At 65.8% G+C, this 54862-nt stretch carries 56 protein-coding genes and 1 tRNA gene (2 of these 57 only partly in view); 30 read left to right on the top strand and 27 right to left on the bottom strand.

From position 1 onward, the window contains the following. From pilB to GOQ09_RS21505, 3 genes are all read right to left on the bottom strand, one after another. Positions 1 to 1701: the 5' portion of a type IV-A pilus assembly ATPase PilB gene (gene pilB, locus GOQ09_RS21515; RefSeq protein ID WP_157615542.1), read on the bottom strand. The gene continues 39 nt to the left of window position 1, outside the view; the window shows 1701 of its 1740 coding nt (coding positions 1-1701); the start codon lies at positions 1699 to 1701; the stop codon falls past the left edge of the window. Between the two features lie 115 nt (positions 1702 to 1816). Further along, positions 1817 to 1893, bottom strand: a tRNA-Pro gene (locus tag GOQ09_RS21510). 49 nt (positions 1894 to 1942) lie between these two features. Continuing rightward, positions 1943 to 2935, bottom strand: coding sequence for a polyprenyl synthetase family protein (locus tag GOQ09_RS21505; protein ID WP_157616804.1), 993 nt, complete (start codon positions 2933 to 2935; stop codon positions 1943 to 1945). A 191-nt stretch (positions 2936 to 3126) separates the two neighbouring features. On the opposite strand from GOQ09_RS21505, the gene rplU reads away from it, so the two are divergent. The 4 genes from rplU (at position 3127) to proB (ending at position 6109) form a co-directional block, all read left to right on the top strand. Then, entirely contained in the window at positions 3127 to 3438 is a 312-nt protein-coding gene (rplU, locus tag GOQ09_RS21500; RefSeq protein WP_157615540.1) for a 50S ribosomal protein L21, read from the top strand. 12 nt (positions 3439 to 3450) lie between these two features. Next, positions 3451 to 3711: a 50S ribosomal protein L27 gene (gene rpmA, locus GOQ09_RS21495; RefSeq protein WP_028259150.1), complete on the top strand. Its 261-nt coding sequence runs from the start codon at positions 3451 to 3453 to the stop codon at positions 3709 to 3711. 70 nt (positions 3712 to 3781) lie between these two features. Beyond that, complete coding sequence (gene cgtA, locus GOQ09_RS21490) at positions 3782 to 4858, top strand: Obg family GTPase CgtA (RefSeq protein ID WP_126746974.1); 1077 nt, start codon at positions 3782 to 3784, stop codon at positions 4856 to 4858. A 111-nt stretch (positions 4859 to 4969) separates the two neighbouring features. Further along, the gene (gene proB, locus GOQ09_RS21485; protein ID WP_157615538.1) at positions 4970 to 6109 is read left to right on the top strand and encodes a glutamate 5-kinase; all 1140 of its coding nucleotides are present in this window, start codon (positions 4970 to 4972) and stop codon (positions 6107 to 6109) included. Between the two features lie 32 nt (positions 6110 to 6141). Here proB and GOQ09_RS21480 read toward each other — a convergent pair whose 3' ends face one another. Both GOQ09_RS21480 and GOQ09_RS21475 read right to left on the bottom strand, forming a co-directional pair. Then, positions 6142 to 6660, bottom strand: a complete 519-nt coding sequence (locus GOQ09_RS21480) for a CNP1-like family protein (RefSeq protein ID WP_242630906.1) — start codon at positions 6658 to 6660, stop codon at positions 6142 to 6144. A gap of 22 nt (positions 6661 to 6682) precedes the next feature. Further along, positions 6683 to 7351, bottom strand: a complete 669-nt coding sequence (locus GOQ09_RS21475) for an RNA pyrophosphohydrolase (protein ID WP_126747149.1) — start codon at positions 7349 to 7351, stop codon at positions 6683 to 6685. A 143-nt stretch (positions 7352 to 7494) separates the two neighbouring features. Between GOQ09_RS21475 and GOQ09_RS21470 the strand changes: the two genes are divergently transcribed. Both GOQ09_RS21470 and GOQ09_RS21465 read left to right on the top strand, forming a co-directional pair. Then, positions 7495 to 9240 (top strand): proline--tRNA ligase, encoded by a 1746-nt coding sequence (locus GOQ09_RS21470; RefSeq protein WP_157615536.1) that lies wholly within the window; start codon positions 7495 to 7497, stop codon positions 9238 to 9240. Continuing rightward, the gene (locus tag GOQ09_RS21465) at positions 9237 to 9893 is read left to right on the top strand and encodes a lytic transglycosylase domain-containing protein (protein ID WP_157615534.1); all 657 of its coding nucleotides are present in this window, start codon (positions 9237 to 9239) and stop codon (positions 9891 to 9893) included. The genes GOQ09_RS21470 and GOQ09_RS21465 overlap by 4 nt, the downstream gene beginning before the upstream one ends. Before the next feature lie 25 nt (positions 9894 to 9918). On the opposite strand, the gene GOQ09_RS21460 is transcribed toward GOQ09_RS21465, so the two are convergent. From GOQ09_RS21460 to hemA, 6 genes are all read right to left on the bottom strand, one after another. Next, a complete protein-coding gene (locus GOQ09_RS21460; protein WP_157615532.1) occupies positions 9919 to 11202 on the bottom strand; it encodes a hemolysin family protein in 1284 nt (427 codons plus the stop codon). 90 nt (positions 11203 to 11292) lie between these two features. After that, entirely contained in the window at positions 11293 to 11796 is a 504-nt protein-coding gene (locus GOQ09_RS21455) for a cupin domain-containing protein (RefSeq protein WP_157615530.1), read from the bottom strand. 17 nt (positions 11797 to 11813) lie between these two features. Further along, on the bottom strand, positions 11814 to 12143 hold the full coding sequence (gene grxD, locus GOQ09_RS21450; RefSeq protein ID WP_124960760.1) for a Grx4 family monothiol glutaredoxin: 330 nt from the start codon (positions 12141 to 12143) through the stop codon (positions 11814 to 11816). Between the two features lie 31 nt (positions 12144 to 12174). Beyond that, positions 12175 to 13023, bottom strand: a complete 849-nt coding sequence (prmC, locus tag GOQ09_RS21445) for a peptide chain release factor N(5)-glutamine methyltransferase (RefSeq protein WP_157616802.1) — start codon at positions 13021 to 13023, stop codon at positions 12175 to 12177. Positions 13024 to 13025: 2 nt separating this feature from the next. Next, a complete protein-coding gene (gene prfA, locus GOQ09_RS21440) occupies positions 13026 to 14114 on the bottom strand; it encodes a peptide chain release factor 1 (RefSeq protein WP_157615528.1) in 1089 nt (362 codons plus the stop codon). 98 nt (positions 14115 to 14212) lie between these two features. Continuing rightward, positions 14213 to 15484 carry a glutamyl-tRNA reductase gene (gene hemA, locus GOQ09_RS21435; protein WP_157615526.1) on the bottom strand — a complete coding sequence of 424 codons (1272 nt, stop codon included), beginning with the start codon at positions 15482 to 15484 and terminating at the stop codon, positions 14213 to 14215. Between the two features lie 139 nt (positions 15485 to 15623). On the opposite strand from hemA, the gene GOQ09_RS21430 reads away from it, so the two are divergent. Both GOQ09_RS21430 and GOQ09_RS21425 read left to right on the top strand, forming a co-directional pair. Then, positions 15624 to 15902: a hypothetical protein gene (locus tag GOQ09_RS21430; RefSeq protein ID WP_157615524.1), complete on the top strand. Its 279-nt coding sequence runs from the start codon at positions 15624 to 15626 to the stop codon at positions 15900 to 15902. A 149-nt stretch (positions 15903 to 16051) separates the two neighbouring features. Continuing rightward, positions 16052 to 16828 (top strand): Crp/Fnr family transcriptional regulator, encoded by a 777-nt coding sequence (locus GOQ09_RS21425; RefSeq protein WP_157615522.1) that lies wholly within the window; start codon positions 16052 to 16054, stop codon positions 16826 to 16828. Positions 16829 to 16862: 34 nt separating this feature from the next. Here the strand turns inward: GOQ09_RS21425 and GOQ09_RS21420 are convergent, their stop codons facing one another. From GOQ09_RS21420 to flgA, 3 genes are all read right to left on the bottom strand, one after another. Further along, on the bottom strand, positions 16863 to 17309 hold the full coding sequence (locus GOQ09_RS21420) for a flagella synthesis protein FlgN (RefSeq protein ID WP_157615520.1): 447 nt from the start codon (positions 17307 to 17309) through the stop codon (positions 16863 to 16865). 5 nt (positions 17310 to 17314) lie between these two features. Continuing rightward, entirely contained in the window at positions 17315 to 17611 is a 297-nt protein-coding gene (gene flgM, locus GOQ09_RS21415) for a flagellar biosynthesis anti-sigma factor FlgM (protein WP_157615518.1), read from the bottom strand. Between the two features lie 82 nt (positions 17612 to 17693). Then, a complete protein-coding gene (gene flgA / locus GOQ09_RS21410) occupies positions 17694 to 18410 on the bottom strand; it encodes a flagellar basal body P-ring formation chaperone FlgA (protein ID WP_242630905.1) in 717 nt (238 codons plus the stop codon). A gap of 162 nt (positions 18411 to 18572) precedes the next feature. Between flgA and flgB the strand changes: the two genes are divergently transcribed. From flgB to flgL, 19 genes are all read left to right on the top strand, one after another. Then, positions 18573 to 18977 carry a flagellar basal body rod protein FlgB gene (gene flgB, locus GOQ09_RS21405; RefSeq protein WP_157615516.1) on the top strand — a complete coding sequence of 135 codons (405 nt, stop codon included), beginning with the start codon at positions 18573 to 18575 and terminating at the stop codon, positions 18975 to 18977. Positions 18978 to 18994: 17 nt separating this feature from the next. Further along, on the top strand, positions 18995 to 19417 hold the full coding sequence (gene flgC, locus GOQ09_RS21400) for a flagellar basal body rod protein FlgC (RefSeq protein WP_157615515.1): 423 nt from the start codon (positions 18995 to 18997) through the stop codon (positions 19415 to 19417). A 22-nt stretch (positions 19418 to 19439) separates the two neighbouring features. Next, positions 19440 to 20126 (top strand): flagellar hook assembly protein FlgD, encoded by a 687-nt coding sequence (locus GOQ09_RS21395; RefSeq protein WP_157615513.1) that lies wholly within the window; start codon positions 19440 to 19442, stop codon positions 20124 to 20126. An 89-nt stretch (positions 20127 to 20215) separates the two neighbouring features. Next, on the top strand, positions 20216 to 21430 hold the full coding sequence (flgE, locus tag GOQ09_RS21390; RefSeq protein ID WP_157615511.1) for a flagellar hook protein FlgE: 1215 nt from the start codon (positions 20216 to 20218) through the stop codon (positions 21428 to 21430). A gap of 7 nt (positions 21431 to 21437) precedes the next feature. After that, a complete protein-coding gene (locus GOQ09_RS21385) occupies positions 21438 to 22187 on the top strand; it encodes a flagellar basal body rod protein FlgF (RefSeq protein ID WP_157615509.1) in 750 nt (249 codons plus the stop codon). A 37-nt stretch (positions 22188 to 22224) separates the two neighbouring features. Further along, complete coding sequence (gene flgG, locus GOQ09_RS21380; protein WP_126746958.1) at positions 22225 to 23007, top strand: flagellar basal-body rod protein FlgG; 783 nt, start codon at positions 22225 to 22227, stop codon at positions 23005 to 23007. Then, the gene (locus GOQ09_RS21375; RefSeq protein ID WP_157615506.1) at positions 23004 to 23687 is read left to right on the top strand and encodes a flagellar basal body L-ring protein FlgH; all 684 of its coding nucleotides are present in this window, start codon (positions 23004 to 23006) and stop codon (positions 23685 to 23687) included. Before flgG ends, GOQ09_RS21375 begins: the two co-directional genes overlap by 4 nt. A 58-nt stretch (positions 23688 to 23745) precedes the next feature. Then, on the top strand, positions 23746 to 24807 hold the full coding sequence (locus tag GOQ09_RS21370; protein ID WP_242631147.1) for a flagellar basal body P-ring protein FlgI: 1062 nt from the start codon (positions 23746 to 23748) through the stop codon (positions 24805 to 24807). Between the two features lie 8 nt (positions 24808 to 24815). Beyond that, a complete protein-coding gene (gene flgJ, locus GOQ09_RS21365) occupies positions 24816 to 25790 on the top strand; it encodes a flagellar assembly peptidoglycan hydrolase FlgJ (RefSeq protein WP_157615502.1) in 975 nt (324 codons plus the stop codon). A gap of 10 nt (positions 25791 to 25800) precedes the next feature. After that, complete coding sequence (locus GOQ09_RS21360; protein ID WP_242630904.1) at positions 25801 to 26313, top strand: chemotaxis protein CheW; 513 nt, start codon at positions 25801 to 25803, stop codon at positions 26311 to 26313. A gap of 25 nt (positions 26314 to 26338) precedes the next feature. Then, complete coding sequence (locus tag GOQ09_RS21355; RefSeq protein WP_157615500.1) at positions 26339 to 28060, top strand: methyl-accepting chemotaxis protein; 1722 nt, start codon at positions 26339 to 26341, stop codon at positions 28058 to 28060. Positions 28061 to 28144: 84 nt separating this feature from the next. Continuing rightward, positions 28145 to 29893: a methyl-accepting chemotaxis protein gene (locus tag GOQ09_RS21350; RefSeq protein WP_157615498.1), complete on the top strand. Its 1749-nt coding sequence runs from the start codon at positions 28145 to 28147 to the stop codon at positions 29891 to 29893. Positions 29894 to 29915: 22 nt separating this feature from the next. Next, on the top strand, positions 29916 to 30431 hold the full coding sequence (locus GOQ09_RS21345) for a chemotaxis protein CheW (protein WP_157615496.1): 516 nt from the start codon (positions 29916 to 29918) through the stop codon (positions 30429 to 30431). 22 nt (positions 30432 to 30453) lie between these two features. Then, a complete protein-coding gene (locus GOQ09_RS21340) occupies positions 30454 to 32112 on the top strand; it encodes a methyl-accepting chemotaxis protein (protein WP_157615494.1) in 1659 nt (552 codons plus the stop codon). Positions 32113 to 32233: 121 nt separating this feature from the next. Beyond that, positions 32234 to 33949: a methyl-accepting chemotaxis protein gene (locus GOQ09_RS21335; protein ID WP_157616799.1), complete on the top strand. Its 1716-nt coding sequence runs from the start codon at positions 32234 to 32236 to the stop codon at positions 33947 to 33949. A gap of 40 nt (positions 33950 to 33989) precedes the next feature. Further along, complete coding sequence (locus tag GOQ09_RS21330; RefSeq protein ID WP_157615492.1) at positions 33990 to 35720, top strand: methyl-accepting chemotaxis protein; 1731 nt, start codon at positions 33990 to 33992, stop codon at positions 35718 to 35720. Positions 35721 to 35744: 24 nt separating this feature from the next. Beyond that, positions 35745 to 37802 carry a methyl-accepting chemotaxis protein gene (locus GOQ09_RS21325; RefSeq protein WP_207309884.1) on the top strand — a complete coding sequence of 686 codons (2058 nt, stop codon included), beginning with the start codon at positions 35745 to 35747 and terminating at the stop codon, positions 37800 to 37802. 120 nt (positions 37803 to 37922) lie between these two features. Continuing rightward, the gene (gene flgK, locus GOQ09_RS21320) at positions 37923 to 39881 is read left to right on the top strand and encodes a flagellar hook-associated protein FlgK (RefSeq protein ID WP_157615490.1); all 1959 of its coding nucleotides are present in this window, start codon (positions 37923 to 37925) and stop codon (positions 39879 to 39881) included. Positions 39882 to 39922: 41 nt separating this feature from the next. Further along, a complete protein-coding gene (gene flgL, locus GOQ09_RS21315) occupies positions 39923 to 41134 on the top strand; it encodes a flagellar hook-associated protein FlgL (RefSeq protein ID WP_157615488.1) in 1212 nt (403 codons plus the stop codon). Positions 41135 to 41162: 28 nt separating this feature from the next. Here the strand turns inward: flgL and fliR are convergent, their stop codons facing one another. The 13 genes from fliR to fliF all read right to left on the bottom strand — a co-directional run bounded on the left by fliR (position 41163) and on the right by fliF (position 52438). After that, complete coding sequence (gene fliR / locus GOQ09_RS21310; RefSeq protein ID WP_157615486.1) at positions 41163 to 41957, bottom strand: flagellar biosynthetic protein FliR; 795 nt, start codon at positions 41955 to 41957, stop codon at positions 41163 to 41165. Between the two features lie 13 nt (positions 41958 to 41970). Continuing rightward, positions 41971 to 42240: a flagellar biosynthesis protein FliQ gene (fliQ, locus tag GOQ09_RS21305; RefSeq protein WP_157615484.1), complete on the bottom strand. Its 270-nt coding sequence runs from the start codon at positions 42238 to 42240 to the stop codon at positions 41971 to 41973. A 9-nt stretch (positions 42241 to 42249) separates the two neighbouring features. Continuing rightward, a complete protein-coding gene (fliP, locus tag GOQ09_RS21300; protein WP_242631146.1) occupies positions 42250 to 42942 on the bottom strand; it encodes a flagellar type III secretion system pore protein FliP in 693 nt (230 codons plus the stop codon). 65 nt (positions 42943 to 43007) lie between these two features. Next, positions 43008 to 43517, bottom strand: coding sequence for a flagellar biosynthetic protein FliO (gene fliO / locus GOQ09_RS21295; RefSeq protein ID WP_157615480.1), 510 nt, complete (start codon positions 43515 to 43517; stop codon positions 43008 to 43010). After that, the gene (fliN, locus tag GOQ09_RS21290; protein ID WP_157615478.1) at positions 43514 to 43987 is read right to left on the bottom strand and encodes a flagellar motor switch protein FliN; all 474 of its coding nucleotides are present in this window, start codon (positions 43985 to 43987) and stop codon (positions 43514 to 43516) included. The genes fliO and fliN overlap by 4 nt, the downstream gene beginning before the upstream one ends. Next, on the bottom strand, positions 43980 to 44981 hold the full coding sequence (gene fliM, locus GOQ09_RS21285) for a flagellar motor switch protein FliM (RefSeq protein WP_126748335.1): 1002 nt from the start codon (positions 44979 to 44981) through the stop codon (positions 43980 to 43982). The genes fliN and fliM overlap by 8 nt, the downstream gene beginning before the upstream one ends. Before the next feature lie 23 nt (positions 44982 to 45004). Next, on the bottom strand, positions 45005 to 45427 hold the full coding sequence (locus GOQ09_RS21280; RefSeq protein WP_242630903.1) for a flagellar basal body-associated FliL family protein: 423 nt from the start codon (positions 45425 to 45427) through the stop codon (positions 45005 to 45007). Between the two features lie 176 nt (positions 45428 to 45603). Next, positions 45604 to 46983 carry a flagellar hook-length control protein FliK gene (locus tag GOQ09_RS21275; protein WP_157615474.1) on the bottom strand — a complete coding sequence of 460 codons (1380 nt, stop codon included), beginning with the start codon at positions 46981 to 46983 and terminating at the stop codon, positions 45604 to 45606. Between the two features lie 20 nt (positions 46984 to 47003). Beyond that, complete coding sequence (fliJ, locus tag GOQ09_RS21270; RefSeq protein ID WP_157615472.1) at positions 47004 to 47459, bottom strand: flagellar export protein FliJ; 456 nt, start codon at positions 47457 to 47459, stop codon at positions 47004 to 47006. Positions 47460 to 47482: 23 nt separating this feature from the next. Then, positions 47483 to 48928 carry a flagellar protein export ATPase FliI gene (fliI, locus tag GOQ09_RS21265; protein WP_157615470.1) on the bottom strand — a complete coding sequence of 482 codons (1446 nt, stop codon included), beginning with the start codon at positions 48926 to 48928 and terminating at the stop codon, positions 47483 to 47485. A gap of 5 nt (positions 48929 to 48933) precedes the next feature. Then, on the bottom strand, positions 48934 to 49677 hold the full coding sequence (gene fliH, locus GOQ09_RS21260; RefSeq protein ID WP_242630902.1) for a flagellar assembly protein FliH: 744 nt from the start codon (positions 49675 to 49677) through the stop codon (positions 48934 to 48936). A 56-nt stretch (positions 49678 to 49733) separates the two neighbouring features. Beyond that, positions 49734 to 50729 carry a flagellar motor switch protein FliG gene (gene fliG, locus GOQ09_RS21255; RefSeq protein WP_157615469.1) on the bottom strand — a complete coding sequence of 332 codons (996 nt, stop codon included), beginning with the start codon at positions 50727 to 50729 and terminating at the stop codon, positions 49734 to 49736. Beyond that, the gene (gene fliF, locus GOQ09_RS21250) at positions 50726 to 52438 is read right to left on the bottom strand and encodes a flagellar basal-body MS-ring/collar protein FliF (RefSeq protein ID WP_157615467.1); all 1713 of its coding nucleotides are present in this window, start codon (positions 52436 to 52438) and stop codon (positions 50726 to 50728) included. Before fliF ends, fliG begins: the two co-directional genes overlap by 4 nt. A gap of 351 nt (positions 52439 to 52789) precedes the next feature. Here fliF and fliE point away from each other — a divergent pair, with 351 nt between their 5' ends. From fliE to GOQ09_RS21235, 3 genes are all read left to right on the top strand, one after another. Then, positions 52790 to 53107, top strand: coding sequence for a flagellar hook-basal body complex protein FliE (gene fliE / locus GOQ09_RS21245; RefSeq protein ID WP_157615465.1), 318 nt, complete (start codon positions 52790 to 52792; stop codon positions 53105 to 53107). Between the two features lie 166 nt (positions 53108 to 53273). Next, entirely contained in the window at positions 53274 to 54560 is a 1287-nt protein-coding gene (locus tag GOQ09_RS21240) for a FliC/FljB family flagellin (protein WP_157615463.1), read from the top strand. A gap of 119 nt (positions 54561 to 54679) precedes the next feature. After that, positions 54680 to 54862 carry the 5' portion of a flagellar protein FlaG gene (locus GOQ09_RS21235; RefSeq protein WP_157615462.1) on the top strand. Its footprint extends 174 nt past the window's final position, so 183 of the gene's 357 nt are visible here — the first part of the coding sequence; the start codon lies at positions 54680 to 54682; its stop codon lies beyond the right edge, outside the window.

Here is a 54862-nt window from a genome sequence, read left to right as displayed (position 1 = left end):
AAGCCCTTGCATGACTTTTCTGAGACCGGACTGCCGCAGCGAGCGAACGCCCTCGGCTTCGGACTGGCGCGCAATGTCCAACGCGCTGCCGTCGCGCAGGATGATGGCTTGGATAGCTTCGGAGATCGGCATCACCTGGTAGATGCCGACGCGGCCCTTGTAGCCGCCGTTGCACGCGGAGCAGCCGATCGGACGATAGGGCTTCCAGGAGCCGTCGAGCTCTTCTTCCTTGAAGCCCGCATCGAGCAGGGCCTGGCGCGGCACGTCGGCCGGCGCGCGGCAGAGATGGCATAGGCGGCGAGCCAGGCGTTGCGCAGTGATCAGGATGACGCTCGAGGCAATGTTGAACGGCGCGATGCCCATGTTCCGCATGCGTGTGAGCGTGGTCGGCGCGTCGTTCGTGTGCAGCGTCGAAAGCACCAGGTGGCCCGTTTGGGCGGCCTTGATCGAGATGTCGGCTGTTTCGAGGTCCCGGATTTCACCGACCATGATGATGTCGGGATCTTGCCGGAGAAAGGCGCGCAGCGCGGCGGCGAAGGTGAGTCCGGCGCGTTCGTTGACGTTGACCTGGTTCACCCCGGGCAGGTTGATTTCGGACGGATCTTCCGCCGTGGCAATGTTGACGCCGGGCTGGTTCAGCAGGTTCAGGCAGGTGTAGAGCGACACCGTCTTTCCGGAACCCGTGGGGCCCGTCACCAGCACCATGCCGTAAGGACGGCCGATCGCACTCAGCAGCCGCTCTTTTTCGTCCGCGTCGTAACCAAGCGCATCGATGCCAAGCCGCGCGCTGCTCGGATCCAAGATACGGATCACGATCTTCTCGCCGAACAGCGTGGGCAAAGTGCTCACCCGAAAATCGATCACGCGATCCGGGCCGATCTTGAGCTTCATGCGCCCGTCTTGCGGGATGCGCTTTTCGGAGATATCGAGCCGGGAAATGACCTTGATCCGAGAGGCCAACTTGTCCTTGATGAGCGTCGGCGGGCTGGCGATTTCGCGCAGTTCGCCGTCGATGCGAAAGCGCACCCGGTAGTTGTGCTCGTACGGCTCGAAGTGAATGTCCGATGCGCGCATGCTGACGCCATCGAGCAGCATCTTGTGCAGGAACCGGACGACCGGGGCATCCTCGACTTCGGCGATAGCCGCCTGTTCGTTCGTATCGCCCGAGGTGTCCGCCGTGACGTCATCGAACTCGAAATCCCCACCGCCGACGATATTGTTGAGGGTTTCCGATGCGCTGACAGCAGCGGCCTCGATCATGCGCGACAGCTTGTCGTACTCGGCAATGACCCAGTCCACGCCCATCTGGGACGCGAACTTGATCTTTTCCACGGCCTGCTGATCGGAAGGGTCCGCTGTCGCAACGATGAGACGGTTGTTGCGCTTGCTGAGCACCACGATGCGGTATGCAAGGCACAGCTTCGGGTCGAGCAGGTCCTTGGGCAGCCGCTGGTGGTCGATCGCGTCCAGGTCGAGCAGCGGAGCGCCAAAGGCGGAAGAAAGCGTGTGGGCCAGGTCGGCGGCCGAGACGGCGCCGCTGCCGGTCAGCTCTGCAATGAAGCTGGTCCGGCTGCTCAGCGACTTCTGGTAGATGTCTTCCGCTGTTTTTGCAGGAAGCTTGCCGGCCGAAACCAAGGCGCGCGCAAGGCCCGGAAGGGCGATTTGCGTGTTTTCTTTAACAGGAAGTTCGGCGGCAGCCATTCAGCGAATTGCAAAAGATGTGAAAAAATGCTTCACGATCATCGCTGAACACCCGCGTCCTGTAAATCGCTACACAGCAACAGGCACGGGCATTATTTGTGCCAGCCTCAAAGACTGGTCGGGGTGAGAGGATTCGAACCTCCGGCCTCTACGTCCCGAACGTAGCGCTCTACCAGGCTAAGCTACACCCCGATTGGTTGCAGAAAAAGAGAAGTCGTCCTTGCCAACTCTTGTGAGGTGTTCAGGCACGTCGCTCAAGCAACTGAGCCGCCAATTGTAGCAAACCGTCGGCATGCAAATTGGACGGAAAGTCGCGCAATGCGTGAATCGCACGTTTCGCTTCGTCCGCTGCCGCGGCGCGCGATGCTTCCAGCGCCCCGGTGCTGTGGACGATTTCCACGATCTTGCCCAGTTGGGCCGTATCGCCCGCCTGAATGGCCGCGCGCACCAGTTCGGCCTGCTCGGCACTGCCGCGCCGCATGGCAAAGATCAGGGGCAGCGTCGTCTTGCCCTCGCGAAGATCGTCACCCACGTTTTTGCCTGTTTCGTGCGCATCACCGGCGTAGTCGAGCACGTCGTCGATCACCTGAAAGGCCGTGCCCAACGCTTGGCCGTAGGTGGCGCAGGCCTCCTCGACTTCCGGGGTGGCGCCGGCCAGAACGGCGGCAAGCCGCGTGCTGGCTTCGAAAAGCTTGGCGGTTTTCGAGCGGATCACGCGCAGGTAGGCGGCTTCGTCCAGCGACGCGTCATGCATGTTCATCAGCTGCAACACTTCGCCTTCGGCGATCACATTGGTCGCTTCGGCCAGAATTTGCATGATGCGCATGTTGTTTGCATCCAACATCATCTGGAAGGCGCGCGAGTACAGGAAGTCGCCAACCAGCACGCTGGCCGGATTTCCGAACGATTCGTTGGCCGTGGGGCGCCCGCGCCGCAAGGTCGATTCGTCGACAACATCGTCGTGCAGCAGCGTGGCGGTGTGGATGAACTCCACCACCGCCGCCAGGTTGAAGCGCTGTTCGCCGGTGTACCCGAGGGCCCCCGACATGAGCAGCAGAAGTGCCGGGCGCAGGCGCTTCCCGCCTGCGGAGATGATGTACTTCGAAACCTGGCTGACCAGGGGCACGCCTGTATCGAGGCGCCGCGCAATCACATGGTCGACTTCGACCATGTCGCCGGCGATCAAATCCAGCACAGTGGCGGTGGGGGAGGTATCGGCGGCGTGAACTGGCAAAGCGTTTGCGCGCGGCGCGTCTGAGTGCGGAAGGTAGCGGCGGCACGAGGCCGGAAGGCGCAGATTATAGGGACGAGCGGGAGGTCGTCCGGGGCCGGCTTGGGCGGAAACCATGTTAGCGCGTGCAAACCGTGCTAGAATCTTGGGCTCTGCGGAATTCGCCGTAGAGCTCATACTCCCAAGAGGTTCACATGTACGCGGTCATAAAAACCGGCGGCAAGCAGTATCGCGTTGCTTCCGGCGAAAAAATTAAAGTAGAACAGATTGCTGCGGATGTAGGCCAGGAAATCGTGATCGACCAAGTTCTCGCAGTCGGCAACGGCAGCGAAATCAAGGTTGGTACGCCCCTGGTGTCCGGCGCAACGGTGACAGTCACGGTACTGTCGCACGGCAAGCACGACAAGGTTGGCATCTTCAAGATGCGCCGTCGTAAGCACTATCAGAAACGTCAAGGCCATCGCCAGCAGTTCACCGAACTGCAAATCGGCGCGATCGCCGGCTAAGGAGCAGATTCCATGGCACAGAAAAAAGGCGGCGGCTCAACGCGAAATGGGCGCGATTCCAAGCCCAAGATGCTCGGTGTGAAGGCTTTCGGCGGCGAACTGATCAGCGCAGGCTCGATCATCGTGCGCCAGCGCGGCACCCAGTTCCACCCCGGCGTGAACGTCGGCGTGGGCAAGGACCACACGCTGTTCGCACTGGTCGACGGCCACGTGTCGTTCGGCGTCAAGGGCGCACTGAACAAGCACATGGTCAACGTGACCCCCGCGGCATAAGCCCAGGTCACTTCGATCAGCTCGAAGCCCCGCTTTGCCGGGGCTTCTTCATTTGTACACTGGATACCCCATGAAGTTCGTCGACGAAGCCTTCATCGACATCGCCGCAGGCGATGGCGGCAACGGCTGCGTGTCGTTCCGTCATGAAAAATACAAGGAATTCGGCGGCCCCAATGGCGGCGACGGTGGCCGTGGCGGCCATGTCTACGCGGTGGCCGATTCCAATCTCAACACCCTGGTCGACTTCCGCTATTCGCGCCGCCACGAAGCCAAGCGCGGCGAGCACGGCATGGGCTCCGACATGTTTGGGGCGGCCGGCGACGACATCGTGCTGAAGATGCCCGTCGGCACCATCATCAGCGATGCCGAGACCGGTGAAGTGCTCTACGAGCTGCTGAAGGAAGGTGAAGTCATCACCATTGCCAAAGGTGGCGACGGCGGCTTCGGCAACATGCGCTTCAAGAGCGCCATCAACCGCGCGCCCCGGCAGAAGACGCCCGGCTGGCCCGGCGAAAAGAAAAGCCTCAAGCTCGAGCTCAAGGTGCTTGCCGACGTCGGCCTGCTCGGCATGCCCAACGCGGGCAAGTCGACGCTGATCAGCGCCATCTCGAACGCACGCCCGCGCATTGCCGACTATCCCTTCACCACGCTGCATCCGAATCTCGGCGTGGTTCGCGTGGGTCCGGAGCAGAGCTTCGTGGTCGCGGATCTTCCCGGCCTGATCGAGGGCGCCTCGGAAGGTGCCGGCCTGGGCCATTTGTTCCTGCGCCACCTGCAGCGCACCCGCCTGCTGCTGCACGTGATCGATCTCGCGCCGTTCGACGAGTCCGTCGATCCGGTGGCACAGGCCAAGGCCATCGTCGGCGAGCTGAAGAAGTACGACACGGCGCTCTACGAGAAGCCGCGTTGGCTCGTGCTCAACAAGCTCGACATGGTGCCCGGCGACGAGCGCGCGGCGCGCATCAAGGACTTCGTCAAACGCATGCGCTTCAAAGGCCCGGTGTTCGAGATCTCCGCGCTCACGCGCGAGGGCTGCGAACATCTGGTGCAGGCGGTGTATCAGCACATCAAGGCGCAGCAGGTGGCCGAACAGGTTCCGGCCGAGGTCGATCCGCGCTTCGCCGAATTGCCGCCCGATCCAAACTGAGAGCCGCGCGGCCTCCTCGGGCATCCGATGCCCGCTTCGAGGCCGATGCGACGCCAGCTTTCCACACATAGCAGAACAAGCAGCTTTCAAGACCGACCGCCACAGCCTCAAATGACCTCGAATTCCGGATCCACTGCCTTGCGGGACGCCCGCCGAATCGTCGTCAAGGTGGGCTCGAGCCTTGTCACCAACGAGGGGCGCGGTCTGGACGAACGCGCCATCGGCGAATGGTGCCGCCAGCTTGCGGCGCTGGTTAGCGATGGACGAGAGGTCGTGATGGTGTCTAGCGGCGCAATTGCCGAAGGCATGAAGCGCCTTGGCTGGCGCACCCGGCCGCACGAAGTCCACGAGCTCCAGGCCGCGGCGGCCGTCGGGCAGATGGGCTTGGCCCAGATGTACGAAACCAAGCTGCGCGAAAACGAAATGGGCAGCGCGCAAGTGCTGCTGACCCATGCCGACCTGGCCGACCGCGAGCGCTACCTCAACGCGCGCTCCACCCTCGTCACGCTGCTGAGGCTCGGCGTGGTGCCGGTCATCAACGAGAACGATACCGTCGTCAACGACGAAATCAAGTTCGGCGACAACGACACGCTCGGCGCGCTCGTAGCCAACCTGGTCGAGGCCGATGCGCTGGTCATCCTCACCGACCAGAAAGGCCTCTTCACGGCTGATCCGCGCAAAGATCCGGACGCCAAGTTCGTGCACGAAGCGGCGGCAGGCGATCCGGCGCTCGAAGCCATGGCGGGCGGAGCGGGCTCCAGCCTCGGCCGCGGCGGCATGATCACCAAGATCCTGGCGGCCAAGCGCGCGGCCGGCTCCGGCGCTTCCACCGTGATTGCCTGGGGCCGCGAACCCGATGCCCTGCTGCGCCTCGCACGCGGCGAGGCCATCGGCACTTTGCTCGTCGCCCAGACGGCCAAGCACCAGGCCCGCAAGCGCTGGATGGCCGACCACCTGCAGCTGCGCGGCTCCGTGACCGTCGATGCCGGCGCCGCGGCCAAGGTGCGCGCCGAAGGCAAGAGCCTGCTGCCCATCGGCATGACGGGCGTCTCGGGCGAGTTTTCGCGCGGCGACGTGATCGCCGTGCGCGACACCGACGGCGTTGAGCTGGCCCGCGGCCTCGCCAACTACTCGAGCGTCGAGGCGCGCTTGCTGTGCCGCAAGCCGTCATCGGAATTCGAACGCTTGCTGGGCTATGTTGCGGAGCCAGAGATGGTGCACCGCGACAACATGGTGCTGATGCCGAGCTGATGAAAAACGGGGCCCAAGGCCCGGTTACTGTTTCACTGGACTTCGCGAACCGGATTGCGCAGGTTTCGCACCATGTCCCCGACCGAGTTGCGCGGCGCATTGCCGCGGCACAGCGCCTGGACCGACAGCGCCTTGGCGTAGCGCGAGTTCAGGTCGTCGATGCGCTTCCATTCGGGCGTCTTGGTTTCCTGCCAGGTCCCGTTGTTGTAGCGGGCATAGCTCTTCATTTCTCCGGTCGAACAGCGCACGCCTTCGTAAAAGGCGTTGGCGCCTCCGCCGTTGCGGTTCTGTGCCACCACCACGTAGCGCACGATGCCGTCCGGCGTGATCGCGATGGTGTTCGGATCGACGCCGAACTTCAGCGTCATGTAGGGAGGCATCTCGATCGGCAGCAGACGGCTCTCGCTGAATGCGGGCGGCGGCGGTGCCGTGGTTTCGGCCCACTCGGTGTCCGACTCGGTCCGCTTGGGCGGCGGCGGCATGCCGGACTGCGCCCAGTCGGGGTTGTCGGTGTCGTGCTTGCCCGATGCGCATCCGGCAAGCACGGCCACGCACAGGAGAAGCAGGGCGCGTTCAGCGTTGCGACGGAAGGAAAGGCGCTTTGTTGTCGGGAGAAGAAGGTTCATCGCTCACTGAAGGAATGTCGGGATGCGGGTCGAAACTGCCGCCGGGCGGCAGGTCCAGCCCCGCGGGCGCGCCGCCGTCTGGCGTGTGGCGCTCGAACTCGCGAGCGCGCACATTGCTGCGCAGAAAACGGTTGCGGAAATCCTGCCGCGGCAGGTAGCGAGCGAGCTCGGTCAGTGCCATCTCGTAGACGCCGCGTTTGAATTCGACGACCACATCGAGCGGCACCCAGTAATCGTGCCATCGCCAGGCGTCGAACTCGGGGTGGTCGGTCGCGCGCAGGTTCAAGTCCCAGTCGTGACCGATCAATTGCAGCAAATACCAGATTTGCTTCTGGCCCTTGTAGTGGCCCCGTGCGTCACGGCGAATGAACCGATCCGGCACCTCGTAGCGCAACCAGTCACGGGTACGGGCCACGATGCGCACGTGCTCCGGATGGAGCCCGACTTCCTCGTGCAGTTCCCGGAACATGGCTTGTTCGGGACTTTCCCCGCGGTCTATGCCGCCTTGCGGAAACTGCCAGGAATGCGTGCGTATGCGTTTGCCCCAGAAAACCTGGTTTCTCTGGTTGAGCAGGATGATGCCGACGTTGGGCCTGAAGCCGTCCCGGTCGAGCATAATCAAACCCCAATTTTTGAACTGAGTCGATTATGCATGCCGGGTTGCGCTCGGCAAGCGGCCAGTTCGAGGCTCACGGGTTCCCGGAGGTCTCTCCCGGCGCCTGTTTTCCCCATGACTTTGAATCCACCAGCGCGATCCCGATGAAAGCTTCCCGATTTTTTGTCTCCACCCTCAAGGAAGCGCCGGCCGACGCCGAAGTCGCGAGCCATCGGCTCATGATGCGCGCCGGCATGATCAAGAAGCTCGGCACCGGCATCTACACATACATGCCCATGGGCCTGCGCGTGATCCGCAAGGTCGAGGCCATCGTGCGCGAGGAAATGAACCGCGCCGGCGCTGTCGAGCTCACGATGCCCGTGGTGCAGCCGGCCGAGTTCTGGCAAGAAACCGGCCGCTTCGAGAAGATGGGCCCCGAGCTGCTGCGCATCAAGGACCGGCACGACCGTGACTTCGTGGTCCAGCCGACCAGCGAAGAAGTGGTGACCGACATCGCGCGCCAGGAAATCCGCAGCTACAAGCAGCTGCCGAAGAATTTCTACCAGATCCAGACCAAGTTTCGCGACGAACGCCGTCCGCGCTTCGGTCTCATGCGCGGGCGCGAGTTCATCATGAAGGACGCCTACAGCTTCGACCGCGACCTGGGCGCCGCCAAGGCCAGCTACCAGGTCATGGCCGATGCCTATCGGCGCATCTTCGACCGCTTTGGCCTGCGCTACCGCGCCGTCGCGGCCGACAGTGGCGCCATCGGCGGCGACCTGAGCGAAGAATTCCAGGTGATTGCCGCCACCGGCGAAGACGCCATCGTCTATTGCCCCGAGAGCAAGTACGCCGCCAACATGGAAAAGGCCGAGGCGCTGCCCCCGGCCGGTCCGCGCCCCACAGCGGCCAAGCCGCTCGAGAAGACGCCCACCCCCGGCAAGAGCACTTGTGCCGACGTGGCCGAGTTGCTCGGCGTGCCGCTCGCGACCACGGTCAAGTCGCTGGTGCTCGCGACCGACATCGTCGACGAGGCCGGCAACCCGAAGGGCTCGCAGGTCTGGCTGCTGCTTTTGCGCGGCGACCATGACATGAACGAGATCAAGGTCAGCAAGGTGCCGGGCCTGGACAAGGGCTTCCGCTTCGCGACATTGGCCGAAATCGACGACCACTTCGGCTGCAAGCCCGGCTACCTGGGCCCGCTGAATCTCAAGAAGCCGGTCAAGCTCGTGGCAGACCGCGAAGTGGCCGTCATGGCCGACTGGATCACCGGCGCCAACGAAATCGACTTCCACATGACCGGCGTCAACTGGGGCCGCGACCTGCCCGAGCCCGAGCTGGTGGCCGACCTGCGCAACGTGGTGGCAGGCGACCCCTCGCCCGATGGCAAGGGCGTGCTGGCCATCGAGCGCGGCATCGAAGTGGGCCACGTGTTCGTGCTCGGTACCAAGTACAGCAAGGACATGAACGCCACCTACCTCGACGAAGCCGGCAAGCCGCAGTTTCTCGAGATGGGCTGCTACGGCATCGGCATCACGCGCCTGCCCGCCGCCGCCATCGAACAGAACCACGACGAGCGCGGCATCATCTGGCCCGACGCGCTGGCGCCGTTCACCGTGGTGGTCTGCCCCATTGGCATGGACCGCAGCCCCGAGGTCAAGGTGGCCGCCGAGGCGCTCTACGAGCAACTGCTCGCAGCCGGCGTCGACGTGCTGCTCGACGACCGAGGCGAACGCCCGGGCGCGATGTTCGCAGACTGGGAGCTGATCGGCGTACCGCACCGCGTGGTCATTTCGGACCGTGGCCTGAAGGAAGGCCAGCTCGAATACCAGCATCGCCGCGACACCGCGGCCACCAAGGTGCCGGCGGCCGGCATCGCCGAATTCATCACCGGCAAGCTCGCGAAATGAGCGTGGAGGGCGGCCTCTCGCGACGCCGATGTCTGGGCGGCGCCGCAGCGGCGGGCGCGCTGGCGGCGCTGTCGCTGCCGCAGGCCGCCCATGCCGGCGCGCAGATCGAAGAGCCGCTGATCGACTCGGTGCGCACCGCGCTGAGTTCGGCCATCCACAACAAGGCGCCGCCGGTTCCCGAGTTTTCGAGCACCGAAGCCCGGCTGAACTACCTGCGCTGGCTCGGCGAAATGAGCGAGCGCCTCAAGAAGAAGATTGCCGACTGGCCCACGCGCAAGGAGTTCCTGCAGACCGTCTGGTACGAGAGCAAGCGCTCGGGCCTCGACGTGAGCCTGGTGCTCGGGCTGATCCAGGTCGAAAGCAACTTCCGCAAGTTCGCGGTGTCCAGCGCCGGTGCGCGGGGCTACATGCAGGTCATGCCGTTCTGGACCCGCGTGATCGGCGACAGTGATCCCGCCAAGCTGTTCCACATGCAGACCAACCTGCGCTTCGGCTGCGTCATCCTGCGCCACTACCTCGACCGCGAGAAGGGCGATCTGTACATGACTCTCGGCCGCTACAACGGCAGCCGCGGCAAGTCGCCGTACCCCAACGCCGTGTTTGCCAACCAGCGCCTCTGGACCTTCGTGGACAGGGACCGCGCAGCCGCCTGACCACTTCGCGCAGACTGGGGGCGAGCTAAGTTCTTGTCACCATCACCTGGTCGATGCGGTAGCTGTCGACGTCCATCACCTCGAAGGTGTAGCCGCCCCAGCTCACGCTGTCGGTGCGCTTGGGCACCCGGCGCAGCATCACCATCAAGAAGCCCGCCAAGGTTTCGTATTCATCCGAATGCGGCAGCTCGTCGATATGCAGTGCACGCTGCACATCCTGGATCGGCGTCACGCCGTCGATCAGCCACGAGTTCTCGTCGCGCTTCACGATCTGCTCTTCGTCCGGCAGCGACACCAGGTCGCCCATCACCGTGCTCATCACGTCGTTGAGCGTGATCACGCCCACCACCAGGCTGTACTCGTTGACGATGATCGCGAAGTCTTCATGCGCCTGCTGGAACTGCTCGAGCACTTCGGTGAGCGACAGCCGGTCGGGGATGACCAGCGCCTTGTGCAGCGGCAGCCCCTTGTCGAAGGCCAGCGGCTGGCCGCTGAGCACGCGCTGGAACATGTCCTTCGCGTCGACGTAGCCGAGCACGTGGTCGATGTCGCCGTCGCACACCGGGTAGGCCGAGAAAGGCTCGGCCACGATGCGCGCGCGCAGCACCGACTCCGGATCGTCGTGCAGAAACCAGGCGATGTTGTCCCGCACCGTCATCACGCTGCTGACCAGGCGCGTGTCCAGCTCGAACACATTGGCGATCACCTGCTGCTCTCGTACCGCGAGCACGCCCGCGCGCGCGCCGGCCTCGGTCATGGCCAGGATGTCGGCCGAGGTGATCTTGTCGTCGCGCACCAGCGGCATGCCCAGCACCTTGAAGAGCATGTCGGTCGAACGGGTGAACAGCCACACCAGCGGCTTGAACGCCGTGATCAGCAGCAGCATCGGCCCGACCATGCGCACGGCAATGCGCTCCGGGTCGCTCATGCCGAGCCGCTTGGGGAACAGGTCGGCAAAAACCAGGAATACCGCAATGACGATCACGAACGAGCACAGGAAAGCCACGTTCGCCGAGGCTTCCACACTCATCCAGTTCTCGAAGAAGCGTGCGAAGTACGGGCTGAGCGAGCCCTCACCCACCACGCCGCCGAGGATGGCCACCGCGTTGAGGCCGATCTGCACCACCGTGAAGTAGTGGCCCGGCTGCTCCTGCACGCGCAGCACGCGCTCGGCCCGGGCATCGCCTTCGTCGGCCATCTGGCGCAGGCGCAGGCGCCGCGAGGCGGCAAGAGTGATCTCGGCAAGTGAGAAGAATGCGCTCATCGCGATCAGAAAGACGATGATGAGCAGGCTTTGGGTCAGGGTCATGGTGGCACTTTGAAGAGTGCCATGGTGCCATGACATGGCGCCCATTCCGGCGACTGCCGCGGAACCGGGCTTGCCCGGCTGCCGTGAAGCCTAGACGCCGCCGTTGGGGTGGGTTGGATCGACCCAGAGCACCGATTCCGGTTTTTCCACCGGCTCGATGTCGAGATTGACGGCCACCGCCTCGCCGTCGCTGCGGCACAGCACGCACTCGAGCGGCTCGGTCGCGCTGGCGTTGATTTCCTGGTGTGGCACGTAGGGCGGCACGTAGATGAAATCGCCCGGTCCGGCTTCGGCCGTGAACTCGAGCTTTTCACCCCAGCGCATGCGCGCGCGTCCGCGCACGACATAGATCACCGATTCAAGAGGCCCGTGGTGATGGGCGCCGGTCTTGGCGTCTGCGTGAATGGTGACGGTGCCGGCCCACAGCTTCTGCGCACCGACACGGGCAAAGTTGATGGCCGCCGCCCGGTTCATGCCGGGCGTCTGGGCCGTGTTGACGTCGAGCTGGTTGGCCGCGACCACGCGCACGCCATCGTGCTTCCAGGCCGGCGCCGAAGCGCCATCGTGCGAGTGGCCTTCGTGGTCGTGGCTCATGGCGGGCCTGAAGAAAATCAGGCGGGGTTGCTGCCGCCCAGCACCTGCTGCAGTTCGCCCGACTCGTACATCTCCATCATGATGTCCGAGCCGCCCACGAATTCGCCCTTCACATAGAGCTGGGGAATCGTCGGCCAGTTGCTGTATTCCTTGATGCCCTGGCGGATGCCGTCGTCTTCGAGCACGTTGACTGTCTTGAGCGTCTTGGTGTCGACGCCGACCGCCTTGAGGATCTGGATTGCACGGCCCGAAAAGCCGCACATCGGAAAGCTCGCGTTGCCCTTCATGAAGAGCACGAGGTCGTTGGTCTTGACGAGATCGTCGATGCGTTGTTGAGCGTCGGACATGGGGACTCCTGAAAAAGTGGGCTTGAGGGGATTATTTCACCGGGCGCCAGATTCCGCCGGAACAGCGCGCGATGCCGGCAAGGTCATCGCGGCTTTGAACTTCCGCGAACCCGCGTGTTTCCAGCAACTGGCGCACCGCGGCGGCCTGGTCGTGGCCGTGTTCCAGCAGCAGCCAGCCGCCTTCGGCGAGGTGCGACGGCGCGTTCTGAACGATCTGGCGGATGTCGTCGAGCCCGTCGGCCCCTGAAACCAGCGCGGCCGGGGGCTCGTGCCGCAGCGCGGGCAGATGGGGATCGCCGATGGCGATGTAAGGCGGATTGCTGGCGATGACCGTGTAGCCGCTGCCAGCGCTCTCCAGCCAATGAGCCTGGCTGAAGCGCACCGGCAGGCCGAGGCGCTCGGCATTGGCTTGGGCTACAGCCAGGGCATCGGCGCTGGCATCGACCGCATCGACCTGCGCGTCCGGACGCGCATGCTGCAGCGCCAGCGCGATGGCCCCGCTGCCGGTGCCCAGGTCGAGCACGCGCGGCGCATTGTGGCCGTCGAGGCATTCCAGTGCCCAGTCGACCAGCGTTTCGGTGTCGGGGCGTGGCACCAGCACCCGCGCGTCCACCTGCAGCGCCAGGCCGTGGAATTCCTTTTCCCCAAGCAGGTAGGCCACTGGTTCACCCTTCAGCCGACGAGACAGCCGTTCCGCCAGCGCAGTCCACGCCGACGCCGGCATGGCATCGGTGTCGTGCGCCAGCAGCCACGCGCGTTCGTGCGGCGGACGGCCCAGCGCGTGCAGCAGCAGCAACTGGGCGTCTAGCCTGTCGACGCCCAGCGCCACCGCAGCGGCCAGCGCCTGCGCCACGGTGGTCGGTGTGGTGGCGGTCGTCATCGTCAAGCCGGCAGGCTCGATTCGAGCTCGGCCAGTTGCTCGGCCTCGCGCGCGGCGCGCAGGGCGTCCAGCACGTCGCCTAGGTCGCCCTCCATGATCGCCAGCAGCTTGTAGAGCGTGAGATTGATCCGGTGGTCGGTCAGCCGGCCCTGCGGAAAGTTGTAGGTGCGAATGCGGTCCGAGCGGTCGCCGCTGCCGATGAGGCCCTTGCGCATGGCGGCGTCCTTGGCGGCGCGCTCGCTGCGCTCCTTCTCCTGGATGCGCGCGGAGAGCACCTGCAGCGCCTTGGCCTTGTTGCGGTGCTGGCTGCGGTCGTCCTGGCACTCGGCCACGATGCCCGTCGGAATGTGCGTGATGCGCACTGCCGAATCGGTCTTGTTGATGTGCTGGCCGCCGGCGCCGCTCGCGCGGTAGGTGTCGATGCGCAGGTCGGCGGGGTTGATCTGCACCGCCACCGTCTCGTCAGGCTCGGCCAGCACGGCCACCGTGCAGGCGCTGGTGTGGATGCGGCCCTGGGTTTCGGTCGCCGGCACCCGCTGCACGCGGTGCCCGCCCGACTCGAAGCGCAGGTGCCCGAACACGTCGTTGCCGACGATGCGGATCACCACTTCCTTGTAGCCGCCGAGTTCGCTTTCGCTTCCGCTCACCACCTCGCAGCGCCAGCCGGCGCGCTCGCAATAGCGCGTGTACATGCGCAGCAGGTCGCCCGCGAACAGGGCCGATTCGTCGCCGCCCGTGCCCGCGCGGATTTCGAGGAATGCATTGCGCGCATCGTCCGGGTCCTTGGGCAGCAGCAGGCGCTGCAGTTCTTCCTCGAGCTGGATCAGCTCGGCTTCGGCACCCGCGATTTCTTCCCGCGCCATCTCGGCCATGTCGGGGTCGTCCAGCATTTCGCGCGCGCCGGCAATGTCGGCTTCGCGCTGCTTGTAGCGCTCGTAGCGGCCCGCGATCTGCGTGATTTCGGCATGCTCGCGCGATATGGTGCGGTACTGCGCCATGTCGCTCATGATGTCTTCGCGCGACAGCAGGAAGTCGAGTTCGCCGAGACGCTGCGCGTAGCGCTCGAGTTGGTGGCGCAGAAAAGGTTTCACGTCGAGAAGGGCCGAAAAGGAAGGAGGGAGCGCGGCTCGCGGCGGCAAGGCGCGGGAGGGCCGCGGCAACGGAGCCGGGCCGGCGGCGGCAAGCGTCGCTAACGCTCTTTGCGCAGGAAGAGCCGCGAAATCGTCTGGGCCGTCTGTTCGCGCGAAGCCGCATCGCCCGCGTGCAGTTCGGCCAGCGCGCCGTGCAGCATTTTTTGCGTGAGCCCGCGCGACATGGCCTCGAGCACCGCATCGACCGATTCGCCCTTAGCCAGCAGCTTGCGCGCGCGCGCCATCTCAGCGGCGCGCCACTCGTCGGTCTGCGCGTTGAGCTGCTGAATGAGCGGCACCGTGCCGCGCTGGCGCAGCCAGTGCATGAAGCTTTGCACGCCGGCATCAATGATGACTTCAGCCTGCGCCACCGCGGCCTGCCGGTTGGCCTGGCCCTGCTGCACCACCTGGGCGAGATCGTCCACGGTATAGAGATAGATGTCTTCGAGCGCCTTCACCTCGGGCTCGATGTCGCGCGGCACCGCCAGGTCGACCATGAACATCGGGCGGTGCTTGCGGGCCTTGAGCGCGCGCTCCACGGCGCCGAGGCCGATGATGGGCAGCGTGCTCGCGGTGCAGCTCACCACAATGTCGAATTCCGCGAGCCGGCTCGGCAGGTCGGCCAGCCGCATGGCCTCGCCGCCGAAGCGCGAGGCCAGCTTTTCGCCGCGTTCCAGCGTGCGGTTGGCAATGGCGATCGACTTCGGGTCCTTGGCGGCGAAGTGCGTCGCGGCCAGGTCGATCATTTCGCCGGCGCCCACGAACAGCACGCGCGTCTGGTGCAGGTCTTCGAAGAGCTGGCCCGCCAGCCGGACCGCGGCGGCCGCCATGCTGATGGAATGCGCGCCGATTTCGGTGGCGGTACGCACTTCTTTCGCGACCGCGAAGGAACGCTGGAACAGCTGGTTGAGCGTGCTGCCAAGTGCGCCGGCGGTTTCGGCCGCGCGCACGGCGTCTTTCATCTGGCCGAGGATCTGCGCTTCGCCCAGCACCATGGAATCGAGCCCGCTGGCCACCCGGAAGGCATGGCGCGCAGCCTCGTCGTCGTGCAGCGTGTAGGAGTGCGAGCGCAGCAGCGCCGGCGCCACGCCGCCGTTTTCAGCCAGCCAGCCGACCGTGTGGTCGAGCGCGGCGTGTTCGGCGGCGCAATAGATCTCGGTGCGGTTGCAGGTCGAGATGATTGCCGCTTCGACCTGCGGATGGCGTCCGGAGGCGAACGAACTGCGCAAACTCTGCAGCGTGGGTGCCAGCTGATCGAGCGCGAACGCAAAACGACCGCGCAGATCGAGCGGCGCGGTCGTGTGGTTCAACCCGAGGGTCCAGACTGACATATCTGCTGATTATAAAATCAGCAGGAGCTGCGCGGCTGCCGAGGGGTTTGCCGCACAGCCAGCACACAAAGGGCGCCCGGGGCGCCCTTGGCTTTCTCAGGCGGCCTCGCCTCGATCCCTCCCTTCACGTTCCCCGTCCATGTCCCTGCTGGATCTTTTGAACCATCTGCTCAACTTTGTGGCGCCTGCGCTGGCCGTCGGGTTCCTGTGCGCACTGGCGGGCCGGGTTTTCGGCCGCCGGGTGGCGGGTGGGCCGGCCTGGTGGATCCAGGGCGCAGTCAACTTCGGCGTCGGGGTGCTGGCGCTCTTGGGCGGGCTGGTCTTTTCTGGTCGCGATGGCGCGATGCTCACCTACGCAGCGCTCGTGGCGGCCTGCGCTACAAGTCAGTGGATGGTCTCGAAAAGCTGGCGGAAGTAGGTCGGTCGCAAAACAATTGTTACGCTATGCGTGTCAAGATGTTACTTAGGTTAATATATTAATTGGGGTGGTAATTTTTCACACTTGAGAACGATTTTGGGCAAACTGCCTTGAGCATGCATTGGCAAGACGGCCCACGGACGGTATAGATGTATCTGCATCCTCTTATTGCCAGCGTTCCCCAGGAAGAACGGGCAGCGTTTGTCCAGCGCATCGAACTTCGTTCCTACCGCCGAAACGAGGTCGTGCTGGGTGCGGATGACTGGACCGACCGGGTGTACTGCGTGGCCACCGGCCTGCTGCGGGTGGTGGTGCAAGGAAGCGAGGACAGCGGCGATGTCACCACCGACTTCATCCGACAGGACGATTTCTTCCTGAATGCCGCCCCGATCGAGGAGCGCTACCAGCCCGGCGCCATGCTGATCGCGGCATTGCCCACCTCCCTTTACCTGGTGCCCACGCTGGAGTTGCGCGCCCTGTGCGAGCGGTACCCGGCCGTGACCATGGGGCTGCTCGAAATCGTGATGAAGCGCACCACGGTGCTGCGCAGGCAGATCCGGCAGATTTCCTCGGCCTCGTCCGAGCGGCTCATCAGCCGCATCCTGCATGAGCTCACGGTGCTGGCCCCGGGCACCGGTGGCGGCTACGACAAGCGCATCACCCAGTCGGTCATCGCTTCTTATTCAGGGCTTTCCCGGATGCAGGTCAACAAGACGATGCGGGATCTCGAACGCCGCGGCCTGGTCAGGCGCGACGAGCACGGCGTCTATGTTCCGCCGCACTTCGCGTCGTCGGACTTCCAGGAGCTTGCGCCCGGTGAGGCGAGCCCCCCGAGCCCGCCGGCGGACCCGCCCGGCGAGGTGGGCCCGTCGTTCTTTTCGGAATTGTTCGAAGCGCCCAAGTCGAGCAAGCCCCGCAAGGGCTGAGCCGCTCTAGGCGGCCGTTCCCTTGGTTTCCTGGCTAGCCGACCGCCAGCCGGGTTCCCGTGCCGCTTGCGGATTTGCGGATGCCGTCCGGCCCATAGAAGGGCTGGGCGCTGGCCTGCAGGTAGTGCAGCGCGTTCTGCGTGAAATCCAGCTGGCTGTACACCATCGATCCGTTGCGGCGGTTGTCCGCCCTGGCTTGCTGCGCAAGCTCGACCAGTGCGGCCCACGCGGCGAGCGACGCTTCGCCGTCAGCGGCCGCGGCCGCATCGGCGCCTGCGCGGCCGGGTTCGAATCCGCGCGCCACCTGGGCCGACTCGCGGGCCTGGTCGAGCGCGGCCATGCGGTCGAGCAGGCCTGTCTTGCGTTCGGTCAGCTGGGGCAACTCCGCAAAGCGGCCGTTCTTCATGGCGTCCGCTTCCTGGTCGAGCACGGCCAGGAATTCCTCCACGCAGGACTTCTCGGCCAGCAGGTGAACCAGCATGGTGTTCACAGCTTTCCGTTTTCGTGCAGCAGTTCGCGCACGCTGCTCAACAGGCCGCGGGCGATTCGCTCAGGATGAATTTCATAGCGCCCGGCCCGGATGTCCTCGCGAATCGCGGCCACGCGCGCTGCGTCGAAGTCTGCATTGGGCGCGTCGGGCAGCGAATGCACCTGGCCCGACGAGAGCTGCACCACGTCCTTGCCGCCCTGGACGGCCTCGGTGCCGCTGGCTGGCGATGACGATGCACCCTTGCTGGTCCGGGTGAGCAGGGTGGCCGAAGGGGCGGATGGATCGATTTTCAAGATGGTTCCTCAAAGGGCTGCCTTGTGTATCGGCAGGTCGGGCCAAAACTTTAGGGCTTGGCGCGTCGCGCCGTGAATTCGGCTACTGCGCCAGCCGGATGTGGCCTTCCTCGTCGGCCACGCCGCTGACCAGGCGGCCGTCCAGGGTCTTGGCCCGCACTGTAGAGCCCGCCCCGGCGCTGGTCATCGCCCGGGCTTCGGTACTGACACTGTAGCCGGGGCCCTCGGCAACGACCTTGACGGTCTGGCCCTGCTGGATCACGGACACGCCGCGCACCAGTTCGCGCCGCAGCGGCGCCCCCGATGCGATGCGGTTGGCCGCCACCACGCCTTCGAGCTCCGCGGCGTCCGTGACGACGGAGCGGGGCAGGGCGGTGAGATCGCCGTTGCGCACGGCAAAGTCGCCCGTGCCCAGGGCCTTTCCGGTTTCGATGTTCCGCAGCGCGACGAAGTAGCGCCCCTCGACCGCGACGTAGGCCAGCACGTAGCGCGTCCACGGCTTCTGGTCCGAATGGCAACGCAGGCCGACCGACACGCGGCCCCAGGCCGCCGCGCCGCGCGGCAGAAAAGCCTCGAGCGCATCGCACGGCGGCAGCGGGCCGGAGCCCGGAGCCTCCACGCGGATGCCGACCTTGCCCGGCAATCCGGCGGTTTGCGCCTGCAGCAACTTGTCCACGGCGGCGCGCGCGTCGCCGGTGAGTGGCGCCGCGGCAACGGAAGCCGCCGCTGCAAGTCCTGCCGCCAAGGCTGGCAGCACGATCTTCAGGAGGCGCTTGTGGGAGTGGGTTTTTTCCATCATGGGTGCCCGGCAATTCTAGGAAGACGCACCCGATCCGAAGATTCGAAGTGCACCCCAAATGCCCCTTTGTTCGGCCCATTGCGAAAGCAGTGCATGCATAGACTCGCTTTCCATCAGTCGCCATGCCCGCCAGGGACGCGATGCCACAAATGATGGAAACACATGATCGACAAGCTGGATGCGGCACTGCGCTTCAACCGCGAAGCACTCAATCTCCGGACACAGCGCCAGGAGGTGCTGGCCGCCAACATCGCACACGCCGACACGCCCAACTACAAGGCGCGTGACTTCGATTTTGCAAGCCGCCTCACGCAGGCGGTAGAGCAGGGCCGCGGGGGCCAGTCGGTGCAGATGGCCGCCACTTCGTCGCGCCACATACAGGGCCAGGCCTCTTCGATGCCCGACCGCGACCTGCTGTACCGCGTGCCGAGCCAGCCCAGCATCGACGGCAACACCGTCGAGATGGATGCCGAGCGCATCAACTTCGCCGATAACGCGCTGCGCTACGAAGCCAACCTCACGGTGGTCAGCGCCAAGATCAAGTCGCTGCTCGCCGCGGCGCAATAAGCACAGGAGAGCTACGCATGCCGCATCCCAGCGCATCCATGAACATCTTCAGCGTGGCGGGCTCCGCCATGTCCGCGCAGTCGCAGCGCATGAACGTGACGGCGAGCAACCTCGCCAACGCCGAAAGCGTGGCCGGCCCCGACGGCAAGCCCTACCGCGCCAAGCAGGTCGTGTTCGAAGTGGACTCTTCCGGTTCCGGCCAGCAGGACATCGGCGGCGTCAAGGTGGCCCGCGTGGTCGAAGACGCCTCGCCGCTGAAGATGGTCTTCGACCCCAAGAGCCCGCATGCGAACGCCGAAGGCTATGTGTCGATGCCCAACGTCAACGTGGTCGAGGAGATGACCAACATGATCTCCGCCTCTCGCAACTACCAGGCCAACGTCGAGGTGCTGAACACCGCCAAGACCCTCATGGTCAAGACGCTGAGCATCGGCCAGTAACCCGTACATCCACACCCAAGCCATGGCCATTTCCGACACCTCCTCCATCACCGGGCTCAACGCAGCCACCGCCGCATCCAGCGCCGGCAACACTTCCGAAGTGGACAGCGAACAGCGCTTCCTCAAGCTCCTGGTAACGCAGCTCAACAACCAGGACCCGCTCAACCCGATGGAGAACGCCGAGCTCACCAGCCAGCTCGCGCAGATGAGCACCGTGAGCGGCATCGAGCGGCTCAACGCGGCGCTGAGCGGCCTGGTGAACCAGACCGGTACCAACCAGGTGCTGCAGGCGGCGTCGCTCATTGGCTACAACGTGCTGTCGCCGGGCAACACCATCGGCACCACCGAACCCAAGGCCGGCGAAGAGCCGGCGGCCGTGCCCTTTGCGGTGCAGCTGCCGGGCACGGCCGGCAACGTCGAGGTGAAGATCGTCAACGCCGCCGGCAACACGGTGCGCACCCTCTCGCTCGGTTCCATGACGGAAGGCGTCAACGCCGTCAGCTGGGACGGCAAGGCCGACGACGGCACCGTGGCACCGCCCGGTTCTTACACCTTCAGCGTTTCGGCCAGCAACAACGGCGCCGACGTGAAAGCCACCTCGCTGGTCTTCTCGCAGGTCGCGGCAGTCAAGCAAGGCGCCGACGGCATCACGCTCGAGTTGATGTCGGGCAACAGCATCGGCCTGGCCGATGTGCGCATGTTCCTCTGAGCAACCACGACACCTGTACTTCATCGGCAGCGGCCCTGGTGCCGCAAGCCATTTCCATTTCTTCCTCGCACTGAAACAAGGATTCGATCATGGGCTTTTCCCAAGGCATCAGCGGCTTGTCCGCAGCCGCCGCCAACCTGGACGTCATCGGCAACAACATCGCCAACTCCAACACCGTCGGCTTCAAGTCGGGCGCGGCAACGTTCCAGGACGTGTATGCCGGCTCGCGCGTCGGCCTCGGCGTTGCGGTGTCGGGCATCGTGCAGAATTTCACGCAGGGCTCGGTGCAAACCAGCAGCCGCCCGCTGGACATTGCCATTCTCAACGGCGACGGCTTCTTCCGCCTCAGCAGCCCGAGCGGCGAGGTGATGTACTCGCGCAATGGCCAGTTCACGCGCGACAAGGACGGCTTCATCGTCAACGCCGCCGGCCTGCGCCTGACGGGCTACGGCGTTTCGGCCACCGGCGGACTCGACGGCGGCACTCCCGGCCCGCTGCAGGTCCAGACCACGGCCATGAGCCCGAAGGCCACCACCGCCATCGACGCCACCTTCAACCTGGATGCGCGCGGCACGGTGCCCACCAAGACCCCGTTCTCTCCGACCGATTCGGACACCTTCAACTATTCGAACGCGCTCGGCCCGATCTTCGATTCGCTCGGCAATCCGCATGAGCTCGGCGTTTTCTTCGTGAAGACTGGCGCCAACGCCTGGAACGTCTACGGCGCTGCCGACGGCACTGCGCTCAACGCCGGCGCGCCCATCTCGACGATGACCTTCGACGGCAACGGCAACCTGCTCACCCCCGCGGGCGGCGCGATCACCCTGCCGGCGATGAACTTCGGCAACGGCTCGGTGGCGCTCAATGCCACGGTGGACCTTTCGGGCACCACGCAGTTCGGCAACGCCAACGAGATCAAGACGCTCAAGCAGGACGGCTTCACCTCGGGCACGCTGACCTCGTTCTCGATCAACCCCGACGGCACCATCACCGGCAAGTTCTCCAACGAACAGACCACGCTGATGGGCCAGGTGGTGCTGACCTCGTTCGCCAACCCGAACGGGCTGGAGCCGAAGGGCGAGAACGTCTGGGCCGAAACGCTGGCCTCGGGCCAGCCGCTCACCGGCACGCCCGGTGCAGGCACCAAGCAGGGCTCGCTCGCCTCGGGCGCGCTGGAGGCCTCCAACGTCGACCTGACCTCCGAACTCGTCAACCTCATCGTCGCGCAGCGCAGCTACCAGGCCAACGCACAGACGGTGAAGACGCAGGACCAGGTCGTCCAGACGCTGATCAACATCCGCTGAGTAGCTTATGGACCGCATGCTGTATGTCGCGATGAGCGGCGCCAAGCAGGCGATGGAGCAGCAAGCCTCCGTCGCCAACAACATGGCGAACGCCTCGACACCCGGATTCCGCGCGCAGATCAACAGCTTTCGCGCAGTGCCGGTGACCGACGGCGGCCCCGAGCCGTCGACACGCTCCTACGTGGTTGCCACCACGCCGGGTGCCGACTTCAGCCATGGTCCGCTGACCGAAACCGGCCGCGCACTCGATGTCGCGGTGCACGGCGACGGCTGGCTCGTGGTGCAGACGCCTGACGGCGGCGAAGCCTACACCCGCGTGGGCAACCTGCAGGTGAACGCCGAAGGCCAGCTGACCACCATGGGCGCACGCCCGGTGCTCGGCGACGCCGGCGCACTCGTGGTGCCGCCCGGCTCCGCCGTTTCCATTGCGGCCAATGGTTTGGTCACGGCGCGCGGCGCCGGCGACCCGGCCATCGGCATTGCCGAAGTGGGCCGCCTGAAGCTGGTCAACCCGCCCACTGCCGATCTGGTGCGTGGTGCCGATGGCCTGTTTCGCATGCGCGAGGGCCTTCCGCCCGCCGAAGCCGATGCTGCCATCACAGTGACCACCGGCGCCGTCGAGGGCAGCAACGTCAACGGCGTCGAGGCCATGGTGGCCATGATCGCCAACGCCCGCAGCTTCGAAATGCAGATGAAGTCGATGCGCACCGCGGACGACAACGCGCAATCGGCCAACAAGCTGCTGGCTTACGGCTAAAGCCTGCGCTCCACACAACTCCCAAGGAATTTTCACCATGATGCGCTCGCTCTACATCGCCAAGACAGGTCTCGATGCACAACAGACCCAACTCGACGTGGTGTCGAACAACCTCGCCAACGTCGGCACCACGGGCTTCAAGCGAAGCCGTGCCGTGTTCGAGGACCTGATGTACCAGAACCTGCGCCAGGTCGGCGGCCAGACTTCGGACCAGACCCGCCTGCCTTCGGGCCTGCAGGTGGGCACCGGCGTCCACGTGGTCGCCACCGAGCGCATCCACTCGCAGGGCAATCTCACCAAGACCGACAAGCCCACGGACGTTGCCATCAACGGCGGCGGCTTCTTCCAGGTGCTGATGCCCGATGGAACCACCTCGTACACACGCGACGGTTCCTTCCAGACCGACCGCGACGGCCAGCTCGTCACGGCCAGCGGCTTTCCGGTGCAGCCGGCCATCACGCTGCCTGCCAACGCCACCAGCCTCACAGTGGGCCGCGACGGTATCGTGTCGATCACGCAGGCCGGCTCCACCAACACGGTGCAGGTCGGGCAACTGCAGCTGGCCACGTTCCTGAATCCGGCCGGCCTGCAGAGCAAGGGCGAGAACCTCTATGCCGAAACCGACGCGTCGGGCGCACCCAACCAGGTGAACCCCGGCATCGACGGCGCCGGCATCCTGAGCCAGGGCTATGTCGAGGCGTCGAACGTCAACGTGGTCGAAGAGCTCGTGAACATGATCGCCACCCAGCGCGCCTACGAGATCAACAGCAAGGCGGTCCAGACCTCTGACCAGATGCTGCAGCGCCTGGCCCAGTTATGACCCGCCTCAACCTGCGCCTGGTGCTGTCGGTTGCCGCCGTGCTGGCCTCGGGCTGCGCGCAGGTTCCGCGCGAGCCGCTGGTGCACCAGCCAATGACGGCGCGGGCGGAGAACATGGCTTCTGCGCCGCGGCGCGCGAATGGTGCAATCTTCCAGGACGGCCCCGGCGGCAGCGCGCTGTTCGAAGACCGCAGGCCGCGCAACGTGGGCGACATCCTGACCATCGTCATCAGCGAGCGCGTCAACGCCAGCAAGAATTCGGGCGCAACCGCGAGCCGAACCGGCAGCCTTGCCGCAGACTTTGCCGGCGGCATTCCGAAGCTGCTGGGCTCGCTGCTCGACGGGCAGGACGCCAAGCTGTCCGGCGGCAACAAGCTCGATGCCAAGGGCGGCGCCAACGCCAACAACACCTTCAACGGCGTTATCACGGTCACCGTGGTGGACGTGATGCGCAACGGCAACTTGCTGGTCAGCGGCGAGAAGCAGATGGGCATCAACCAGGGCACCGAATACATCCGGTTCTCGGGCGTGGTGAATCCGCGCACGGTCTCGGGCAACAACACCGTGCCGTCCACCCTGGTGGCCGACGCACGCATCGAATACACGGCCAAGGGCTACATCGACGAAGCGCAGCACATGGGTTGGATGCAGCGCATCTTCCTCAATGTCATGCCGTTCTAGCACCATGAAAAACATCTGCAATACCGTGCGCCGTATCTGCCTGCTGGCGCTGTGCGCCATGGCCCTGCATTCGCCCGCCCATGCCGAGCGGCTGAAAGAGCTGGCAAGCATCCAGGGCGTGCGCGACAACCCGCTGATCGGCTACGGCCTGATGGTGGGCCTGGACGGCACGGGCGACCAGACCATGCAGACGCCGTTCACCACGCAAAGCCTGAACAACATGCTGCAGCAGCTCGGCATCACGATTCCGCAGGGCGTGAACATGCAGCTGAAGAACGTGGCGGCGGTCATGGTCACGGCCACGCTGCCATCGTTTGCGCGGCCCGGGCAGAACATCGACGTGACCGTGTCATCGATGGGCAATGCCAAGAGCCTGCGCGGGGGCACGCTGCTCATGACGCCGCTCAAGGGCGTCGACGGGCAGGTGTATGCCATTGCGCAGGGCAACATGGTGGTCGGCGGCGCCGGCGCATCGGCCAACGGCAGCAAGGCGCAAGTCAACCAGCTCAGCTCGGGCCGCATTCCGGGCGGCGCGCTGGTCGAGCGCGGCGTCGAGACGCCGGTGGGCGGCGAAGGCACGTTCTCGCTAGAACTCAACCGGTCCGATTTCGGCACCGTGCAGCGCGCGGTCGATGCCATCAACCGGCAGTTCGGCCCCGGCACCGCGCAGGCGCTCGATGCCCGCGTGATCCATGTGCAGGCACCCGCGCCGCAGGAGCGCGTCGGTTTTCTCGCACAGCTCGAAAGCCTGGAAGTCACGCCCACGCAGGCAGTTGCACGCGTGGTCGTCAATGCACGCACCGGCTCCGTGGTCATGAACCAGGCGGTGCGCGTGAACGACTGCGCGGTGGCGCACGGCAACCTGTCGGTGGTCATCAACACCGAGCCGGTGGTGAGCCAGCCCAACGCATTTTCAGGCGGGCAGACCGTGGTCGGACAAACCTCGCAGATATCGATCAACCAAGGCGGCGGCGCATTGCAGATGGTGCGCGGCGGCGCTTCGCTGGCCGACGTGATCAAGGGTCTGAACAGCCTGGGCGCCAACCCGCAAGACCTGGTGTCCATCCTGCAGGCCATGAAAACCGCCGGCGCACTGCGCGCCGAGCTCGAAATCATCTGAGCACCGGCATGGCAATCACGGAAAGCAGAAGCGGGGCGCTGGACCAGCGCCTTGCACTCGACGTACAGAGCGTCGATGCATTGCGCCACACCGTTCGCACCTCGCCTGAAGAAGGCCTGAAGCAGGTCTCACGGCAGTTCGAGGCGCTGTTCATGAACATGGTGCTCAAGAGCATGCGCGAGGCCACGCCCTCCAGCGGCCTGCTCGAGAACCGCGACGAGAAGGTCTACCTCTCGATGCTCGACCAGCAGCTGGCGCAGAACCTCTCGGGCCGCGGCGTCGGCCTGGCCGAAGCCATGCTCGCGCAGCTCAGCCGCGCCTCGGCGTCCGGCGGTGAAGCGGAAGACGGCATGGAGGCCATGCCGCTGGCACCTCGCGTCGCCGGGATGGCGCTCACGCCGCAGTCGGGTATTCCCATTGGCTCGGCGCCGCCTTCATCGATGCCGGCAAGGGCGCCGGCCGCATCGGTCGATCTGAGCATCTACCAGCGCAACAGCGAGCGTCCGGTCACGGCCGCTGTCGCATCGCTGCAAGGCAACGTCGACAGTTTCGTGCAGCGCATGGGCGGCTCCGCGCAGGTGGCCAGCGCCGCCAGCGGCGTGCCCGCGCCGCTCATTCTTGCGCAGGCCGCGCTCGAATCGGGCTGGGGCAAGCGGGAGATCCGGGCCGATGACGGCACGCAGAGCTTCAACCTGTTCGGCATCAAGGCCGACCGCAGCTGGAAGGGCCCCGTGGTGGAAACCACCACGACCGAATACGTGGACGGCGAACCGCAGCGCGTGCGCGCCAAGTTCAGGGCCTACGCCTCGTACGACGAAGCCTTTACCGACTACGCCAAGTTCATCACGCGCAATCCGCGCTACGCCAACGTGCTGGCGGCCGAAACGCCGGCCGAAGCCGCGCACGGCCTGCAGAAGGCCGGCTACGCAACCGATCCCCAGTACGGGCAGAAGCTCGTTCGCATCATGCAGAAGTTCAGCTGAAGGAATTCATATGGCAGAGATCATCGCCCCCGCGCAACCAAACCTCCGAGGCGGCACTGCGCCCGTCGTTTCCAGCCGGCTGGAGGTCGTGACCTTCACGCTGGGCCAGGAAGAGTACGGAATCGACATCCAGAAGGTACAGGAGCTGCGCGGCTACGACGCGGTGACGCGCATTGCCAATGCGCCCGAATACATCAAGGGCGTGGTGAACCTGCGCGGAATCATCGTGCCGATCATCGACATGCGCATCAAGTTCCAGCTGGGGGCGCCGACCTATGACCAGTTCACGGTGGTGATCGTGCTGAACATCGGTGGCCGCGTGGTGGGCATGGTGGTGGACAGCGTGTCGGACGTGATCACGCTGAGCGCAGAGCAGATCAAGCCCGCGCCGCAGATGGGCGCCGTGCTGGACACGGAGTACCTGATCGGGCTGGGCACGCTGGACGAGCGGATGCTGATCCTGGTGGACATCGACAAGCTGATGTCCAGCGACGAGATGGGCCTGATCGAAAAAGTCATCTGACATTGATGCATACGGAGCAACCGAAATGAAGAACCTGAAAATCGGCACGCGGCTTGGCATTGGTTTTGCACTGGTGCTGGTGCTCATGGCGTGCATCGCAGGCATCGGCGTGTTCCGTTTGCAAGGCGTGGGCCACGCGGTGCAGGAAATGGTGCAGCGCTCGCTCGTGAAAGAGCGGCTGGCCGCCAACTGGCTGTTGAACACCAGCAGCAACAGCGTGCGCACCTTCGCGCTGGTCAAGAGCAACGATGCGGAGGTGCAGGCCTACCTGCAAAAGCACATGAGCAAGACCAGTGCAGGCATTTCCGAGACGCAGTCCAAGCTCGAGGCCATGCTCGATTCGCCCGAGGAACAGGCGATCAGTGCCGACATCAAGGAGAGGCGCAGCCAGTACGTGAGCCTGCGCAATGCCATTCTCAAGCTGAAGAGCGAAGGCAAGCAGGAAGAGGCCGCCACGCTCACCAACGACAAGCTGGTGCCGATGCTCGACGTGTATGACGCGAGCATCCGCAGCATGCTGACGCACCAGGCGGAGCGGATCGACAAGGCGGCGGAGGCCGTGGAAGGTCTGAACCGCGCGGGCCGGGCCAACGTGATCGTGCTGGCCGTGGTTGCGCTGCTGCTCGGCGCCGTGCTGGCATGGCTTCTTACCCGCAGCATCACGCGCCCATTGAACGAAGCGGTGCGCGTGGCGCAAACCGTTGCGGGCGGCGACCTCACGAGCCATATCGAATCGTCGTCCACCGACGAGACGGGCCTCTTGATGCAGGCACTCAAGAACATGAACACGAGCCTGGCCAACGTGGTCGGCGGCGTGCGCACCGGCACCGATGCCATTGCCACCGCCTCGGGCCAGATCGCCGCAGGCAACCAGGACCTGTCTTCGCGCACCGAAGAGCAGGCCAGCTCGCTCGAAGAGACGGCCGCCTCGATGGAAGAGCTCACCTCCACCGTGAAGCAGAACGCCGACAACGCGCGTCAGGCCAACCAGCTGGCCCTCTCGGCCTCCGAAGTGGCCGTGCGCGGCGGCGGCGTGGTCAGCCAGGTGGTGGACACCATGGGTTCCATCAACACCTCGTCCAAGAAGATCGTCGACATCATCGGCGTGATCGATGGCATCGCCTTCCAGACCAATATCCTGGCGCTGAATGCGGCCGTGGAAGCGGCCCGCGCCGGTGAACAAGGCAGGGGCTTCGCCGTGGTGGCTTCTGAAGTGCGCAACCTCGCCCAGCGCTCTGGTGCGGCCGCCAAGGAAATCAAGGGCCTGATCGACGACTCGGTGGGCAAGGTCGAAGCCGGCAGCCGGCAGGTGGCCGAGGCGGGTCGCACGATGGATGAGATCGTGGACAGCGTCAAGCGCGTGACCGACATCATGGGCGAGATCACGGCCGCCAGCCAGGAGCAGAGCACCGGCATCGAGCAGGTGAACCAGGCCATCGCGCAGATGGACCAGGTGACGCAGCAGAACGCGGCACTGGTCGAAGAAGCGGCAGCGGCTGCCCAATCGATGCAGGAGCAGGCCGCCAGCCTGGTGAGCGCCGTGAGCGTGTTCAGGTTGGAACCCGGCACGCAGCTCCAGCGAAGCGAGCCAGTGCTCGCAGCGCAGGCGGCGGCTCGAACGGCGTTCCGCCCCCTCAATGCCGTTCCCAAGACCCTGCGCCCGGCGCTGGGCGGGAAAGCCGAGGCTGCCGCACCCCGGCAACTGGCGACGGCCGGCACCGCGGCTGGCGACTGGACGGAATTTTGAACTAATGGCCTCAAGTCTTGCGCGCACCTGCCGATAAACCTATCGGTAGCACCGCAAAAAAGACATCCACCCTAGGAAGAGACTATGTTCAACCGTTTGAATTCCCGCGGCCTTCGCATCGGCCAGAAGCTCGGGCTGTTCACGGCCAGCGCCATCATGGGCGTGGCGGCCCTGACAGCCCTTTTCCTGATTTCGGAGCGCAAGCTCATCATGGAAGAGCGGCAAGCCAGCGTGCGCCAGGTGGTGGAAAGCGCGCACGGCCTGCTGGCCCATTACCACGGCCTCGTGGCCAAGGGCACGCTGACCGAGCCGCAGGCGAAGGAGCAGGCGATGCAGGCGATTCGAGGCCTGCGCTACAGCGGCAGCGAGTATTTCTGGATCAACGACATGCAGCCGCGCATGGTGATGCACCCCATCAGCCCGGCGCTCGAGAACAAGGATCTCTCGTCCAACAAGGATGCCACCGGCAAGCGGCTGTTCGTCGCGTTCGTCGACACCGTCAAGGCCAACGGCGCTGGCTTCGTTCCCTACCTCTGGGCCAAGCCGGGCAGCGACAAGCCGGTGCCCAAGGTCTCTTACGTGAAGGGCTTCGAACCCTGGGGCTGGATCATCGGCTCGGGCGTGTATGTGGATACGGTGCAGACCACGATCATGGGCCGGATCATCTCCCTGTCGATCGGTGCGCTGGTGCTGGCTGCAGGGCTGCTGGCCCTGGGCTGGACGATTTCGCGCGGCCTGCTCAAGCAGCTCGGCGGCGAGCCCGCGGACGCGACCGCCATTGCGCACCGCATCGCCGCCGGCGATCTGGCGGTTCGCATCGAATTGAAGCGCGGCGACCAAGCCAGCCTGCTGCATGCGATCCAGGGCATGCGCGACAGCCTCGCCAAGGTGGTGGGCGAAGTGCGCACGGGTACCGACGCCATCGCCACCGCCTCGGGCCAGATCGCCGCAGGCAATCAAGATTTGTCTTCGCGCACCGAAGAGCAGGCCAGCTCGCTCGAAGAGACCGCGGCTTCAATGGAGGAGCTCACCTCCACCGTCAAGCAGAACGCCGACAACGCCCGTCAGGCCAATCAACTCGCCCTCTCGGCCTCCGAAGTGGCCGTGCGCGGCGGCGGCGTGGTCAGCCAGGTGGTGGACACCATGGGCTCCATCAACACGTCTTCCAAGAAGATCGTCGACATCATCGGCGTGATCGACGGCATCGCGTTCCAGACCAACATCCTCGCGCTCAATGCGGCCGTGGAAGCCGCACGCGCCGGTGAACAAGGCCGCGGCTTCGCGGTCGTCGCCTCCGAAGTGCGCAACCTCGCCCAGCGCTCCGGTGCAGCCGCCAAGGAAATCAAGGGCCTGATCGACGACTCGGTGGGCAAGGTCGAAGCCGGCAGCCGCCAGGTGGCCGAAGCGGGCCGCACGATGGACGAGATCGTGGACAGCGTCAAGCGCGTGACCGACATCATGGGCGAGATCACCGCGGCGAGCCAGGAGCAGAGCACCGGCATCGAGCAGGTGAACCAGGCCATCGCGCAGATGGACCAGGTGACCCAGCAGAACGCGGCGCTGGTGGAAGAGGCCGCGGCTGCGGCGCAGTCGATGCAGGAGCAGGCCGCAAGCCTGGTCAGTTCGGTGAGCGTGTTCAAGCTCGAAGGCGGCCACGCCTCTGCCGCATCGGCGTATGCACGGCTCGCTTCCGCCGCGGCCAAGGCGGCGCGCCCCTCCGAATCAACCCCTAAGCCCCGGCGCGCGGCGCCGGCCAAGAAGACCCAAGAAGCACCTTCGTCCCCGCAGCTGGCCATGGCCGGCGCAGCCGGCGGCGACTGGACAGAGTTTTAAGCCAACAGCCACAGGTTTCCCGATGAGCGCAACCCCAACCCAACAAACCGCAGACACCCGCAACGCCGCACCGTCCCGTCCTGGCCGGCCACTGGAATTTCTTTCCTTCACGCTGGGCCAGGAAGAGTACGGAATCGACATCCAGAAGGTGCAGGAGCTACGCGGCTATGACGCGGTGACGCGCATTGCCAATGCGCCCGAATACATCAAGGGCGTGGTGAACCTGCGCGGGATCATCGTGCCGATCATCGACATGCGCATCAAGTTCCAGCTGGGGGCGCCGACCTATGACCAGTTCACGGTGGTGATCGTGCTGAACATCGGTGGTCGCGTGGTGGGCATGGTGGTGGACAGCGTGTCGGACGTGATCACGCTGAGCGCAGAGCAGATCAAGCCGGCGCCGCAGATGGGCGCCGTGCTGGACACGGAGTACCTGATCGGGCTGGGCACGCTGGACGAGCGGATGCTGATCCTGGTGGACATCGACAAGCTGATGTCCAGCGACGAGATGGGCCTGGTCGAGAAGATCGCCGCCTGATTCTTCATTTCAGCACCCCACCATGAACTTTCTTTCCAACATGCGCATCGGAACGCGCCTGGCCATCGGCTTCGGCCTGGTTCTCGTCCTGACGCTCGTCTCGGCCGCCTTTGCGCTGATGACCGCACGCAGCAATGCCGAAGCCACCCGCCAGATGATGCAGAGCCCGCTCGCGAAAGAGCGGCTCATCTCCGACTGGTACGTGCTGACCTACTCGGCCATTGCGCGCACCGCAATGATCGCCAAGAGCACCGACGAATCGCTGCCCGTTACCTTTGCAGACGTCATCTCCGACAGCGTGAAGAAGGGCGGAGAAACCATGGCCAAGGTCGAGGCCCTGCTCGTCACCGACTTGGAGAAGTCGACCTTCAAGAACATCGTCGAGCTGCGCGCCAAGTACCAGGCCGCCAAGGACGCCGTGCAGAAGGCCAAGACCGGCGGCAACGCCGCGGAAGCCGATGCCGCCTTCAAGAACACGTTCATGCCGGCTGCCAAGGCCTACGAAACGCGCGTGCTCGAACTGCTGGCCCTCGAGCGCAAGGCCATCGACGACATGAGCCGTGCGATCGACGAGGCGAATGCGCGCAGCTTCAACCTCCGCATCTTCCTGACCGCGCTCACGTTGATATTGGGCGCGCTTTGCGCCTTCCTGATCGCCCGCAGCGTCACGCGGCCTCTGGGCCATGCGGTGAAGGTGGCCGAAACCGTGGCGAGCGGCGACCTCAGCTCGGCCATTGAAACCGGCTCGCGCGACGAGACCGGCCAGCTGATGAATGCGCTGAAGCACATGAACGATAGCCTCGCCAAGGTGGTGGGCGAAGTGCGCACGGGTACCGACGCCATCGCCACCGCCTCGGGCCAGATCGCCGCAGGCAATCAAGATTTGTCTTCGCGCACCGAAGAGCAGGCCAGCTCGCTCGAAGAGACGGCCGCCTCGATGGAAGAGCTCACATCCACTGTCAAGCAGAACGCCGACAACGCACGGCAAGCCAATCAACTCGCGCTCTCGGCCTCGGAGGTTGCGGTCAAGGGTGGCGGCGTGGTCAATCAGGTGGTCGACACCATGGCATCGATCAATGCTTCCTCCAAGAAGATCGTCGACATCATCGGCGTGATCGACGGCATCGCGTTCCAGACCAACATCCTCGCGCTCAATGCAGCCGTGGAAGCTGCGCGTGCCGGCGAGCAGGGTCGCGGCTTCGCGGTCGTCGCCTCCGAAGTGCGCAACCTCGCCCAGCGCTCCGGTGCAGCCGCCAAGGAAATCAAGGGCCTGATCGACGACTCGGTGGGCAAGGTCGAAGCCGGCAGCCGCCAGGTGGCCGAAGCGGGCCGCACGATGGACGAGATCGTGGACAGCGTCAAGCGCGTGACCGACATCATGGGCGAGATCACGGCCGCCAGCCAGGAGCAGAGCACCGGCATCGAGCAGGTCAACCAGGCCATTGCGCAGATGGACCAGGTGACGCAGCAAAACGCGGCGCTGGTGGAAGAAGCGGCAGCGGCTGCCCAATCGATGCAGGAGCAGGCCGCAAGCCTGGTGGAAGCGGTGAGCGTGTTCAGGCTGGACAGCAACGCCGCAACCCGCCCGCTCGCGCAAGTGCACGCCAAGCTGCAGCCGGCACTGCCGTCACGCCGGGCCATGCCCGCGCTGGCTACCGCCGGGGGCTGGGAGGCTTCCTGAGCACCGCGGTTCCACGGACTGCAAGGCACCGGCCCCTATGCGGCCGGCGCACACAACCTTTTCTTGCGGCAAGTGCGCGCTGCGCGCCCTTGCCCTTTCCTGATCTTCTGGAGTCATGAGCATGTTTCTGAGCAATATTTCCATCGGCAAGCGGTTGGCCGTCGTGATCGGCGTCATCCTCGCCCTGTCTCTCACGAGCAGCGTGCTTGCCGTGCTGAAGCTGCGGCAGCTCGGCGCGGAAATGAATGCGATGGTCGAGAAGAACATCAAGACCGAACGGGCAGGCGCCGACTGGCTGCGCAACACCACGGCGGGCGTGCAGCGCGCCGCGGCCATCGCCAAGAGCAGCGATTCGAACCTCATTGCCTACTTCGCGCCCGCCACGGCCCTCTCCATCAAGGAAACCAACGACCTTCAGAAGTTCATCGAAGAACAGATGGACACGCCGGAAAAGAAGCAGGTCTACGACAAGGTCGGTGAGCTTCGCAAGGCCTACCTCGCGGCCCGCGAAGAAGTCAGCAAGGCCAAGCTGGCCGGCGACATGGAAGGCGCCAACCGGATCTTCAACGAACGTTTCGAGCCCACCTCGCGCAGCTATCTTGCCGGTGTGCAGCAGATGGTGGACGCCGAGCGCACGCAGCTCGACGCCGCGGCGGAGCGCAGCAAGGAGACGCGCGCCAGCACCAGCCTGATTCTGATCGTCTGCGGCGCGCTGTCGCTGGGCCTGGGCCTGGTGCTCGCCTGGCTCCTGGTCCGCAGCATCACGCATCCGCTGCGCCGTGCGGTCGAAGTGGCCGAAGCCGTTGCCGCCGGCGACCTGACCAGCCGCATCGAAGTGACGACCCGGGACGAAACCGGCCAGCTCATGCATGCGCTCAAGGGCATGAACGGCAGCCTCGCCAAGGTGGTGGGCGAAGTGCGCACCGGTACCGACGCCATCGCCACCGCCTCGGGCCAGATTGCCGCAGGCAATCAAGATTTGTCTTCGCGCACCGAAGAGCAGGCCAGCTCGCTCGAAGAGACCGCGGCTTCGATGGAAGAGCTCACCTCCACCGTCAAGCAGAACGCCGACAACGCGCGTCAGGCCAACCAGCTGGCCCTCTCGGCCTCCGAAGTGGCCGTGCGCGGCGGCGGCGTGGTCAGCCAGGTGGTGGACACCATGGGTTCCATCAACACCTCGTCCAAGAAGATCGTCGACATCATCGGCGTGATCGATGGCATCGCCTTCCAGACCAATATCCTGGCGCTGAATGCGGCCGTGGAAGCGGCCCGCGCCGGTGAACAAGGCAGGGGCTTCGCCGTGGTGGCTTCTGAAGTGCGCAACCTCGCCCAGCGCTCTGGTGCGGCCGCCAAGGAAATCAAGGGCCTGATCGACGACTCGGTGGGCAAGGTCGAAGCCGGCAGCCGGCAGGTGGCCGAGGCGGGTCGCACGATGGATGAGATCGTGGACAGCGTCAAGCGCGTGACCGACATCATGGGCGAGATCACGGCCGCCAGCCAGGAGCAGAGCACCGGCATCGAGCAGGTGAACCAGGCCATCGCGCAGATGGACCAGGTGACGCAGCAGAACGCGGCACTGGTCGAAGAAGCCGCGGCTGCGGCGCAGTCGATGCAGGAGCAGGCCGCAAGCCTGGTGGAAGCGGTGAGCGTGTTCAGGCTGGACAGCAACGCCGCAATCCGCCCGCTCGCGCAAGTGCACGCGAAGCTGCAGCCGGCACTGCCGTCACGCAAGGCCATGCCCGCGCTGAAGGGCCCGGCCCGGGCCGCAGCGGAAGCCAAGTCCCCTCCCAGGCTGGCCGCAGCCCACGCCTCGTCGGGCGACTGGACCGAGTTCTAAAGAGTTCCAACGACTTTCAACGTCTTTCAGGAGGGAAAAAATGAAATGGTTCCAAGGGCTTCCTGTCGCCATCAAGCTGGTTCTCAGCTTTCTCGTCGTCGCGGCGGTGGGTGCGGGGGTGAGCGGCCTGGGCATCTTCCACATGGGGCGCATCAATGCCTCGACCGAGAGCCTCTACAACAAAGATCTGCGCGCCATCAAGGCGGTGCAGGCGGCCAACATCCAACTGCTCGATGCCAGCCGCGCGCAGATGGGCCTGCTGTCGGCGGGCACCAAGGGCGAGCGCAACGTCGGCTTCAAGGAACTGAAGGAAGCCGTGGCGGCGCTCGAGTCCAATGTGGCCGATGTGAAGCCGCTGCTCGAGCAGACAACCGAGGGACGCGAACTCCACGAGCAGTACCAGAAGCTGATGCCGCCGCTGAAGAAGCACCTGGGCGACTTCGCGGACCTGATCGCGAGGCAGACGCTGGACAGCTCGCAATTCGAAGGCAACGTGCCCGAAGAAAGCGCGTTGCTGCTGAAGGAATCGCGCGCTCTTGAAAAGGTGCTGCAGAACATGGTTGCGTTCAGCGACCAGCAGGCTCGCGCCAGCATGGAAGACGCCGCTGGCACGTTCAAGCAATCGCGGCTCCTGATGCTGCTGCTGGCACTGGCCGGCGTTGCCATCAGCCTGGGGCTCGGTGTGGTGGTGGCGCGGCTCCTGGCGGGCCAACTGGGCGGCGAACCAGGCTACGCGGCCGATGTGGTCGGCCGCATCGCCAGCGGCGACCTGACGGAAAGCGTGCAGGCCCGCACGGCTCGCAGCGGCAGCCTGTTGTTCTCCATCAAACGGATGCAGGACCAGTTGACCGACGTCGTCGTGCGGATCAAGACATCGAGCGACGCCATTGCGACCGCCTCGGGCCAGATTGCCGCAGGTAATCAAGATTTGTCTTCGCGCACCGAAGAGCAAGCCAGCTCGCTCGAACAGACGGCTGCCTCGATGGAAGAACTCACGAGCACCGTCAAGCAGAACGCCGACAACGCCCGCCAAGCCAACCAACTCGCGCTCTCGGCCTCCGAAGTGGCCGTCAAGGGCGGCAACGTCGTCGGCCAGGTGGTTGACACCATGGCCTCGATCAATGCCTCGTCCAAGAAGATCGTCGACATCATCGGCGTGATCGACGGCATCGCGTTCCAGACCAACATCCTGGCGCTCAACGCCGCGGTGGAAGCTGCGCGTGCCGGCGAGCAGGGCCGCGGCTTTGCCGTGGTGGCCGCAGAAGTGCGCAGCCTGGCACAGCGCTCGGGCGCAGCCGCCAAGGAAATCAAGGGCCTGATCGACGACTCCGTGGGCAAGGTCGACGTGGGCAGCACCCTGGTGGGCGAAGCCGGCAAGACGATGGAAGAGATCGTGGGCAGTGTGAAGCGCGTGACCGACATCATCGGCGAGATCACAGCCGCGAGCCAGGAGCAGAGCACGGGCATCGAGCAGGTGAACCAGGCCATCGCGCAGATGGACCAGGTGACGCAGCAGAACGCGGCCTTGGTCGAAGAAGCGGCGGCCGCAGCGCAGTCGATGCAGGAGCAGGCCGCCAGCCTCGTGGAGGCGGTGAGCGTGTTCAGGCTCGAAGCTGGCGCGCATGGTGACCATGCCACCCGCGTCGAACCTTCGCACATGCCCGAGGCGCCTGCCCGGCCGTTCGCGAACTTGCGCAAGAAGGAGGCCATTGCCTCCACACCTCCCCTGGCCCTGGCCCGCGGCACCGCGGGCGACTGGACCGAGTTTTAACCACACCTCGACAGGAGGCCCCTGATGAACGCAGCAGCCACGGATTCGTCCGAGCCACAGCGCCCCTTTGTCTCGTTGGCGCGCACGCTGACCGTCAGGGTCACCATTGCCATTTTTGCGGTCACGTTGTTTCTCCTGGGCGTGTTCTACGTCACCGGCTCTGCGCAGCAGCAGCACAGCGCCTCGCAGTACGCCAATGCCAAGGCCGAAGCCATCGCCCGCTCGCTGGACATCTTCGACCGCACCATGCAGATGACCGCGGAGAACGCATACGGCGTTTTCCGGCGCCAGTTTGCGGGCACTTTCACGGTCGAAGATGCGGCGCAGGGTGTTGTGAGCAGCTTCGGGGTGGCAATCAACGGAGGCAGCACCGCAGAGGTGGATGCGTTCGCACGCGACTTTCCCGGCGCCAATGCCACCGTGTTCGTGGCCCAGGGCGAAGACTTCCGCCGCGTGGCCACGTCGGTCAAGAAGGAAAACGGCGAGCGCGCGATCGGCACGCTGCTCGACCGCAAGAGCGCCGCGTACGCGTTGCTTCGCTCCGGCAAGCGGTTCGTCGGCCGCGTCACGCTGTTCGGGCGGCCCTACATCACGGTCTACGACCCGGTGCGCGATGCCGCGGGCAACGTGGTCGCGGTGCTCTACATCGGCCTGGACATCTCGCAGCAGCAGGCTTCTTTCGGCGAAGCCGTGGGCAAGACCCGCATCTTCGATACGGGCGGGCTCTATATCGTCGACCCGGGCGCCGACCCCGCCGCGGCGACCATCGTCTTCCACCCGACCGCGGCCGGGAAAAAACTTTCCGAGGGGCTCAAGGACGCCGAACTGGCGGATTGGATCGGCCGGCTGAAGAGCGACGACGCCACGTGGCTGGACGACGCGCCCGCGGTGCTTCTGCCCGCGCAGCAAGAAAAGCACTATGCATCCGTGAGCAAGAGCGAAGCCACCGGCTGGCTGGTGGTCGCGGAAGTTCCCGCTTCGGAAGTACTGGCCGAGCTCTACAGCGAGATGACCCTGCTCGGCGGCTTCATTGCGCTGGCTGCGGTGGTACTGGGTGCGGCGCTGATCATCTTTCTCCGGCGGACCGTGCGGCCCCTCAGTGTGTTGGGCGAGCACGTGCAGACCATCGGACAGGGCGATCTGTCGCGTCAGCTGAGCTCGAACCGCCGGGACGAGATTGGCGTCATCACGCGCGCCGTCGAATCGATGCGCGCCGGGCTGGCCAACGTGGTCGGCGGCGTGCGCACCGGCACCGATGCCATCGCCACCGCCTCGGGCCAGATCGCCGCAGGCAATCAAGATTTGTCTTCGCGCACCGAAGAGCAAGCCAGCTCGCTCGAAGAGACGGCCGCCTCGATGGAAGAGCTCACGAGCACCGTCAAGCAGAACGCGGACAACGCCCGCCAAGCCAACCAACTCGCGCTCTCGGCCTCCGAAGTGGCCATCAAGGGCGGCAACGTCGTGGGCCAGGTGGTCGACACCATGGCATCGATCAATGCGTCGTCCAAGAAGATCGTCGACATCATCGGCGTGATCGACGGCATCGCGTTCCAGACCAACATCCTGGCGCTGAACGCCGCGGTCGAAGCCGCGCGTGCGGGCGAGCAGGGCAGGGGCTTTGCCGTCGTCGCGTCCGAAGTCAGAAGCCTGGCGCAGCGCTCGGCCGCGGCCGCCAAGGAGATCAAAGGCCTGATCGACGACTCCGTCGGCAAGGTCGACGTGGGCAGTGCGCTGGTCGGCGAAGCCGGCAAGACGATGGAAGAGATCGTGAGCGGCGTCAAGCGCGTGGCGGACATCATCGGCGAGATCACGGCCGCCAGTCAGGAGCAGAGCACCGGCATCGAGCAGGTGAACCAGGCCATTGCGCAGATGGACCAGGTGACGCAGCAGAACGCGGCGCTGGTCGAAGAAGCGGCAGCGGCTGCCCAATCGATGCAGGAGCAGGCCGCCAGCCTGGTGAGCGCCGTGAGCGTGTTCCGGCTCGAGCCCTCTCTGAGCGAAGTCCGCGCCGCATCGATGGCGCCGAGCGCCTCGCGCCGCGAAGTCCGCGCGCTTGGCACCACGCACCAGGCGCTCGCCTAGCCCTGAACGCGAAGCGCGAAAGGCCTTCAACTTTCACGCGTCCTGCCGATAAACAAGCAACAGGTGCCCGAACGGGCGCCTTCCGTCCAAACAAAAGAAACGTTTTACAGGTAAAGCCTCATGTCGATGTTCTATACGGGCCTCTCGGGCCTGAGCGTGGCGCGAACCGCGCTCATGACCACGGCCCACAACACGGCCAACGTGTACACCACCGGCTACAACCGCCAGACGGCGCTGGTCTCTTCGCTCGGCGGCACGGTCACCGGCGCGGGCTTCGTGGGCAACGGCGCGCGCGTGACCACGGTGCAGCGCAGCTACGACCGCTACCTGACGGCCCAGCTCAACGGCGCCGAGGCGGCGGGCGCGGCGCTTGCGAGCTACGGTTCGCAGATCAGCCGCATCGATTCGCTGCTGGCCGACAAGACCGCAGGCCTCACACCGCTGATGCAGAGCTTTTTCGCCAGCGTGCAGGACGTGGCCAACACGCCGGCCGACCCGGCCGCGCGCCAGCAGCTCATCAGCGCGGCGCAGTCGCTGGCCAACAAGTTCCGCTCCACCGACCAGTACCTCACCGACCTGAACAGCTCGGTCAACGAGCAGATCGAAGGCAGCGCCGCCAAGATCAACACCTACGCCACGCAGATCGCGAGCCTCAACCAGCAGATCAGCCAGCTCAGCGCCATGGCCGGCGGCCAGCCGCCCAACGACCTGATGGACCAGCGCGACCAGCTGGTGAGCGATCTCGGCAAGATCGTCGACGTCAAGGTGATGGAGCAGGACAGCGGCCAGTACAACGTCTTCATCGGCAACGGCCAGACGCTGGTGCTGGGCGACCGCGCCGCAAAGATGCAGTCCGTGCAGTCCGCCGCCGATCCCACGCGCCAGTCGATGGCACTGGTCGGCCTGACCGGCACGGTCTCCGAACTCAACGACAACGTGCTCACCGGCGGTTCGCTCGGCGGGCTGCTGGCGTTCCGTTCCGAAACGCTCACCAGCACGCAGAACGCCGTCGGCCGCCTCGCAATGGCCTTGGCCAGCGAGTTCAACGACCAGCACAAGCTTGGCGTGGACCTGAACGGCGCGCTTGGCACGAACTTCTTCTCCGAGGCCGTGCCCGGCGTGTTCTCCCATGCAAAGAACGCCGGCAACATGGTGCTCGGCGCCAGCGTGACCGACACCTCGCAGCTCTCGACCAGTGACTATTCGGTGCAGGTGAAAGACGTGGCCGGCACGCTCACCTACACCGTCACGCGCCTGTCCGACAAGCAGGTGATGGGCGACTACACCGCGTTCCCGGCCAGCTTCGACGGCGTGAGCCTCTCGGTGGCCAGCGGCACCGCGCAGGCGGGCGACTCGTTCCTGGTGCAACCCACGCGCACCGGTGCGCGCGACATGGACGTGCTGGTGCGCGAAACGGCCAAGGTGGCCGCCGCCTCGCCGATCGTCACCGGCAAGACGGTCGGCAACAAGGGCACGGGCGCCCTGAGCCCCGCCGTCGTCAACGCAGGCTACCTGGCCGCGCCGCTCGCCGCAACGGTCACGCTCGCCTACGACGCGGGCGGCAATACGCTGTCGGGCTTTCCGGCGACCTCGCCCGTCACGGTGACGCTGGCCGACGGCACCTCCACCACCTACGCTGCAGGCACGGCCGTGCCTTACACCGCGGGTGCCGCCATCAGCTTCGACGGCATCGAGGTCAAGCTCACGGGCGCACCCGCGCAGGGCGACACCTTCACCATCGGCAAGAACGTGGCCGGCGTGTCGGACGGCAGCAATGCGCTCAAGCTCGGCGCGCTGCAGCGCAAGAACGCCATGGACGGCGGCACCTCCACCTTCAATGGCGCCTTCGCCAAGCTGGTGAGCGAGGTGGGCAACCGCTCCATGGAGATCCGCGTGGCAACGCAGACACAAGACAGCGTGACGGGCCAGATCCGCGCGAGCCGCGATTCGATTTCGGGCGTGAACCAGGACGAGGAAACCGCCAACCTGCTGATGTACCAGCAGATGTACCAGGCCAACGCCAAGGTGATCCAGACCGCATCGACCATGTTCGACGCCATTCTGGGCATCCGCGGCTGATCCGGCCCTCGCTTTTTACAGAACAGATTTCAGGAGTCGAGATGCGCATCAGCACCCAATCCTTCTACGCCCAGAGCATGAACGCCCTGGGTTCGCAGCAGCAGCAGCTGTTCCGCATTCAGCAGCAGCTTGCCGCTGGCACCAAGTTCCTGACCCCGGCCGACGATCCGGTAGCGGCTGCGCGCGCTCTGGGCGTCAGCCAGTCGATGGCCGAGTCGGCCCAGTACGCCAGCAGCCGCAGCCGCGCGATGCTCTCTCTCTCGCAAGAGGAAACCGCGCTGAAGTCGGCCACCTCGATCATGCAGAACATGAAGACGCTGGCCGTGCAGGCAGGCAACGGCACGCTGTCGGACGCCGACCGCGCCTCGCTGGCCACCACGCTGCAGAGCAACCTGGACCAGCTGGTGAACGTGGCCAACGCCGACGACGGCAACGGCCAGTTCCTGTTTGCCGGCTTCAAGAGCGGCAGCCCGCCTTTCGTGGCCGACGCCAGCGGCGGCATCCAGTACATGGGCGACCAGGGCCAGCGCCTCATGCAGATCGACGTGTCGCGCCAGATGTCGACCACCGACGACGGCCGCAGCGTGTTCCAGTCGGTGCAGGGCGGTGCGGGCTACGTGAGCTCGGCCGGCGCAGCCAACACCGGCTCGGGCGTGTTCGGCCCGGTGGGCCTGACCGATGCGACCGCCGCCAACTACGGCAAGGACTTCACGATCAGCTTCGCGGCCGGCAACTACACCGTCACCACGCAGGACACGCCGCCCGCGGTCGCCGCATCGGGCCCCTACGTGCCCGACACACCCATCTCGTTCGGCGGCCTGCAGATCAAGATGAGCGGCACCCCGGCCGACGGCGACACCTTCCAGGTGGCCACGGCGCGCAATGCCGGCACCGACGTGTTCGCCGCCATCGGCGACATGATCACCGCACTGAAGAAGCCGCTGGCCGGCGGCGGCGATGCGGCCCAGGCCGAGCTGCTCAACGCACTCAGCACCTTCAACGTGAAGATCACCAACGCGCACGACAACGTGCTCACGGTCACCTCGTCGATCGGCTCGCGCATGAACGAGATCGATGCGCTCAACACAGGCGGCGCCTCGCGCTTCCTGATCGACAAGGGCTACCTGTCGGAACTGGTGGACCTGGACCCGGCCAGCGCCATTTCGGAATACCTGCAGCGCGAAACCTCGCTCAAGGCAACGCAGCAGACCTTTGCGCGGCTGCACAGCATTGCGCTGTTCAACTATCTGTGATGAAGAGCGGGGCGGCCTTGGCTGCCCCTCAGGGCCGCAAGGTTTGCGTGAGCTGGAGCACCGAAGAAAGCCCCGCGGCAAAGCGTGGCTCCAGGAACGCGCCGAACTGCGGCATGAGCAGATGCATCATGCCGATACCCGCTAGCAGCGTGAGCGGAAAGCCGACCGCAAAAATGCTGAACTGCGGCGAGGCCCGGTTCAAAATGCCCATTGCAAGGTTCAGCGTGAGCAGCGCGGTCACCAGCGGCAGCGCCAGCATGAAGCCGTTGATGAAGATCTGCCCGCCGCCCAGCACCAGGAACATCCAGCCTTGTGCCGCCAATGGCGCATCGGCAATCGGCAGCGTGCTGAAGCTTTCGGCCAGGCCGGCCACCATCAGCAGATGGCCGTCCACCGCCAGAAAAAGCAGGATGGCCAGCATGTGCATCAGCCGCGCGACCACCATCGTCGCGCCGCCGGCCATCGGGTCGAAAAATGAAGCGAAGGAAAGGCCCATCTGCAGGCCGATGTATTCGCCCGCGGCCAGCACGGCGGCAAACACCATGCGCATCGTGAAGCCGATGGCGGCGCCGATGAGCACCTGCTGCAGGATGATCCAGATGCCTCCGGCGGAAACCACCGGCACCGGCGGCATGGGCCCGAGCGTCGGCGCAATGGCAATGGTCAGCAAGGCCGCAATGGCCACCTTGAGCTGGCGCGAAACACCGGGCTCGCCGAACACCGGCGCGGTGCTGACCAGTGCCAGCATGCGCACGAACGGCCAAAGAAAGGCCGTCAGCCAGGCGGTGAGCTCCGCCGACGTGACGGAGAAGATGGCGGGCATCGCGCGCGTGCCCTCAGGCTACCAGCTGCGGAATGCTCGAGAACAGCGTGCGGATGTAGTCGAGCATCTGCGCCAGCATCCACGGGCCGGCAATGACCAGCACCGCGCACACGGCCAGCAGCTTGGGAATGAACGACAGCGTGGCTTCGTTGATCTGCGTGGCCGCCTGGAAGATGCTGATGATCAGGCCGACCACCAGCGCCACCAGCAGCATGGGCGCGCCGAGCAGCAGGGAGACGTGGATTGCCTGGCTGCCCAGGGACATGACGGATTCGGGTGTCATTCCGGACCTCTAAAGATAAAAGCTTTGGGCCAACGCACCGATCAGCAACTGCCAGCCGTCGGCCATGACGAACAGCATCAGCTTGAACGGCAATGCAATGGAGGCGGGCGGCACCATCATCATGCCCATGGACATCAGCACGCTGGCTACCACCAGGTCGATGATGAGAAACGGTATGAAGATGGTGAAGCCGATCTGGAACGCCGTTTTCAGTTCGCTGATCACAAAAGCGGGAAGCAGGATGCGCAGCGGCACTTCTTCCGGCCCTTGCATGTCGGGAATCTTCGCGAGCCTGGCGAACAGGGCCAGGTCGTTCTCGCGGGTCTGCTTGAGCATGAAGGACTTGAAGGGCGCAATGCCTTTCTCCAGCGCCTTCTCCGCCGAAATCTTGTTCTCGGAAAACGGCTTGTAGGCGTCGTTGTAGACCTTGTCGAACACAGGCGACATCACGAAGAAAGTCAGGAAGAGCGACAGGCCCACCAGAATCTGGTTGGGCGGCGAAGACTGCGTGCCGATGGCGGTGCGCAGCAGGCCCAGCACGATGAGGATGCGGGTGAAGCTCGTCATGCTCAGCAGCAGCGCCGGCAAGAACGTGAGCGAGGTGAGCAGCACCAGCGTCTGCACGCTGAGCGACCAGGTCTGGCTGCCGCCAGGGCCGGGCGAGCTGGTCAGGCCGGGCAGGCCCTGCGTCCATGCCGTCATCGGCAGCGCAAGGGCGAGCAGGGTCAGCACGACGCTGCGAAAGCGCCGTTGGGAAGCAATGCGAATCATGGGTTCGGCCGCTGCCTGAGTCCGAGGGAGTCGCGCAGTTTTTGAGCAAAGAGGCCTGCTGCGCCGGCAAGGCGTGGATCCGGCACGGAGGCCGTTGCGCCCAGGGTTGCGGGCACCGCCTGTGCCGGCATCGAATGCAGCGTGTTGACCTGGCTCGATGTAACGCCCAGCACCAGCCAGGTGGCGCCAACCTCTACCACCACCACGCGTTCGCGCTGGCCGACCATGGCGCTCGAAACCACCTTCACGAACTGGCCGCCGCCCAGGCGCTGCAGTCCGAAGCGGCGCGCCGCCCAGGCGCACAGGAAGATGAGGCCCAGCACCGCGAACATGCCGAAGCCGGCCTGCAGCAGGCTGGATGCGCCGACCGCCGGGGCCGTTTCGACGGGCGAAGGCACCGTCGGCAGTGCGGCATGGGCGGCGTGCGCGGCCAGGCTGCATGCCGCGGCCGCAATCGATGCGGCAACGCGCCGCAACCGCCTGGCAGGCCTTGCAAGAAGGGTCATGACCGGCCGAGCTTCTGCATGCGTTCGGAGGGCGTGACGATGTCGGTCAGGCGAATGCCGTACTTCTCGTTCACCACGACCACTTCGCCTTGCGCAATCAGGTAGCCGTTGATCAGCACGTCCAGCGGTTGGCCGGCCAGGCCGTCCAGCTCCACCACCGAGCCCTGCGACAGCTGCAGCAGGCTCTTGATGGTGATGCGGGTGCGGCCGAGTTCGGCCGTCAGCTGCACCGGCACATCGAGGATGCGTTCCACGTCCACCGGCGAACCGGAAGCGGACGGTGCCGGCTGCAGCGGCTGGAAGACGCGGCTGCCCGCGGGGGCGGCAGCGGGCGCGGGCGCAAAGGCAGGGGCCGGCGCAGGTGCCGGGGCGGGTGCAGGAGCGGGGGCGGGAGCGGAAGCCGCGGTCTGCTCGGCCAGCGCGCTGGCCCAGTCGTCCGCATCGCTGGAGGATGGGGTGTTGTCAGTCATGTTCGTTCTTCAGATCGCTGTCTTGGTGGGAGATCATCTGCAGCACGCGCAGGGCATAGCGTTCGTTCGATACGCCGTAGCCGCACTCCATCACCGGAATGCCGTCCACCCGTGCGGTGATCGACTCGGGAAGTTCAATGGGCAGCACGTCGCCCGCCTGCAGCTTGAGGACCTCGCCGATGGTCGAGGGCAAGGTAATGAATTCGGCGCTGAGCTCCACGTCGGCGCTCTGCATCTGCTGCGACATCTGCCGCACCCAGCGCTTGTCGACCTCAATCTCGTCCTGCACCGGGTTGGAAAGCAGGTCGCGGATCGGCTCGATCATCGAATAGGGAATGCACACGTGCAGGAAGCCGCCCACGGGGCCGAACTCGATCTGCAGCGTGGTGTTGATCACCACCTCGTTCGGCGCGACGATATTGGCCAGCTTGCCGTGCATTTCGGCGCGCACATAGTCGAAGCTCAGCGGAAACACCGGCTGCCAGGCGTCTGCATAGCACTGCAGCGTGAGGTTCAGCAGGCGCTTGATGATGCGCTGCTCGGTGCGCGTGAAGTCGCGCCCCTCGACACGCACGTGATAGCGCCCGTCGCTGCCAAAGAGGTTGTCGACCACCAGGAACACCAGCTTCGGATCGAACACGAAGAGGGCCGTGCCGCGCAGCGGCTTCATGTGCAGCATGTTGATGTTGGCGGGCACCGGCAGGTGCCGCACGAACTCGCCGTACTGCTGGATGTGCACCGGCCCGACGGAAATGTCGGGGCTGCGGCGCATGAAGTTCAGCAGCGAGCTGCGCAGGTGGCGGGCAAAGCGCTCGTTGATGACCTCCAGCGTGTGCATGCGGCTGCGCACCACGCGGTCGGGCGCGCCGAGGTCGTACACCGGCAGGCCGTCCGACCTTGGGGCAGCGCCTTCGCTTTGCTCGGGGCTGCCTCCGGTGACGCCCTGCAGCAGCGCGTCGACTTCGTCTTGGGAGAGCACCTGTTCATAGGCCATGAATCGCCGGTCCGGAAAAAGATTTACTGCACCATGAAGGTGTTGAAGGAAACGCTGCCGATCTCCTGCGGGGGAAAGCCTGCAGCCAGCGGGCGGCTCAGCTCGAGGCGGATTTCCTCGGCCAGCCGGGCCCTGTCCTCGGTGGTCACCAGCGACTCGGGCGGGCGGTTCGACAGCAGCAGCAGAAGCCGGCTGCGCACCTCGGGCATGTACTCGACGACATGCGCCTTGGCCTGCTCGTTGCGCACCTTGAGGGCCATGCCCACGTGCAGGAAGCGCGCGCGGCCTTCGGACTGCACGTTCACGGTCAAGGGATCGAGCGTCACGAAGATCGGCTTGTCGGGCACGAGCGCCGGAGCGGCCGATTCGGCGGGAGCGCGCTGGCTCATCAGGTAATAGCCGCCACCGCCGGCAAGAATGCAGACCAGCACAGCGACCGGAATCACGATCTTCAGCTTCGAGGAGCGAGGCGCGGCCGCAGGGGGAGCGAGTGCGGCAGAAGGACTGGTAGCCATATTTGAAACTGCGAAAACAATGTCTGGTTGGGACTATTCTTTGCCAGGTGCCCGGCAAACGAAGGGCTGATCAAGCGCGGGAAAAGGCCTCAGATCCCGCGTTCGTCTCATGCGAAGGTGTCTACGCCGGCGCCGGATGTGCGCGGTGCGGCGGGCGGCAGGCTGCCGTGCAGCGGCTCGGCGAGGGCAGCGGCGTCCGCCCGGCCGGGCGCCGGGTACTGCGGCTGCCGGGCCGAACCCTGCTGCTGCTGGGCTTGCTGGTCGAAGGCGCCGCCCTGGCCGGCAAAACGATGCGCCTCCGCACCCACCGAGGCCTGGCCCAGGCTGATGCCTTGTTCCGCAAGGCTCGCGCGCAATTGCGGCAGCGCCGCCTCCACGGCCTTGCGCACGCTTTCATGGGCCGAGACGAACATGGCCTGCGCCTGGTTGTCTCCCATCGAGAGCGTTACCTTCAGCGGGCCGAGGCCGGCCGGGTTCAGGTTCAGTTCGGCAACCTGCGCGCCGGCCGCGTTCATGCGCAGCATCTGGTGGCCGAGGGCCGGGCCCCATTCGTCGGAGCCTACGGGCGGCGCCACGTTCAGTACCGGTGCCTGGCTGGCATTGGCGGGCAGGTTTGCGCGGTCGGCCGCGGCGGTGGCGAAAGTCATCCCTTGCGGCAGGGTAAACGGATCGGCTGAGTTGCCCGTTGCGGCGCCGAGGTCGGGCTTGTCGGCTGCGAGCATTGCGGCTGCTGATGCCGATAGCGCCTCGTCGGCAGCCGGAGAAGCGGCAGCCGCCTTGGCCGCCTCAGAAGCAATTGCGGTGACGGTGGCGGCGGTCGCATCGCCGGACGGTGCCGTGGCGGCGACCGGCACTATGCCCGCCGCTGCAGCGGCATCTGCCGCTGGCAGCGCTGGGCTTGTCGGCAATTGGTCAACAGGCGGAACGGTGACCGTTTCGGCACGGCCCTTGTTCTTGGGCTGTGCAATTTCCGACGCCAGGGCTTGGGCATCGCGCGGCAGCGCGGCCGTTGCCGGGGTTTCGCCCTCGATCCCTTCGGCGTCAGTCGCATCGCCGGGCAGTGCGGCCGCGGCAGCGTCGGCGGGCAGGGCCGCAACGGCTGCTTCGGCAGTCGAGAGGCTTTGCGCGCCTTCCGGCAGGTTGGCCGCCACGGTTGCGCCACCCGGGAGCGCCGAGGCCGCCGCGGGCGATGAAGCCAACGGGGTCATGGTCGGTGCAAAAAATGCCACCGGCAGCTCGATGGTTAGGTCGTCCTTGCGGTCGCCGGCGCGAGAGGGTTTCTGCCGTGCCTTGCCTTCGAGCGCGGGCGACGCGGAATCTTCCTGGGCCTGCTGCGATTGGCCGGCGCCGCGCGAGCGGGTAAGCACCGCATTGAAGCTGCGGCCGTCGGCCTCCTCGGCGTTGCGACCGCGCGGGCCGGAAGCCGTCGAAGAGGCCGAAGCGCCGGCTGCATTCGGCGCGAAGGAAGGAGCGATGAAGGTGGGCATGGCGGTTCTTCAGGAAAACGTCAGGGTGTCGGTCGGGAGGCGCGGTCGAAGAACTTGCGTGCCGCGCGTTCGTCGCTGTCGCGTTGCTCGCGCCGGGCGCCGACCACGAGCTCTTGCCGACGCATGCGTTCGGCCAGCGCGTCGAAGGAGTTGAGGCGGCGCTTGTGGTGCTGCCATTCGTTGCGGCCGATGTCCAGCCGGCTGGCAGCCTGCGCGACGATGGCCTGCTGCTGCTGGATGGCGCCGTCAAGCGTGCCGAGAAAGTTGCGGTAGTTGTGCCACTGCGCCGAGGGCAGGCCGTTCTGCATCAGCACGTGCAACTGGTCGCTGTAGTCCTGGCGGTATTGCAGCAGCAGCTCCAGCTTCTGCGCGGCGCTGACTTGCGCGTTCTGCAGCAGGCCGAGCTGCCGCGCCGCATCGTCGGTCTTGTTGCGGGCGAGGTCGGTGAGCGTGTCGAGCGGAAGTTTGTGCGGCATGGCGGCTCCGTGGTGGTTGTGGCTCAGGCAGGCTCGAACAGGCCGCCCATGCGGGCGATCGAGGTTTGGTAGTCGCAGCGTTCTTCCATCGATTGCTGCAGGAAGGCCTCGATGCGCGGGTACAGCGCAATGGCCTGGTCGAGCTGCGGATCGTGGCCGGCCGCATACGCGCCGACGCTGATCAGGTCGCGGTTGCGCTGGTAGCGCGAGAGCGCCTGCTTGAAGCGGCGCACGGTGTCGAACTGCGAAGGCTCGATCAGCGCGGTCATCGCGCGGCTGATGGACGCCTCGATGTCGATGGCCGGGTAGTGGCCCGCCTCGGCGAGCGTGCGCGAGAGCACCACGTGCCCGTCCAGGATGGCGCGCGCCGAGTCGGCAATCGGGTCTTGCTGGTCGTCGCCTTCGGACAGCACGGTGTAGAACGCCGTGATCGAGCCGCCCCGCCCATTGGCGTCGCGCGATCCGTTTCCGGCCCGTTCGACCAGCGCCGGCAGCTTGGCGAACACGGAGGGCGGATAGCCCTTGGTGGCCGGCGGCTCGCCGACGGCGAGCGCAATCTCGCGCTGCGCCATGGCATAGCGCGTGAGCGAATCCATGATGAGCAGCACGTCGCGGCCCTGGTCGCGAAAGTATTCGGCCAGGCAGGTGGCATAGGCCGCGCCCTGCAGGCGCAGCAGCGGCGAGTTGTCGGCCGGTGCGGCCACCACCACGGCGCGGGCCAGGCCCTCTTCGCCGAGCGTGTTCTCGATGAAATCCTTCACCTCGCGGCCGCGTTCGCCGATCAGGCCGACCACGATGACCTCGGCGCTGGTGTAGCGCGCCATCATGCCCAGCAGCACGCTCTTGCCCACGCCGGAGCCTGCAAACAGGCCCATGCGCTGGCCGCGGCCCACCGTGAGCATGGCGTTGATGGCGCGTACGCCGACGTCGAGCACCGAATCGATCGGCGCGCGCGCAAGCGGGTTCATCGGCGGCGAGCTCAGCGGCACGCGGCGGCTCACGTCGAGGGGGCCGAGCCCGTCCAGCGGCCGGCCGGCGGCATCGACCACGCGGCCGAGCATGCCTTCGCCCACCGGCAGCCGCTTGGTATGCGCATCGCCCGAGCTGCCGCTGGCACTTGCCTGCACCGGTCCGGGCCGCGCGAACACGCGGGCGCCCGGCAGCAGGCCGGCCACTTCGCTTTGCGGCATGAGAAACAGGCGGTCGCCGGCAAAGCCGACCACTTCGGCCTCCGCATGGCGCTGCGGGTAGCCGGGCGGCAATTCGATCAGGCAGTCGCTGCCGACCGGCAACTGCAGGCCCACGGCCTCCAGCACCAGGCCGACGGCGCGCGTCAGCCGGCCCGAGGTGGCAATGGTCGAGCAAAGACCGACGTCTTGGCGGGCTTGCGCGAGCGTGTCCAGCCAGGACTTGAGGTGCGGGTTGGCGACAGGCGTGGAAGGTGCTGCGGCTTGTGCTGTTGCGGACATCGTCTTCAGCCTTCCGCCGCGTCGCTGCCGCTCGGCGAGAACGCATCGATCACGCGCTTCCAGCGGTTTTGCAGGCTCGCGTCCACTTCGCCGCTTGCGGAGCGCACTCGGCAGCCGCCGCGGGCCAGGGTGTCGTCGGCGCGCACTTGCCAGCCGGCGGCCTGCAGTTCATTGCCGAGGCTGTTCTTGACCAGCGCCAGGTCGTCCGGGTGCAGCAGCAGGCGCGGCTCGCCCTGCAGGGCGGGCTCGGCGTGCAGCAGGTCTTGCACCAGCGCAAGCACCCACTCGGGTTCGGTGCGCAGCGTGCGATGGATCACCTGGCGCGCAACATCGAATGCGAGCGCCGTCACGGCATCGGCCAGTTCGCGTTCAGCGCTGCGCAACGCGGCGGGCAGCGCAGCGGCCAGCGCGCGCAGTTGCTCGGCGTGCGCGCTGGCACCAGCCAAGCCCGCGGCCAAGCCTTCAGCATGGCCTTCGGCATGGCCCTGCGCCCAGCCTTCGCGGCGGCCTTCGGCCTCACCGGTGGCGCGCGCTTCCAGCCGCAGGCGCTCGAGCTCGGCTTCGCGAGCCAATGCTGCGGGGTCTACCCGGGGAGCCGCGGCTGCTTCGGCGGGCGCACCCGCTGCGAGCCTGTCTTCGTCGAGCGAGTTCATCTCCCAGCGCTGCCAGGCGGAAAGGCGGGGCCTTGCAGCCACTGGCGGCGTGCTCTGCCGAGCGCGGGACGCAAACGATTGGTTGGCCAACGTCATCTCATCGACTCCCCGCGTTGCCGCGCTTACCGCGAAATTGGACTTGCAACATGGTTTCAGACGAAGTCATCGGTGCCGGGCGTGGAGATGACGATTTCGCCGGCATCGGCCAGGCGGCGCACCACCTGGAGAATGGCCTTCTGTTCGGTCTCGACCTGCGACACCCGCACCGGGCCGCGCAGTTCGATGTCTTCGCGCAGCGTTTCCGCGGCGCGCTGCGACATGTTCTTGAGGAACTTCTCCCGCAGCTCGGGTGCCGAGCCCTTGAGCGCCACGATGAGCGAATCGGATTCGATGTCCTTGAGCAGGCGCTGGATGAAGCGGTCTTCCAGGTCGAGCAGGTTCTCGAACACGAACATCTCTTCGAGAATGCGCTGGGCCAGCGCGTCGTCGTGCTCGCGCACATGGGCAATCGCGCCTTCTTCCTGCGCGCTGTTCATCAGGTTGACGATTTCCGCCGCCGTGCGCACGCCGCCCAGGCGGCTGCGCTTCAGGCCTTCGCCCGAGAGCATTTCGGTCAGCACGTCGGTCAGCTCGGCCAGCGCGGCGGGCTGCACGCCGCCGAAGGTGGCCACGCGCAGGATCACGTCGTGGCGCAGGCGCTCCGGCAGTTTCTCGAGCACTTCCGACGCCTTCTTGCGGTCCAGGTGGATCAGCAGCGTGGCAAGGATCTGCGGGTGTTCGTCGCGGATGAGCTCCACCACTTCACCGGCTTCCAGGTCGTTCAGCCGCTCGATGCCGCCGTGCGGCTGCTCGGGCTGGAGGATGTCTTCGAGCAGGTTGCTTGCGCGGTCGTCGCCGAGCGCCTTGCGCAGCACCGCGCGGATGTAGCTGCCCGAGCCCAGGTGCAGTGCGGACAGCTGCTCGGTCTCCATGCGGAACTCGGCCAGCACGGCCGCCAGCTCGTCCTTGGAGACCTGGCTCAGCTTGGCCATTGCCGCGCCCAGGGCCTGCACTTCAGTGGCGGGCAGGTGGGCCAGCGTGGCCGCCGCGCGGTCCTCGCCGAGGGACATCAGCAGGATCGCGCTTTTTCGTGTGCCGGCATCGCTCATGTGTTCATCCAATGCTTGATCAACGTGGCCACCAGGCGCGGGTCCTGGTCAGCGGTTTCGTGTGCGTAGGCAAGGTCGGCCTTCTGGCGTTCGATCTCACGCGCCCTTGCGCTGACACGCGATGCGTTCGCTTCGTCGTCGCCGCCTGCCTCTGCGGTGGCGGCGGAGCCGGTTGGCGCAGCGGCGGCCGGGGGCGCCGGCGGCGCGAGGTGCTTGCGCAGCAGCGGCCGCAGCACCGCGAACCAGGCGAACAGGGCCAGGAAGGCGAGCAGCACGTACTGTCCGATCGTCTTGGCAAGCCCCAGGTTGGCCGGGTCGCGCCAGAAGGGCAGCTCGGGTCCGGCCTGGCCGTCTTCGCCGTCGCGGGTGAAGGCGCTGTTGACCACGTTGAGCGAGTCGCCGCGCTCCTGGCTGAAGCCCATTGCCTCCTTGGCCAGGTTGCGGATCTGCTCGATCTCGGCCGGCGTGAGCGCGCGCTGCACGAGCTTGCCGCTCGCGTCCGGCGCGCTGCGGTGGTTGACCACCACCGCCACCGACAGCCGCTTGACGCCGCCCGCGCCCTGCTGCACGTGGCGGATCGAGCGGTCCAGCTCGTAGTTGGTCGTCACATCCTTGCGCGCGCTGCCCGGCGCCGAGCCGGCGGTGGTTGCGGTGCCCGTCGCGGCCGTTGCACCAGGTGCACCCGCTGCACCTGGTGTGGCATTGGGCGCCGGCGGCGCGCTGATGGGCGCGTTCGGCGTTTGCGGCGGCTGGTTCGACAGCGCACCCGGAATGCCGCCCGGCGGCGTGGCGCCTTGCTGCGTCGATTCGCTCGACTGCTGGCTGCGGATCGCCGCGTTGCGGGGGTCCTGGTTCGGCTTGTAGCTTTCTTCGGTGCGCTCGACCACGGAGAAGTCGATGTCTGCGGCGACCTGCGCACGCACGTTGGTTGCGCCAAGAATCGGCTGCAGGATGGCTTCGATGCGGCGGATGTAGCCCTGCTCGATTTCCTGCGCATATTTGAGTTGGCTCACGTCCAGCCCGCGCGCGCCGGCGTTGGCGGCCGACAGCAGGTTGCCGTGCTGGTCGACCACGGTCACGCTCTTGGCGCTCAGTTCGGGCACGCTGCTCGAAACCATGTGCACGATGGCGCTGACCTGGCCTTCGTCGATGCTGCGGCCGCGGTGCAGCGTGAGCACCACCGAGGCCGAAGGCTTCTTCTGGTCGCGCACGAAGAGCGAGGGCTTGGGCAGCGCCAGGTGGATGCGCGCCGATTCGACCGAGCCGATCGATTCGATGGAGCGCGCAAGCTCGCCTTCCAGGCCGCGCTGGTAGTTGACCTGTTCGGCGAAGTGGCTGGTGCCGAACTTCTGGTTGTCCAGCAGTTCGAAGCCGACGCCGCCGCCCTTGGGCAAGCCCTGGGAGGCAAGCTTCAGGCGCACTTCGGGCACCTTGTCGCTGGCGATCAGGATCGCGCCGCCGCCTTCGGCGAACTTGTACGGCACGTTCATCTGCTGCAGCGACGCAATGATGGCGCCGCCGTCGCGGTCGGACACATTGGTATAGAGCACGCCGTAGTCCGGACCGCGGCTCCAGAGCAGGAACGCGGCGGCGGCGGCGACGATCGCGGCGGCGCCGACGATCAGGGGCAGTTTCGGTTGTGCGCGCAGGCGGTCCGCAAATGCGGAACCGGGCGACGGCATGGCGCCCGCGGGCGCCGCCGAACTCATTGGAAAACCTCCGCCCTGCGGGCTGCGGTATTCGCCTTGGGAGCGGCCCGGCGGCTCATGCGAGTACCCCGGTCACGGCCAGGAGCACCGGGCGGCGCGGGGTCATGGTGAGGGGCTGGAGGCTTCGATGTTCTGGAGTCATGCCGGTGGGCTGTGGTGTCGTCAGCGGGCTTGGGGATCGGCGTTGATTCTCAGCAGGCGCGCCATATTCGATTGGTCGAACAACTGGGGGTTTTGCCGTCAGTTGGGGGCATGTCCCAAGGGCATCCCCTGATACGCTGAAAGCACGCGGAGGCGCCCCGGTGCTTCCTTGTCCGCCCCCAAATTCACACAAGAGAGAGAAAGCATTCCATGTCGATTGCCGCCATCGAGTCCGTTTTGCAGCAGATGCGGGTCACCTCGCTCCAGACCGGCATTGCCCAGCCCGCCGCAGATGCGGCCGAGCCGGGAGGTTTTGCCGCCGAGCTCCGCCGCTCGCTGGACAACATCAGCACCGCGCAGACCAAGGCCTACGGCCAGGCCGAAGATTTCGAAATGGGCAAGCCGGGCGTTGCGCTGAACGACGTGATGGTCGACCTGCAGAAGGCCAACGTGGCTTTCCAGACCGGCCTGCAGGTGCGCAACCGCCTGGTGGCCGCATACCAGGAAGTGATGAACCTGCCCGCCTGATCCCTGTGGGTTGTGGGCAGCGCAACTTTTTTGCGCCGGACTCTAAATGTTTGGAAAGCCCTGCCGATAACTAAACCAACGATGGCTTGAGTCTCACAGTGGGAGCGGGTCCAGCGTTGCGGCCGGACGGCCGGAGTCCACAACCTTTGTCTATCAGGAGTCGAAAATGGCGCAAGTCATCAACACCAACAGTCTCTCGCTGCTCACGCAGAACAACCTCAATGCGTCGCAATCGTCGCTGAACACCGCGATCCAGCGCCTGTCTTCGGGCCTGCGCATCAACGGTGCCAAGGACGACGCAGCGGGCCAGGCCATTGCCAACCGCTTCACCGCCAACATCAAGGGCCTGTCGCAAGCCCAGCGCAACGCCAACGACGGCATCTCGCTGGCGCAAACGACTGAAGGCGCACTGAAGGAAGTGAACAACAACCTGCAGCGCGTTCGTGAGCTCGCAGTGCAAGCCGCCAACGGCAGCAACTCGGCCAGCGACCTGAAGTCCATCCAGGACGAAATCACCCAGCGCATGAGCGAAATCGACCGTGTCTCGGCACAGACCGATTTCAACGGCGTGAAGGTTCTGTCGGCCGGCGCCAAGCCGCTGACCGTGCAAGTCGGTGCCAACGACGGCGAAACGATCAAGATCGACCTCAAGCAGATCGACTCGTCGACGCTCGGCCTGGCTGGCTTCTCGGTCAGCAGCAACGCCCTGCCCGTGAGCGCTGCCATCACGCAGACCAACACGGACGGCACGCCCGAAGCTGTCGACCTGTCCTCCGCCGCCACTGCGCTGGGTGTGGACGCCAGCTCGCTGAGCCTGCACAACGTGAAGGACTCCGCCGGCGCCGCAACCGCCAACTTCGTGGTCAAGTCGGGTGACGACTTCTACGCCGCTTCGGTCGACGACGCCACTGGCAACGTCGTGTTGAACAAGGCAGACGTCACGTTCACCGACACCGACAACGGTGTGACGGCCCCTGTGGCGCTCGCTGACCAGCTCGTGAAGGTCGGCGTGGACGCTGCTGGTGCCGCAACCGGCTATGTCGCGGTGCAAGGCCGCAACTTCGCAGTGGTTGGCGGTGCTTTGGCCAACGGCGGCGCAACTCCCACGGACCAAGCGGCCGCAGGCGCGTTCGTTCTGAGCGGCGCTGGCGAGACGACCGAGTTCGTCGGTGCGGCTTCGGTCGACCCGATGAAGAAGCTCGACGCAGCGCTGAAGATGGTCGACGACCTGCGCAGCTCGCTGGGTGCGGTGCAGAACCGTTTCGACTCCACGATCGCCAACCTCGGCACCACGGTGACCAACCTGTCTTCGTCGCGTTCGCGCATCGAAGACGCCGACTACGCGGTCGAAGTGTCGAACATGACCCGCGCTCAGATCCTGCAACAAGCTGGTACCTCGGTGCTGGCCCAGGCGAACCAGACCACGCAAGGCGTGCTCTCGCTCCTGCGTTGATCCAGTAAGGCATTGCGCAGGCGCCCGGGTGCAAGCCCGGCTCCGCCTGCGCTGTTCCCTGCGGCTTGGCTCCAGCCAGGCCGCAGACGACAGCGAAAGCAATCAAGAAGGTGGAAATCATGTCGATTCCCGTAGCCCCGGCGGCAGAAGGCCAGTGGTGGATGCAGATGCTCTCCGAACGGACGGCCGGCGCAGCCGCGTCCGCTTCCCCGGAGTCGGCGGCAGTGCCGGCGGCCGTGGTCGAGGAAGCAACGCCCACGCAGGTTGCCCAGGCGGTGCGCGAGATCAACACCTCGCTGCAG

It is taken from the genome of Variovorax paradoxus (assembly GCF_009755665.1).
Classification (GTDB): Bacteria; Pseudomonadota; Gammaproteobacteria; order Burkholderiales; family Burkholderiaceae_C; genus Variovorax; species Variovorax paradoxus_G.
This window is presented reverse-complemented; position numbering and strand designations above follow the sequence as displayed.

Excerpts from the sequence above, each read along its gene's own strand:
- rplU (WP_157615540.1), top strand. The coding sequence starts at position 3,127 with ATGTACGCGGTCATAAAAACCGGCGGCAAGCAGTATCGCGTTGCTTCC.
- rpmA (WP_028259150.1), top strand. The coding sequence starts at position 3,451 with ATGGCACAGAAAAAAGGCGGCGGCTCAACGCGAAATGGGCGCGATTCC.
- cgtA (WP_126746974.1), top strand. The coding sequence starts at position 3,782 with ATGAAGTTCGTCGACGAAGCCTTCATCGACATCGCCGCAGGCGATGGC.
- proB (WP_157615538.1), top strand. The coding sequence starts at position 4,970 with ATGACCTCGAATTCCGGATCCACTGCCTTGCGGGACGCCCGCCGAATC.
- GOQ09_RS21475 (WP_126747149.1), bottom strand. The coding sequence starts at position 7,351 with ATGCTCGACCGGGACGGCTTCAGGCCCAACGTCGGCATCATCCTGCTC.
- GOQ09_RS21470 (WP_157615536.1), top strand. The coding sequence starts at position 7,495 with ATGAAAGCTTCCCGATTTTTTGTCTCCACCCTCAAGGAAGCGCCGGCC.
- GOQ09_RS21465 (WP_157615534.1), top strand. The coding sequence starts at position 9,237 with ATGAGCGTGGAGGGCGGCCTCTCGCGACGCCGATGTCTGGGCGGCGCC.
- GOQ09_RS21460 (WP_157615532.1), bottom strand. The coding sequence starts at position 11,202 with ATGACCCTGACCCAAAGCCTGCTCATCATCGTCTTTCTGATCGCGATG.
- GOQ09_RS21455 (WP_157615530.1), bottom strand. The coding sequence starts at position 11,796 with ATGAGCCACGACCACGAAGGCCACTCGCACGATGGCGCTTCGGCGCCG.
- grxD (WP_124960760.1), bottom strand. The coding sequence starts at position 12,143 with ATGTCCGACGCTCAACAACGCATCGACGATCTCGTCAAGACCAACGAC.
- prmC (WP_157616802.1), bottom strand. The coding sequence starts at position 13,023 with ATGACGACCGCCACCACACCGACCACCGTGGCGCAGGCGCTGGCCGCT.
- hemA (WP_157615526.1), bottom strand. The coding sequence starts at position 15,484 with ATGTCAGTCTGGACCCTCGGGTTGAACCACACGACCGCGCCGCTCGAT.
- GOQ09_RS21430 (WP_157615524.1), top strand. The coding sequence starts at position 15,624 with ATGTCCCTGCTGGATCTTTTGAACCATCTGCTCAACTTTGTGGCGCCT.
- GOQ09_RS21425 (WP_157615522.1), top strand. The coding sequence starts at position 16,052 with ATGTATCTGCATCCTCTTATTGCCAGCGTTCCCCAGGAAGAACGGGCA.
- GOQ09_RS21420 (WP_157615520.1), bottom strand. The coding sequence starts at position 17,309 with ATGCTGGTTCACCTGCTGGCCGAGAAGTCCTGCGTGGAGGAATTCCTG.
- flgA (WP_242630905.1), bottom strand. The coding sequence starts at position 18,410 with ATGATGGAAAAAACCCACTCCCACAAGCGCCTCCTGAAGATCGTGCTG.
- flgB (WP_157615516.1), top strand. The coding sequence starts at position 18,573 with ATGATCGACAAGCTGGATGCGGCACTGCGCTTCAACCGCGAAGCACTC.
- flgC (WP_157615515.1), top strand. The coding sequence starts at position 18,995 with ATGCCGCATCCCAGCGCATCCATGAACATCTTCAGCGTGGCGGGCTCC.
- GOQ09_RS21395 (WP_157615513.1), top strand. The coding sequence starts at position 19,440 with ATGGCCATTTCCGACACCTCCTCCATCACCGGGCTCAACGCAGCCACC.
- flgE (WP_157615511.1), top strand. The coding sequence starts at position 20,216 with ATGGGCTTTTCCCAAGGCATCAGCGGCTTGTCCGCAGCCGCCGCCAAC.
- GOQ09_RS21385 (WP_157615509.1), top strand. The coding sequence starts at position 21,438 with ATGGACCGCATGCTGTATGTCGCGATGAGCGGCGCCAAGCAGGCGATG.
- flgG (WP_126746958.1), top strand. The coding sequence starts at position 22,225 with ATGATGCGCTCGCTCTACATCGCCAAGACAGGTCTCGATGCACAACAG.
- GOQ09_RS21375 (WP_157615506.1), top strand. The coding sequence starts at position 23,004 with ATGACCCGCCTCAACCTGCGCCTGGTGCTGTCGGTTGCCGCCGTGCTG.
- GOQ09_RS21370 (WP_242631147.1), top strand. The coding sequence starts at position 23,746 with ATGGCCCTGCATTCGCCCGCCCATGCCGAGCGGCTGAAAGAGCTGGCA.
- flgJ (WP_157615502.1), top strand. The coding sequence starts at position 24,816 with ATGGCAATCACGGAAAGCAGAAGCGGGGCGCTGGACCAGCGCCTTGCA.
- GOQ09_RS21360 (WP_242630904.1), top strand. The coding sequence starts at position 25,801 with ATGGCAGAGATCATCGCCCCCGCGCAACCAAACCTCCGAGGCGGCACT.
- GOQ09_RS21355 (WP_157615500.1), top strand. The coding sequence starts at position 26,339 with ATGAAGAACCTGAAAATCGGCACGCGGCTTGGCATTGGTTTTGCACTG.
- GOQ09_RS21350 (WP_157615498.1), top strand. The coding sequence starts at position 28,145 with ATGTTCAACCGTTTGAATTCCCGCGGCCTTCGCATCGGCCAGAAGCTC.
- GOQ09_RS21345 (WP_157615496.1), top strand. The coding sequence starts at position 29,916 with ATGAGCGCAACCCCAACCCAACAAACCGCAGACACCCGCAACGCCGCA.
- GOQ09_RS21340 (WP_157615494.1), top strand. The coding sequence starts at position 30,454 with ATGAACTTTCTTTCCAACATGCGCATCGGAACGCGCCTGGCCATCGGC.
- GOQ09_RS21335 (WP_157616799.1), top strand. The coding sequence starts at position 32,234 with ATGTTTCTGAGCAATATTTCCATCGGCAAGCGGTTGGCCGTCGTGATC.
- GOQ09_RS21330 (WP_157615492.1), top strand. The coding sequence starts at position 33,990 with ATGAAATGGTTCCAAGGGCTTCCTGTCGCCATCAAGCTGGTTCTCAGC.
- GOQ09_RS21325 (WP_207309884.1), top strand. The coding sequence starts at position 35,745 with ATGAACGCAGCAGCCACGGATTCGTCCGAGCCACAGCGCCCCTTTGTC.
- flgK (WP_157615490.1), top strand. The coding sequence starts at position 37,923 with ATGTCGATGTTCTATACGGGCCTCTCGGGCCTGAGCGTGGCGCGAACC.
- flgL (WP_157615488.1), top strand. The coding sequence starts at position 39,923 with ATGCGCATCAGCACCCAATCCTTCTACGCCCAGAGCATGAACGCCCTG.
- fliR (WP_157615486.1), bottom strand. The coding sequence starts at position 41,957 with ATGCCCGCCATCTTCTCCGTCACGTCGGCGGAGCTCACCGCCTGGCTG.
- fliQ (WP_157615484.1), bottom strand. The coding sequence starts at position 42,240 with ATGACACCCGAATCCGTCATGTCCCTGGGCAGCCAGGCAATCCACGTC.
- fliP (WP_242631146.1), bottom strand. The coding sequence starts at position 42,942 with ATGACGGCATGGACGCAGGGCCTGCCCGGCCTGACCAGCTCGCCCGGC.
- fliO (WP_157615480.1), bottom strand. The coding sequence starts at position 43,517 with ATGACCCTTCTTGCAAGGCCTGCCAGGCGGTTGCGGCGCGTTGCCGCA.
- fliN (WP_157615478.1), bottom strand. The coding sequence starts at position 43,987 with ATGACTGACAACACCCCATCCTCCAGCGATGCGGACGACTGGGCCAGC.
- fliM (WP_126748335.1), bottom strand. The coding sequence starts at position 44,981 with ATGGCCTATGAACAGGTGCTCTCCCAAGACGAAGTCGACGCGCTGCTG.
- GOQ09_RS21275 (WP_157615474.1), bottom strand. The coding sequence starts at position 46,983 with ATGCCCACCTTCATCGCTCCTTCCTTCGCGCCGAATGCAGCCGGCGCT.
- fliJ (WP_157615472.1), bottom strand. The coding sequence starts at position 47,459 with ATGCCGCACAAACTTCCGCTCGACACGCTCACCGACCTCGCCCGCAAC.
- fliI (WP_157615470.1), bottom strand. The coding sequence starts at position 48,928 with ATGTCCGCAACAGCACAAGCCGCAGCACCTTCCACGCCTGTCGCCAAC.
- fliH (WP_242630902.1), bottom strand. The coding sequence starts at position 49,677 with ATGACGTTGGCCAACCAATCGTTTGCGTCCCGCGCTCGGCAGAGCACG.
- fliG (WP_157615469.1), bottom strand. The coding sequence starts at position 50,729 with ATGAGCGATGCCGGCACACGAAAAAGCGCGATCCTGCTGATGTCCCTC.
- fliF (WP_157615467.1), bottom strand. The coding sequence starts at position 52,438 with ATGAGTTCGGCGGCGCCCGCGGGCGCCATGCCGTCGCCCGGTTCCGCA.
- fliE (WP_157615465.1), top strand. The coding sequence starts at position 52,790 with ATGTCGATTGCCGCCATCGAGTCCGTTTTGCAGCAGATGCGGGTCACC.
- GOQ09_RS21240 (WP_157615463.1), top strand. The coding sequence starts at position 53,274 with ATGGCGCAAGTCATCAACACCAACAGTCTCTCGCTGCTCACGCAGAAC.